Genomic DNA, 57,671 nt, shown 5'->3' on the forward strand with positions numbered 1-57,671 from the left:
ACTCCGATTGAATATCGAAATCTTACCTTAGAAAAAGTTGTCTAAATTAAAGTGTCCAACTTACAGGGTTCACTTCAAAGTAACTATTTCAGGTTACCTAGCATTTTTATATTTAGAATATCTTGATATTTTTCATTAAATTCCGCATTTGCAGTGCGCTCCATGGCATGTACTCAGCAATCGTCAAACCAACTAGGTCGTATTTTTGACTTAATTGGCTGACATAGTTCCAGGCACTTTCCTGAGGGATTTTACCAATTGCTGCATTATCTGGAATTTCAATTTGGCTAAGTGCTGGATCGTTAAAGAAAGTTGCATAAAAACTTTTTGGGGCCATTACATCAATGTCAAAGTGAACAAAGATCTTCTTAAAATTATGCTTCTCAAGCCATTCTACAGTTGTAGAGAAGTCGATCGTATTGGTGACTTGTGGCTGATATGAAATACCGAGCCGCTTTAGTTCGTCCTTTTCATGTGATAATGGCTCCGACAAGGCTGGATAAAAGACTTGATCTGCAGAAATAGGATGCTGAACAAGACTAGCTAAAGCGGGATCACCAGCATTTAGTAAATTTCCTAACACCATTGCATGTTCATTATAAAACATTTCAGGTGTTGAAATATCTGGATGAGCATCAACCCAGATTACAGCAAGATCACCATCATAATAACCATTTAAGTAATCAACAGGTGCCTGTGATACTAAACAGTTACCACCTAAAGTAATAATTTTATTGGGATGATGTTTTTGAATGACTTCAGCTGTATCAATCACGTTTTGTTTGACGATTGATTGCCCATAGACACCATTTTCTTTTTCTAATTTGGCTGGTTGGTCAGGAATGCGAACTGTTACAGAGTCTTGTTCAGAATTTTCTGGAGCAATTGTTGTTAGAATTTCTGCACCAAGTCGATAGACTGGATTTTGTCCTGCTTGCCAATCGGGAACAGTTAATCGAAGTGTTTTTTCCATTATTGTCAACTCCTTTGTATTTCCTATGGATAACATGATAAAGTCTATAGTAAGAATAGAGTCAAGGAGTAAAATTATGTTTTCGATTGGAAAAATGGCTAAGTTAGGTCAGACGTCTGTTCAGACACTTCGTTTATATGACCGACTCAATTTATTAAAGGTGGCCCACCGTGATATTGATAGCGGATATCGATACTATACAGCTGACCAATTATTTAGGTTAAAATTGATTAAGTATTTGCAAGAAACTGGATTGTCGTTGCAAGAAATAAAGCAGGTAATGGATCAACCTGATTTATTATCGGACTTCTGGGAGAAGCAAGAACAAGTAATTCGTGGAAATATTCAACGAGAAAAAGAACGCTTACGAATGGCCCAATTTCAAAAACACCAATTTGAGATTGTTAAAATACTGGAACAGAAAGTTGATGCGGGAGTTTACTATCGGCACGTAAACCAGTTGGTATATCAACAGCCAATTCAAGATATTATTACACCGGTTGATAAACCAGATCAGGAAATGATAACACTTGACCAGCAGCTGCTTGAGTTAGGACAAGTTCCAAACTTGGAATATGGCTTTATTTTTAAAGCTGACAATTATTTGAACCTAAGTGACATTCATTACCAATTCCAATTTAAGACCCTTATGAATAATATCGATGGGGCAATTAAGCAGGGAGGATATTATGCATGTATTGCTTTTAATTGGTCACGGGTTAAGTATCTTAGTTACTATCGACAGTTATTAGATATGCACCGAGAAAAAGTCAGCGAAAGTCCAATGGTGATTGAGGAATCATATCCACAAGATTATCGCCGTTTAAATGATGGTACTAACTTTATTACTGAACTACGGATTCAAGTCAGGTAGACTGCTAATAAAAACGACCGATTATTAGCATATTTATTCTTGAAGGGTTATACTAAAAGAAGTAAATTTAGGTTTGCCAAAATCAAAATTGAGAGAAGGAGAAATCATGAATATCTTTTGGCGAGTACTTTGGGTTGTTGCTTACGCGATTACAGCTTACTTTACCTTTACCGGCAATATGATGATGGGAATGTACTGGATGGCTGGTACCATGTTGTGTGAAGCCGTGGTTGGTTTGGTGATGAATTTACGTAAATAAAGCTAAATTAGAAAAAATCCGCTCATTGAAGGAATTACCTCCCTAAATGAGCGGATTTTTTTATTGTTGTATTAATTGGCGAACGTGATCCATAAAGTTCTTAACCTTACCAGTAGCATGTTTAGGGGCGAGAATACCATACTCAACTTCAATATTAGTCTTTAGGGGAATTGTGACTAAATTAGGGTGAATATCTTTCCAAGGAGTTACATTGATTAATGCATCATTTTCATCAACGGCCTGGTTAAAGACATTAATATCATAACGTCCATTGGTGTACTTAATGGTAATTTCCGGATCAGTATCAAGAATCTCTTGGCGTAATTGGTCGTTTTTTTCACTGACCCCGGTTGGTACCATCAGAAGGGTTTGTCCCTTTAAGTCCGTAATTGACAGTTCTTCTTTGCTAGCGAGCGGATTATCACTTCGTACCGCAATACCAAATTGGTAAGTACCCAACGGAATTGCAGTTACTAAACTTCTGGTGGTGGCTTGATCAAAGGTTCCAATCATAATGTCACATTCCCGGCCGAGCATTGAATATTCACGGTTATTAGCGGTTAAGTCTCCTGGGATTTGTAAAATTTGCAGCTGGTAATTTGGTAGTTGGGTTTTAATCTGATTCCAGGTGGGCATAAAAGGCATACTTGGATGGAGAAGGGATGTACCGAGGCGAATATTTTGAATGGTGCCATCTAATTGGTGACAATCCGTATACACCTGCGTGGTTAACTTAAGCACGGTTTCAGCATATTTCAAAAAGACTTTACCACTTGGGGTCAGGGTTACACCGGTACTGGCACGATCAAATAGCTTAGTATCAAGCTCCTGCTCCAGTCGGTTAATTTGTTTCATTACCGCAGTACTGGAAATGAAGTTCTGTTCGGCGGTTTTTGTGAAGCTTCCAGAGCGTACGACTGAAATAAAAGTCTGTAAATTATTGGTTTCCATAGTATTGCCTTCCTATCAACCATTAGTTAACACCATCTTAACGATGAGCTTCTTCCTTGTCAATGGTATTGGTTGCATAATAAAACCATCGAATGAAGCAAGGAGGCATTGAGATGAAAAGAGTGTTGATTTTGGGAGCAACAAGTAATATCTCACATTATTTGATTCCAAAGTTGCTCCATCAAGATGTTTTTCTGACTTTATTTGCTCGTCATGGTCGACAGCGGCTCACACAACTAGTCAGTAACCCAAAAGTTCACGTCATGAACGGTGATTGGAATCAAATCGATGATCTGCAACGAGCTATACAAAATCAACAAATCGTCGTGATGGCGACTAGTCAATTTATTGAGGCCAATAAAAATGTGGTTGCCGTGATGAAAGCTAAACACGTTAATCGCTTAATTACTGTTAGTGAATTAGGAATTGAAGATGAGGTCACCGGTGCGTTTGGCAAATGGAGTCAAAAGATGATGGGGAATAACCAAAATCTAATCGAAGCCGCCAATATTATTAAAACAAGTGGTCTGAACTTTACCTTAATGCGGTTGGCCTGGCTTTATGATCAGGATGGTAATGAAGAATACGAAGTCATCCCATCTGGCCAAGCGTTTCAGGATACGCAACTAACTCGTCAGGCCGCTGCGCAATTTATTGCTGAGATCGTAAACAATCCGGCGAAAGCATCTTACCAGAGTGTTGGTGTCGCTGAACCGAATACTAAATGGGCTAAACCATCGTTTTACTGATTGGAGGAATTGACATGCAAACATTAATCACGTTCGTTATTAGTTTCATTTTACTTTCAGTAGTTTTACCAAAGAATAATTAAAGGGAGGCATGCAAAATGGCAAGTAATATTTTAATCGCCTATTTTAGTCACTGGGGCCATAGTAAGGAGTTTGCAGAAGCAATTCAAAAGCTAACTGGAGGAGACTTATTTGAAATTAAAACGAGTCAATTCTATCCAGCAGAACATGATCCATGTTCAATTCAAGCACATAAGGAGCAATTAGCCGATTATCGTCCAGAATTAATTAATCAGGTTCCTAATATTGACCAATATGATACCGTTTTGATTGGTCATCCAATCTGGTGGTACCGGGAACCAATGGTCATTCGGTCATTCTGGGAAGCATATGATTTTAGTAACAAGAAAGTAATTCCATTTGCAACTTCTGGCGATGTTGGAATTGAAAATACTGAAAAGGACACGAAGAGATTCTTGCCAACCGCAATCGTAAAGCCAGGATTACGACTGGAAACCCATGCGGTGACAAGTAGTACCACGCAAATTGAAAAATGGTTAAAAGAGGATGGTGTAATCTAATGAAAAAAATAGTAATTGCAGTAATGTTGTTGGTTTTTGCTAGTGTGCCGCTAGTTGCTCGGGCAGCAAGTTCTCGGGTAACCACTGATGATGTAGTCGGTGTTTGGGTTAACCACCACGATAAGGATATTCATCAACAAATTACCTTTACCAAGAATCATCATTGGCGAGAAAACCAGCATGGGCAAAAGGATATTTATAAGGGTACTTGGAAGATAACTGGTAAGCATGAAATCACCTTGGCACCCTATGATGAAGTGATTCGCTTTAGTAAGAACAATCACAAGATGACGGTGATTAACTATGATCACGTCTTGACAAGAAACCCGCGTTAACCACAAGAAAGGATGATTAAAATGAGTAAACAATTAGTCGAAGTTATCATTAATAATGATGTTAAAGTAACTGCCCAATTTGAAGATAATGCAACAACCCGTGAATTAATTTCACGGATGCCATTTACGATTAGTATGGATAACCTCTATGCACCACGTGAAATGTGTCACCGTTATGGTCGCGGTGGCTTGCCAACTGATGATGCCAGGGACCGTTCATACAAAGTTGGCGACATCTCCTACTGGCCGCCGATGGGGAGCTTAGTGATTCTATACAAGCAAAATGGTGAAATCTTTGAACAACAACCAATTGGTCACATTGATAGTGACGTGAGCTTCTTTAGTAAGCTGGGTTCAGCTGACGTTACCTTTCGCTTAAAAGCTTAATTTAGAAGAAACTATTCGGAAGGGAGAAATCAGGATGACAGAGGTTAATTATGATTTTAATGGCAAAGTTGCAATTGTTACAGGAGCACGGACCGGGATTGGCCTAGCAGCAGCAAAAAAATTTGCCCAAGCTGGGGCAGCAGTTGTATTAGCGGGACATCATGAGCCAAAAGATGAAGCAGCCGATCTCCGGAAGCAAGGTTATAAAGCTGACTCATTCGCTGTCGATGTTGCTAATGAAGCTCAAGTTCAACAAATGGTTGAATTCACCGTTGAAAAATTTGGTCGATTAGATTTTGCCTATAACAATGCAGGTATCCAGAGTCCAATTACTAATACTGCTGATCTGGCTTTGGATGAATATGAGAAAGTGATGGATACCAATCTCAAAGGTGTTTTCCTTTGCATGAAATATGAATTACGACAAATGGCAAAGCAAAATGAAGGTGGCAAGATTGTTAACTGTTCATCAATGGGCGGCCTGGTTGGATTACCAGGACGGAGTGCTTACCACGCTTCTAAGCATGGGGTCCTGGGAATGACTAAGAGCACGGCCCTTGAATATGCAGATCAGGGAATTAACGTCAATGCCGTTTGTCCAGGAGTGATTCATACACCAATGGTTGATCGGATGATGAAAACTGAAAAGCACGCCATGGATGAGTATATTCGGGACATCCCAGAGGGACGGTTGGCAGAACCAGACGAGATTGCGGATGCAGTATTATTCCTATGTTCAAATGCTGCAAGTTATGTTGTTGGGCAAGCGCTGGCTGTTGATGGTGGCTACACAATTCACTAAACAATCTGTTAGTGACATTTTAAATGGTATCAACTAATAGTTAATAGAATATTAAATCATCGGCGATTCTATTAATCTTGCTAAGGATTTAAGATTAATAGTGTTGAAAGAGATAATACAAAGTAATCATTTTAAGGAGGAAGTTAATGATGGCTGTTAAAGGAAAAGTAGTAGTAATCACAGGTGCAGCTTCAGGAATTGGTGAAGCAACAGCTAAATTATTGGCCGCCAATGGTGCCATGGTTATGCTTGGGGCCCGCCGTGAAGACCGACTTTACAAGATTGCTAATGAAATTAACGTTAATGGTGGACGGGCAGATTTCCGGACTGTTGATGTTACTAAGCCTGAAGAAGTTGAAGCGTTAGTAAAGGCGGCTCAAAATAGTTTTGGCAAGGTTGACGTTATCTTTAACAATGCCGGAATCATGCCAAATTCACCAATGAGTGCTGTCCGGACTGATGAATGGAACAAGATGATTGACGTTAATATTAAAGGGGTTCTTAATGGAATCGCTGCGGTAATGCCAATTTTCACTGCCCAAAAGCATGGTCACATTATTACCACTTCATCAGTTGCTGGTCTTAAGAATTATGTTGGCTCTGGGGTTTACGGTGCTACTAAGTTTGCCGTTAAGAACGCGATGGAAGTTACCCGGATGGAAAGTGCTAACGAAGGGACTAATATTCGGACAACTACCCTTTACCCAGCTGCAATTAATACTGAATTGCTTAACCACATTGGTGATGAAAAGACCGCTTCAAACATGAAGAACTTCTACAAACAACATGGAATTTCACCAGATGCAATTGCACGGGTTGTCAACTTCGCCATTGACCAACCAGAAGACGTTGATATTTCCGAATTCACGATTTACCCAACTAACCAAGCATAAGATCCTATAAGGCTGAGTGAAAAGCTCAACCTTATTTTTCTACAAGGAGGAAAGACAATGAAAAAGTTACGAATCACAGGAATTGTTATTCTTGGTTTAGCAATTATCTTAGGGATTTGTTACCAACAAGGAATAATTCATTCAAGTAGTAATAAATATATTAAGTCCTCAACCCCAACAATCTTCTTTCATGGCTGGGGAAGCAGTGCGCATGCAGAACAACATATGGTTAATGCGGCTAAACGGGCAGGAGTTACTAACACCGTGATCCACGCTAATGTTAATCAGAAAGGTCAAGTAACTTTAGTCGGAAAGATTCCGCACCACGCCAATAATCCAATCGTTATGGTTAATTATGCAGATAACAAAAATAGTGATTATCACCAAGATGGTAAGTATGCATTCAACGTAATTGAAAAGCTTCAAAATACTTATCATTTTAAACAAATTAACTTGGTTGGTCATTCAATGGGTAATATGTCAACTAGTTTTTACTTATTAGATCATGCACATGATCAAAAGTTACCACGGCTAAATAAACAGGTAGCAATTGCTGGCCATTTTGATGGAATCAAGGGGCGTGACTTGCCAGGTAACTTAGCAGTGAATTCTCATACTGGCCAACCTAATAAAATGAGCCCAGCTTATCGACAGTTACTAGGATTGCGTAGCATCTATCCAAAGTCAGCCAAGGTATTAAATATGTATGGTGATATCGGCGATGGTTCAGATGGACAAGTAACGAATGAATCATCAAAGACAATGCGCTATTTAGTTTCCGGACGGGCTACATCTTATCAAGAAAAGAAATTTTCTGGTAAGCAAGCTCAACACAGTAAATTACATAGTAATCGACAAGTTGATCAAGCATTAATCAACTTCTTATGGTCAAAGTAGGGGGATTCATCGATGAAAATAAGTGTGCCACTAACTAAAGATGGGTATTTACCAGATAAGTATTTTAAATATTCGACTATTAAAAGAGCCGGCCAACCAGTAGTATCATTTCCCGTTAAGATAGCTGATGTTCCTGACGGAACTGAGTGCTTAGCATTATCGCTAATTGACTATGATGCGGTTCCACGAACGGGCTTTCCTTTTATTCATTGGTTGGCGACGAACCTGCCTGTTCAAAGTATTCCGGAAGATTTTAGTAGTGTTTTTGAAGGCCCTCAAGGAATGAATACATGGGCTTCACGGTTTTACGATGAAGATGATGAATACGTTATTAGTCACTATGCTGGTCCCATGCCGCCTGAAAAGCCGCACCGCTATACTCTAACCATTTATGCACTCAGTCAGGCCATGAATGTTAAAGATAAGTTTTTCTATAATGATTTCCGGGATGAACTGGCCGAGAAGATATTAACCAAAACAGAATTAATGGTAAATGCGCGTGATTAAAAAGGGAAACATCGAAGTGACAGTTAAAAATTGTGAAAGAATTTTATTAATTCTGTTGGTAATTATAAGTATTCTCAATTTGATTTTTGCAAACCAGTTTGCGGTGACATTAGCAATCGTTTCCGTATTAGTCCTGATTTGTGGTTTTCATCATTTAGGCAACGCTTTTAAGTGGGCAACTGGAATTTTTTTGTTGCTTGGATTAGTAATTGCTCAGTACGATCATTTTGCCTTAGCCAGAGTAATTGATGCTGTCAATTCGATGGATAACCTGATTGTATTGTTAATCGTGATGCAATTGTTTACCATTCCGATTGCGGTTGGTCATTACCAGAGTTCAATTGTGACACTTGTTAACGGTAAATTGCCAACGAATCGCAGTTTATTCGGTTTTACAATGTTAATTACATTTTTACTTTCGAGTATTCTTTCGATGGGGACGGTGCCAATCGTTTATTCGATTTTAGGGCCGACGATAAAGCAACGGCTTGGTGATCAGTATGACCACTTTTCGTCAGTCGCCATTAGTCGTTCCTTTACCTTGGGAACGTTGTGGGCGCCCGGGGCAGCAACAATTTTTCTAATCAGCACCATCACACATGTGCCAATTCCAAAACTATTTGTCCCCAGTTTTATTTTAGGATTATTAGGACTCTGTATAGCTTGGTTGATTGAACTAAATGGGTCTTCTTCAACAAAGAACGCTAATCAGAACATTAAAAGCCAAATTAACACAAAGAAGGCGACCTTAAAGGTCTTTCAAATTGGATTGGCAGTTATGGCATTGTTGATGATTGCTTTTACTTTGATTCATCTTAAAATTGGTGAGGCCATGATAGATGTGGCGTTAGCTGGACTAGTTGTCATTTTATTTTGGTTATTGGTTTTGCAAGTTAGAGATCATGGTCATCAGCGAACTGTTAAAGCTGGTAAAGAATACATGCAAAGCGGACTATTACGCGGTGGTAGTTTAGCACCATTCTTTGTAGCAATTGGTTTATTTTCAAATGTCTTTGAACATTCGCAGATATTTAAAATAATCGGCCAAGTATTAGCACCGTCCATCTTGCATTTATCATGGGGAGCGTTAGTCTTAATTCCACTCCTTGTTGTTGTTTTATCCCTAGTTGGTGTGCATCCACTCGCTTCGGTAACGTTACTGGGCCAGATAATGATGGGAATAAGCTTGCCATTTAATGCTTTGTCAATTGCTTTAGCTCTCAATATTGGTAGTGTATTAGCATACATGATGTCACCATTTGCTGGGATTGTGGTCGTGATTGCTAATATCCTTGGTATTAACTCAGCCACCGTTTCTTTAAAGTGGAATGGAAAATACTGTCTGCTTCTTTTTGTGATGAGCGTGATTTTTATTGCTGGATATTCAATTTTAATTTAAAAAAAAGGCCCAAAGTTCGAAAAGCTTTGGACCTAATTTAATCTTACTACTGTTTTTCTTCAAGCATTTTGACGATTTTCGCAAGTGATTCTTCAGCACTGGGCTGGGTTGGTTCTGGATTTGCTGGTTTTTTAGGAAATAGCTTGTTAACCATTTTAACCAACAAGAAAACCACAAAGGCGATGATCAAAAAGTTAATTATGGCATTAATAAAAACGCCAAATTTGAACGTGGCACCGCCAACCGTCCAAGCGAGGTTGGAAAGGTCAATTTTACCAACAAAGATCCCGATAAACGGGTTAATAATATTGTTAACGAGCGAATTAACAATGGAGGTAAAAGCCGCTCCAATAATTACCCCGACGGCCATGTCCATGACATTACCCCGACTAATAAACTCTTTAAATTCTTTAATCATGATGTGACTCCTTAACTATTTTTGAAAGGGGTCGATATCGTTATTTAAAACTCCAAGCAAGTACTTATAATTTTGACCAACTGCTACTGCATTGGTCAGCTTTTTGGCTTCTGGGTTGTCCATACTAGTCTTAACAGTCGCGTTGTGTTGAAGCATGGCAATGGTTAATTCAACCGCTAACTCTTGATTTGATTTACTCATAATAAAACTTCCTTTCTGAATGTTTCGTTTGTAATAATATGCTACCATTAAATTATTAATTTAGGGAAGTGAATTTATGAATTATCGGCAATGGTTAACTAAAATTAGTGTGGGAATCTTAGCGTTTGGGATCGGTATTCAAGCGCCGGTTGCTACTCAGCTTGGACCATCATCACAAGTCACGGCTTTGGCAGCCAAAAAACACCATTTAACGGTGGACGAAAAGCAATTAGCCAATCTTGATTATCAAGGACAGCAAGTGATTGTGGTAAATAATAATCAACCAACCAACCTTTACCAATGAAGATCTTGATACTAGCAAGGGGAGTTGGCAAAAGTATGCATCCTTGGATCAGTACAACCGCGCGACAGGAGCAGACGCATTACTAAACAAGTCCATGATGCCAACTGCAAAGCGAGAACCGCTCCACGTCAATCCGAGTGGCTGGCATAATAAGAAAGTGAATGGTAAATACCTTTACAATCGGTCGCATTTGATTGGTTATCAGCTCAGTGGCCAGAATAACAACTGGAAAAATCTAATTACTGGCACCCGATCATTAAATGATCCGGCAATGCTGAAGTATGAAGATCAGGTGGCCAGTTTCTTAAAGAGTCATCCAAATCAGTATGTCCGTTATCAGGTTACGCCAATTTATCGGGGCGCAGAAAAGGTGGCCCGCGGCGTTCACATGCAGGGACAGTCAGTCGGTAGTGATGCGGTCAGCTTTAATGTCTACCTTTTTAACGTTCAAGATGGTGTCAATATTAATTACGATGATGGGACAAGTCAGGTGACTAGTAGCGAACAAGAAAGTGCAACTACTGCGGTGTCCACTAGTTCAGTTTCCGCCAAGTCAGGGGCTGATGATAATCAAAATCAAACGGTGTATGTAACACCAAGTGGGCACAAGTACCATTATGATCCGAATTGCCGGGCATTGCGGCGATCGCATAGTGTTAGTCAGATGACGGTGAGTCAGGCTCGTAATGCGGGGTATACACCATGTGGTTTAGAGTAAACAAAAAAGATCTCAACAAAAGTGTTGAGATCTTTTTTTTCTATACTTGAAATTCTTAGGCGTTTCCTTGAAGCTTAGCCATTCCGTTCTTGGCAACTTCTTCAAGAGTCTTAGCAGAATCAGCCATAGCCTTCTTTTCACGATCGTCCAATGGAACTTCCATTACTCGGCCAACACCATTGGCGTTAACAACTGCAGGTGTACCAATGTAGATATCCTTTAAGCCGTATTCACCGTTTAATGGAGCACCAATTGGTAAAACAGCATTTTCATCATGTAAGATGGCCCGTGAAATCCGGGTAAGGGCAGTGGCAACACCATAGAAGGTTGCACCCTTTAAGTTAATGATTTGGTAAGCCTTCTTACGAACGTCATCTTCGATCTTGAGTAATTCATCCATTGAAATACCCTTTTCCTTGGCAAGTTCCAGAACTGGCACACCACCAATATTTGCGCTGGAGTAAGCAGCAAATTCGGAGTCACCGTGTTCAGCCATCATGTTAGCTTGAACATCAACTGGGCTAACGTCAAAGAGCTTGCCAAGAGCCACCCGCAGACGAGCAGAGTCCAGAGAAGTACCTGAACCAACCACCTTGTTACGTGGGAAACCAGAAAGCTTTTGAACAGCGTAAGTCAGAACATCAACAGGGTTAGCAGCAACCAAGAAGATGCCGTCAAAACCAGACTTAACGATTGGTTCAACGACAGACTTGATAATCTTCAAGTTCTTGTCAACTAATTGCAAACGAGTTTCGCCTGGCTTTTGTGGTGCACCGGCAGTAATAACGACCAGGTCAGCATCCTTGCAGGTGTCGTAATCGGCTGAATAGAAAATCTTAGGAGCAGTAAATGGTGTTGCATCTTCGAGATCTAATGCATCACCCTTAGTCCGATCCTTGATGATATCAACAATTGCAAATTCTTCAGCGATTCCTTGTTGAGCCATGGCGAAGGCATAACTTGAACCTACGGCACCGTCTCCGACAAGAACAACCTTTTGATGATTCTTTGACATAGAAACACTCTCTTTCATTCAAAAAATTAGGCTGACCAAATGTCGATCAACCATTTTACAACATTGAATTATAACATCAAATACTAATTAACGTCATCTTTGATTTGTAATTTAATTAAAAAATGAGCCAAACCCATATAATAATCCACCCGCAATAAGAATAATGGCGGGAATCAGTAAGGCCTTAACGAAAAAGCCAATTAAGGCAACGATGATTAAGACCCCTAAGAGCCAAAAGGAAAACTTTAGCAACTTCCAAAGGAGCCAAATGACCAAAAGGCCGATTAATAAACTCATGTGGTTACCATCCTTTCTAAATGTGGAACCTATTATAGCGTTTTTATAAAGGTCCGGATCACTTTAGTTAACAGATTTAAGAGATCTTTATTTTCTGTACCTTTTGTAGAGCAAGACCTTGTGGTAAAATATAGTTTAACAAATTTTGTCCAATAAGGAATCTGGGAGGTGATTACCATTTTAAATCGGACCAAGCAGTTTATGCGTGATAATGATTTAACATATAAGAAGGAATATATTCGGCCGATGATGACCCCAGAGCATGTATATGTCTTTCGGTTTGGCAAGCATAAGCTAAATAATCGGGTAATCATTCGTTACTCTCACACGTGGACGGGCCGTTTGAAGATTAATGAAATCGATGTTCGATTGCACCACCAGCACCATCCGCGCATTTTTAAAACCGAGAAAGATTTGATCCTATATCTAACGGAACATCTCGAAAAGAAACGGGCACGTAAGCGTGAAGGCAAGCAGGCCAAAAATACTGAAAAAGAATAACTGGGGTGGAAAAGGGCGACGATAGTAGTCGCTTTTTTTGTCATTTAAAGGAGTGTGAATTATGGACTGGACAGCCATTACTGTCGAAACCACGAATGAAGCTGTGGAAGCAGTTAGTTATATTTTAAGTGATGCTGGTTCTACAGGCGTTAAGATTGACGATGCAGCTGATTATGCAAAGCTAAAGCGGGGGAAGTATGGGCCATATGGTGAAATTATTGATCCAGGTGAATTACCGCATCGTGAAACTGGTGCAGCGGTTACTGGTTATTTCCCACCCAAAATATTTGTTCCCGAATTAGTGACTGAGATTAAACAACGAGTGGAGCAACTGAAACAGTTTGGCTTAAACCCGGCTCCGGCGATAGTTACTTCATCGGCAATCGATAATCAAGATTGGGCGACAGAATGGCAAAAGTACTATCATCCGGTTCGAGTTACCAGTCAACTAACAGTGGTACCAGAATGGGAAGACTATCAGCTAGTGAACCCAAATGAAAAAACAATCATTTTAGATCCAGGGATGGCCTTTGGTACAGGGACTCATCCAACAACCCAGCTAATGCTTCAGGCTTTAGGAACAGTAATAATGGGTGGTGAATCTGTAATTGATGTTGGAACTGGTTCGGGAGTTCTCGCAATTGCTGCCAAACTGCTGGGTGCTGGTGATGTCGTGGCCTATGATGTCGATGAAGTTGCAGTTGAATCAGCTAAGCGTAACGTAGCGTTAAACCCGCAAGCAGCTGATATTCAGCTCGGGGTTAACAGTTTGCTTGATGGGATCAAAACACAAACTGATGTGATTGTTGCCAATATTTTAGCTGAGATTATTTTGCCACTCATCCCGCAGGCCTTTGTGAATTTGCGGCCCGGAGGTAAATTTTTGACTTCTGGGATCATTAAGGATAAGTTTGCAACGGTTCGTGACGCAGAGCTGGAACAGGGATTTGTGATTGATGAAACGCTCCGCATGAAGGATTGGTATGGCATTATTGCACATAAACCGACGGAGGACGAATAAATGCAACGATACTTTATTCACCAAGCGCAACTGCACACTAATGAAAAATTGCCTTTGCCATCGTCAGTTGCCCATCATTTTATTACCGTCTTCCGTGCTGAACCAGGAACGCAGTGTGAATTGGTCTTTGATAACGAACATGTTTATCGAGCATCACTAATTGACTCCCAAACAGCACAAGTTGAGGTCCTTGAAGATCTTCAGCAAAATGCTGAATTACCAGTTCACCCAATTTTGGCCTGTGGGTTACCCAAAACGAAAGGTAAGCCGGAATTAATTGTACAAAAGACAACAGAACTTGGGGCTGATGAAGTCATCTTCTTTGAGGCAGCGCGTTCGGTTAGCCATTGGACAACAAATAAACAAACTAAAAAAATTGCTCGTTTACAAAAAATTGCGAACGGGGCGGCTGAACAATCACATCGTAACCGGATACCGCAAATTTCATACTTGCCCAACCTCGCCGCAGTTTTGAAGCAAACGTCAGCGGAACAAAAAGTGGTTGCCTGGGAAGAATCGGCAAAACAGGGTGAGACGAGTACACTCGCCACGGTTTTACAACAAACAAAACCAGACGATCGGGTGCTAGCAATTTTTGGGCCTGAAGGTGGATTAACAGAAGATGAAATTACACAAATGCAAGCAGCTGGAGTGGTACCAGTGGGCTTGGGCCCACGAATTTTGCGAACAGAAACAGCGCCTTTGTATCTGCTGAGTGCGATTTCTTTTGCTACGGAGTTAAGTTGAAACTCTATCAATAGCAAAGATGTGCTAAAATTAATCCATTAAATCAGTAAGGAATGAAGAGAGAAGTATGAAAGTACTGCAAAAGAAAATTGATTGGCAAGTTGTAATTAGTAATGTCGTTTTCGGAATTATTTTAACAGCAGGTTTTGCCAAATTATCGTTTATATCACAGGTCACGATGATGTGGTTAGACTTGATTGTGATCAATGGTGGTTATTGTTTATGGATAGGTCATCATTATGTGCAACGTTCCCGGACTTGGGGAATATTGTGCTTTCCGATCATGTATTTAATTGGCAGTTACTTTTTTGCTCCCCATTACATGTGGTACTTCGTAATTATTTATCTTGGAGTTTCCTATCTTGCGTGGTCAATGGGACGTAGTGATAATAAGTAATCGTAAAGTCAGGAGGGGTGAGAATGTCGAAAGTTAAAGAATTAACGCATGAAGATGTTAAGAAAATGATTTCTTCTTATATGAATGAGGAGCATGTCGCATTATGTGAACGTGCCTATCATTTTGCTGAAGTGGCTCACCATGATCAAGTCAGAAAGTCTGGTGAACCGTATATTATTCACCCCATTCAGGTAGCGGGAATTCTTGCTGAATTAAGAATGGATCCAGAAACGGTTTGTGCGGGATATATGCACGATATTGTGGAAGATACTGGAGCCACGCTTGATGATATTAAAGAAATCTTTGGCCCAACGATTGCGATGATTGTTGATGGTGATACCAAGATTAGTAAAATTCATTACAAGTCGAATAAGGAACAAATGGCTGAAACTCACCGTAAATTGCTCTTGGCGATGAGTAAGGATATTCGGGTGATGATTGTAAAGCTCGCTGATCGGCTTCATAATATGCGGACGCTTAACCATCTTCGCCCTGATAAACAACGACGGATTTCCAACGAAACGCTGGAAATTTATGCCCCAATTGCTGATCGCTTGGGGATTAGTACGATTAAGTGGGAGTTGGAAGATCTCTCTTTACGCTACCTTAATCCACAGCAATACTATCGGATTGTTCACTTAATGCATTCTCGTCGTGATCAACGGGTTGCTTACATTGACGAAGCAATTAAGGAAGTTAAAAAAGCTACGGCTGACCTTAACTTAGGCCCAAATGTTGAAATTTATGGACGACCAAAGCACATCTATTCTGTTTATCGGAAAATGGTTACCCAGCATAAACAATTCAGTGAAATTTATGATTTGTTAGCGGTCCGGGTGGTCGTTGATTCCATTCGGGATTGCTATGCTGTCTTGGGAGCAATCCATACCACGTGGACGCCAATGCCGGGACGTTTTAAAGATTATATTGCGATGCCGAAAGCCAATGGTTATCAATCTCTACATACGACAGTGATTGGGCCAGAAGGGCGGCCATTAGAAATTCAAATTCGAACTCATCATATGCATGAGGTGGCGGAATTCGGGGTTGCTGCTCACTGGGCTTATAAAGAAGGTAAGACGGATGGGGTTCAAGCAACGCTGGATAGTCGAAAGCTAAACGTTGTCAAAGAAATTTTGGAAATGCGGAGTGAGAGTCACGGTACCGATGAATTTATGCAAGGGGTCCAAAGTGATGTCTTTACGGATAAGGTCTACGCTTTTACTCCGAAGGGTGATGTGATTGAAATGCCGAAGGGCGCTGGTCCGCTGGACATGGCATATCAAATTCATACTGAGGTTGGAAATCACACGACAGGGGCCAAGGTCAATGGTCGGATTGTGCCACTTGATTATGAAATCAAGAATGGTGATATTGTTGATATTCTTACATCCACATCGTCTGCAGGACCAAGCCGGGATTGGGTTGATTTAGTATCGACCCGCCGTGCTAGAAATAAGATTCGCCAATTCTTCCGGGCCCATGATCGTGAAAAAAACATTGTTGAAGGACAACGAATTATTGAGGAACAGCTGCGAAATGATGGCCTAGAACCATCAGAATTTATCACGACTGACCAAACCTTAAAGGTTGCAAATGAAATGCACTTTAAGGATGCGGACGACCTCTTTGCGGCAGTCGGCTTTGGTGATGTGCCGCCGGTGGGTGTTAAAAACCGGTTTACGGCTGATTTACGTCAAAAGGCAAAAGACGATAAGCAGCGTGAGGAAGAACGGGCACTACTAGAAGAACATAAAACCTTGGAAAGTTCCGCTAGTGATAAGAAAAAGATTGCCAAAGGCAATGGCGGTGTGGTTGTAGAAGGAGTTGATAACCTTCTTACCCGCCTGAGTCATTGTTGCAGCCCGATTCCGGGTGATGAAATTGTCGGCTACATTACAAAGGGGCGGGGAGTTTCTGTTCACCGGGTTGATTGTCCAAACATTAAATCTACTGAGCAAAGTGGCCAGCGGATTGTCCAGGTTTATTGGAGTAATCCAGAGGGCGATAAAACCAACTATAATGCGGATATTGAAGTTCAAGGATATAACCGTAATGGGATGCTGAATGATGTACTACATTCTATCAATAACAACACTCGGTTCCTAACCTCTGTTAATGGAAAAGTTGATAATAACCGGTTAGCAACTATTTCGGCGTCGGTTGGCGTACGTAACTTAGCACAACTGCGAATTATTATGGATGCCCTGAAGAATATTCCGGATGTTTATGTTGTTAAACGAGTAATTCATTAGGAGTGAAAAAGGATGCGAGTTGTATTACAGCGGGTTAATCATGCTCAAGTAAGTGTTGATGGCAAAGTAATCGGGAAAATAGACAAGGGTTACATGCTGTTAGTTGGGTTCGGCCCTAATGATACCGAAGAAACCCTCGACTATATGGTGCACAAGATTACAAACTTGCGGGTTTTTGAAAGTGAACCGGGTAAAATGAATTTAGGGCTACGTGATGTCGATGGGGCGATTTTATCAATTTCTCAATTCACGCTGTATGCGGACGTGAAGCACGGTAATCGTCCGGGATTTTCAAAGGCTGCTAAACCAAGTTTGGCCGAACCGCTCTACGATCAATTTAATCAGAAACTAGCGGCGACCGGAATTCCTGTCGCGACGGGACAATTTGGCGCGGATATGAAAGTTGATTTAGAAAATGACGGTCCGGTCACAATCTGGTACGAAAAATAATATTAAAAAAATCTAATTTTAGTATTGACATTTAGATTGACATTTAGTAAGTGCGCTTTTATAGTATAAGCATACTTTAAGAACGAGGAGGAATTACCATGTTGGCTTTACATCAATTAGTTTGTTGTACTTGTACTCAAATGAATAGTCGAACTGACATGGTAACAGTTGGGCTCTTTTAGGGTGCATGAATAGTACTAAATTAAAGAGCTCTCATTTCCTAATAAAATTTTAGGTCGTTAACCATGACAGTGGTTAGCGACCTTTTATTTTGCGTTCAGAAAGGATGGAGGTTTATGAATTGGGAAGTTATCCAACAAAGCATCCCCAGTTTCGTTAAGGGATTCCAACTGACGTTATGGCTTTCCTTCGTTGGCATTGTTGGTTCACTGGTTGTTGGGGTCCTAGTAAGTTTGGTTCGGTATTTTAAAATACCAATCATTAGTAAAATTTTAGGAGCCTATGTAGAAGTAGGTAGAAATACACCATTATTAATTCAGTTGTTCTTTCTTTATTATGGTTTCCCTGTCCTCGGGATGAAACTATCCGCGGAAGCGAGTGGAATTATTGGCTTGATTTTTCTGGGTGGTGCATACATGGCTGAAGGATTTGCTGGAGGCTTTAATGGTATTAATAAATCACAAATTGATGCTGGATTAGCGTTAGGAATGAACCAATGGGAATTAGCTCGGTATGTAGTTCTTCCCCAGGGGTTGGCGCTAAGTGTTCCAGCACTATCAGCAAATGTGATCTTCCTAATCAAGGAAACGTCAATCTTTTCTGTCATCGCTATTCCGGAATTAACCAATACAGCGCTTGATTTGATCGGAATGTACTATCGATCAAATGAATACTTATTAGTGTTAGTAATTGCATATGCGATTATTTTAATTCCGTTGATCCTATTCTTAGACTGGTTAGAAAGGAGGGTTCGTTATGGCTCATTCGGGAATTAGCGTGCTCCTTGAAGGGAGTAATTTTGCAAGGCTGATGGGTGGCCTTTGGACTTCCGTTTGGATTGCAGTAGTTTCATTGTTAATTGGATTGGTTCTCGGAACTGTTCTTGGTTTATTACGAACGATGAAAAACCGATTAATCCGTTTCATACTATGGCTGTATCTAGAATTCTTCCGAATTGTACCAACAATTGTCCTTTTATTCTTGGTTTATTATATTTTACCGCGGCAGTTTAAGATTGACTTGCCAGCCACTTGGATGGCGGTGCTCGCCTTTGCCCTTTGGGTAGCTGCTGAGTTTAGTGATATTGTTCGTGGAGCTTTAGAGTCAGTGCCTAAACATCAGCGAGAATCTGGATTAGCACTGGGCTTAACGTCCTAGCAATTATTCCGGTATGTTTTGCTTCCTCAAGCATTCCAGTTAGAACTACCGGCAACCATTAACTTGGCAACCCGGGTGATTAAAACCACTTCGTTATTAATGACGATTAGCATTATGGATGTAATCAATGTTGGTCAACAGATTATTGAAGCTAATAATCAGACGCATCCAACAGGAGTGTTCTGGGTTTATGGTTTGATCTTTATTCTTTACTTTGTAGTTGATTATCCGTTGTCGTTATGGGCAAAGCGATTGACTGCCAAGCAAAATTATTAATAAAAAGTGGGTGAAAAAATGGCAGAAGAAATTTTAAAAGTTAACCATTTAAATAAGTATTACGGTGATTGGCAAGCTCTTCACGATATTAATTTTAGTCTGAATAAAGGTGAGGTTGTGACCTTATTGGGTCCGTCGGGTTCCGGGAAAAGTACGTTAATTCGGACTTTAAACGGTTTGGAACCGTTCCGGAGTGGTGAAATTTATTTCCACGGCAAAAAGGTAGATCCATCACCGAAAGAATGGCAAGAATTGCGACAAAAGATTGGCATGGTTTTTCAAAGTTACGATCTCTTTCCAAATCTGACAGTTATCGAAAATATCTTGTTAGCACCAACCAAGGTTCAAAAACGACCGCGAGAGGAGGTGAAAAAGGAAGCCCTAGAATTGCTAGAACGGGTTCACTTAGAACAAGCCCATGCTTATCCACGTGAGTTGTCTGGTGGTCAAAAGCAGCGGATTGCAATCGTTCGTGCGTTAGCGATGCATCCGGAACTAATGCTTTTTGATGAAGTAACGGCATCGCTGGATCCAGAGATGGTTCGTGGTGTTCTTGAAATCATTAAAGAGTTAGCTGATCGTGACCACATGACAATGATCATTGTGACTCATGAAATGAATTTTGCGGCTAAGATTGCTGATAAAGTCTTGTTTTTAGAAGACGGCCGTATTCTTGAAGAAACGGCTGGTAAAGAATTTTTTGATCACCCGCAAACCAAGCGGGCTGCTGAATTCTTATCAAGTATGGAATTTTAATATAAGGAGATTATGAAAATGAAATTTAATTGGAAAAAGTTGATTGCGGGTGCATTAGTAACCATTAGTATCGCTGCATTGGCAGCAACTGCGGCAGTCCGGCCAACCACCGTGAATGCAGCTTCTAACCCAAGCTCAGTGAGCGCAATTAAAAAGCGTGGCGTCTTAAAAGTGGCGGTATTTGGCGACTTGCCACCATACGGTTGGGTAAATAAGGATGGTAAACGGGTCGGCTATGATGTTGCCTTGGCTCGACAAATGGGCAAAGATCTTGGTGTAAAGGTGAAGTTTGTGCAAGTGAATGCGAATAACCGGGTGGATACGTTAAATTCTAACAAGGCCGATATCGTTTTGGCTAACTTTACGGTTACTTCCGAACGTAAGCAAGTGGTCGACTTTGCTAAGCCATATATGAAGGTTTCAGTTGGAGTTGTTTCACCAAAGAAGAAGGCGATTACTAAAGTTAGTCAACTCAAGGGTAAAAAGGTGATTGTCACAAAGGGAACCACGGCTGAAAATTACTTTACTAGTAAGCAAAAAGGCGTTTCCCTTCTGAAATTTGATTCAAAGACGCAACAATTTAATGCCCTTAAGAATAACCGTGGAGCTGCGTTAGCTGATGATAATTCCTACCTGTATGCCTGGGTAAAGAATAATCCAAAGTATACCGTTGGTATTAAGAGCATTGGACCAAAGCAATACATTGCCCCAGCAGTCAAGAAGGGCAATAAGTCATTATTGAACTGGAGTAACCAAGAAATTACTAAGTTGAATAAGCAGGACTTCTTTACTAAGGATTACAACAATGAACTAAAGCCTTACTTTAGCAAGGATGTTAAGCCATCCGATATTATTATTACTTCTAATAAGTAATCATTACTCCTAACTAAAAAATATCCCGTTCGAATAATGAACGGGATATTTTTTAGTATTAGCTTAATATTGGGCTAAGATGTTATCGACTGCTGAACCATAGGTTTCGCCAAAAAGGATTAGGTGCATGCACAAATAATAGAATTGATACCAAGGTAACCGTTTCTCAAAGCCACTTCTAAGTGGTGAAACTTCATTATAAGCTTGGTAGAATGCTTGTGAAAAGCCGCCAAAGATTGTCGTCATGGCAAGATCATATTCACGATCGCCATAGAGCGCATCTGGATCAATTAAAGTTGGAGTTCCATTTTGATCAAACATGTAGTTACCAGACCACAAATCACCATGAAGTAGACTGGGTGTGACCTGATGTTTTGCATAATATTGGTCAAAAGCAGTGGTCATATTTTGAAAATGCAGATCACGCCAGTCGTTCCAACGACCAAGCTTTTGTGCAGCTCGAATTTCAGGTTGGAGACGTTGAGTGACGTAGAAATCACGCCAATCGTTGTTCCAGTGATTATCCTTTAAAAGCGCCTTAGTGCGGTGATTAGTGGAAAAGCCAAATTGTTCAGCATGTTGCTGATGTAGTTTGGCGACTGCTCGGCCAAGTGATGCTTGATCTTCTGGTCCTTCATCAATCCAATTTAGAATTAAGTAGGCATTGCCATCTAAGTCGCCTGAAGCAATCGGTGTTGGAGTGTTGATTACAGTACCTAAGGCTTTGAGGCCAGCTTGTTCATGGGCAAAGTATTGAGCAGATTGATGAGGTTGGACTTTGATGAAGTATGGAATTCCGTCTGCAATAACGCGGTATGCTTCATTAATATCACCGCCACTGACCGGTTCCCACGAAGCGATTGGGGCAATGGGTAAAGATTCAAACCAAGCATTTGTTTGCATAATAATCGCTTCTTTCTAATGATTTGCTAGGTAATGATTAATTCCCTTACGAATGTCAAGTGCCACTCGTTCTTGAAAGGTGGCTTTTTTGATTTCACGGAAATCTTTATGGGTATTAACGTAGCCAGTTTCGCAGAGAATTGACGGCAAAGAGGTATCACGAATAACTAAAAAATCACCAAAATCAATGCCGCGATTGGTTAATGGTAAGTTGTTAAATTGGTGACTAACGTTACGGGCAAGCTTTTTAGACTTTCCGCGGTGGTAATAATAACTCGTTATTCCCGATCCCTCATTTTTATCTGGTGACGAGTTTAAGTGTAAGCTAATAAAACAATCTGCATGGGCATTTTCAGCAATTCGCACCCGTTCCCGTAAGCCGACTGCCCGATCTTTTGATCTAGTCATTACTACTTGGGCTCCAGAAGCCCGTAATTGTTTTGCGAGGCGTTTGGCAATTGCTAAAGTATAAGTTTTTTCCATATATTTTGCTTGTCCGGAATTATTTTTATATTCCGCACCGCTGTCTGATCCGCCATGTCCTGGGTCAATCGCAATGATAGCTCCCGCAAGGTGATTAGATTTTTTTAACGGCGTTTTGGAGTTAATGAGCCAGCTTGGAACCCAAGCGCTTTCGTGATCATTCAGACGAACCCGGTACCAATTGCGCTGTTCGCCAGTAATAAGGACGCGTTTCCGCTTTGTGATTCTGATATGTTGATAGCTAATTCCTGGGCCACTTTGAATTGGCATTGTGGCCGGATCAATGGCAACTGTTCGTTGATAAATTAGTGCCGTAAGTAAAATAATGGCCAGCACAATAAAACTGACTCCAACGATAAAGGATTTACTGACAACTTGTTTGATGCATTCCACCTCCAAGGTGATTTTCATTTAATAGTTTAAAAATCTTACAATTGAAAAGCAAGAAAATTAACCTTGATTTACTGAAAAACATTGACTATTAAGATAATCGCGAGTAATCTTAAAATCGTAAATAAAGAATTAATGACCGATGAAAAAAGAGTGATTAATGGATTCGCATTCAGCGAGTGGGGGATAGTGAAAGCTCCATTACCGAATTATTAAGTGACACTTTTGAGGCCCGGCAATGCCCGTCGTTAATGCGACGTTATCCATGAGTGATACCAAGGTGGTACCGTGCATTTGCACCCTTGTTTGCAGGGGTGCTTTTTTTATTTTGTTGGTTCAAATCAGAGGAGGAAGCAAGATGCGCTATCAACGACCAAAAGGAACGGCCGACATTTTACCCGGCGATTCTGCTAAGTGGGAATATGTAGAAAAGTTGGCTCGAAAGATCTTCCATCAGTATGGTTATCAGGGAATTCGCACGCCATTATTCGAAAGTTATGATATTTTTGCCCGTTCAGCCGGAGATACTTCGGATGTGGTCACTAAAGAAATGTACGATTTTCGTGATAAGGGAGATCGTCACATTGCTTTGCGTCCAGAAGGAACTGCAGGGGTTGTTCGAGCTTTTAACGAAAATAAATTATATGGTCCAGAATATCCAAAGCCATACAAGGTTTACTATGTTGGACCAATGTTCCGGTATGAACGTCCGCAATCTGGTCGACAACGTGAATTTCACCAAATTGGGGTAGAAGCCTTTGGCAGTGACAATCCGGCCACAGATGTTGAAGTGATTGCGATGGCTCTTCAGTTATTCACGAAGCTAGGATTAACTGATTTGCGGGTTGCTGTTAATACGTTAGGCGATCAAAAGAGTCGGGATGATTATCGAACCGCCCTTATTAACTATTTGAAACCACATTATGATGAATTAAGTGAAGATTCTCAAGAACGTTTAGAAAAGAACCCGCTTCGGGTATTGGATAGCAAAGATCCGCGCGATCAAAAATTTGTTGCCGATGCTCCATCAATTTTGGACTATTTAACTCCAGAAGCCAATGCTCGCTTTGAGCAGGTTAAGCAGATGCTAGATGCTTTAGGGATTGACTATGTAGTTGATCCAGATATGGTCCGGGGCTTGGACTACTACAATCACACCATTTTTGAAGTGATGGTTAAAGCAAAGTCATTAGGAAATGGCTACACGACAATTTGTGGTGGTGGACGTTACAGTGGCCTGGTTGAACAACTTGGTGGCCCTGATCTTTCTGGAGTTGGTTTTGGGATTGGTGAGGAACGCCTATTGCTATTGCTAAATGATGAAGGAATTCAACTGCCAACTGATGACCACTTAGACGTTTACGTTGTCGGGATTGGTGATGATACGAATCTCGAAAGCTTACAATTAGTCCAAGCAGCGCGTCACGCCGGCTTAATTGCTGATCGCGATTTTCTGGGACGGAAACCAAAGGCCCAGTTTAGAACTGCTGACCGGATGCATGCGCGGGTTGTTTTAACGATTGGTAAGCGTGAACTGGAAGAAGGAAATGTTCATCTTAAAGTAATGGCTACTGGTAAGGAAGTCTCCGTCAAATTAGCTGATTTATTAAATAATTTTGCCAACGTTTTTGAAGAACATATTGAGGGGTAAGCGAAATGAAGAGAACAAATTATGCTGGACGGACAAATGAAAGCCAAATTGGTGAAGAAGTTGTTTTAAAGGGCTGGGTTGCCAAGCGCCGTAACCTTGGTGGCTTAATTTTCATTGATTTACGAGATCGGGAAGGAATAGTTCAATTAGTTTTCGATGAAAAACAAGATCCAGCAGCATTTAAGGTTGCTAATGAATGCCGGAGTGAATACATCCTCGAAGTGCGAGGGGTGGTTCGTGAACGAGCAGAAATCAATCCGGATTTACCGACTGGCAAGATTGAAGTGGAAGTTAAAGAAGCCAATATTTTAGCAAAGTCACAAACGCCACCATTTGAAGTTAAGGATCACGTTGATGCCAGTGAAGATTTGCGTTTGCAATATCGTTATATTGACTTACGGCGTCCGGAAATGATGAAGAATATGAAGTTACGGAGCAAGGTTGCTTCCATTATTCATAATTACTATGACAATAATGATTTTATGGATGTAGAAACACCTGACCTAACCCGTTCAACTCCTGAAGGGGCGCGTGACTTCTTAGTCCCATCACGGCTATATCCTGGTCATTTCTATGCCTTGCCACAATCTCCACAACTTTTTAAGCAATTATTAATGGCAGCCGGTGTAGATCGTTATTACCAAATGGCACGGTGTTTCCGTGACGAAGACTTACGTGGTGATCGGCAACCGGAATTTACCCAAGTGGATACCGAAATGAGTTTTGCGACTGCTGAAGATATTCAAGACATGACTGAAGGCTTGATTAAGCGGGTCATGAAAGAAGCGTTAAATGTTGACGTTAAAACTCCATTCCCCCGGATGGAATGGCAAGAAGCCATGGATCGTTATGGTTCCGATAAACCAGATACCCGGTTTGGAATGTTAATTACTGACCTGTCAGATATCGTGAAGGACAGTAGCTTTAAGGTCTTTTCAGGCACAGTTGCTGATGGTAAATTTGTTCGGGCAATCTGTGTACCAGGTGGTGCTGAGCATTACTCAAGAAAAGACATTACCAAAAAGGAAGATTACATTAAGCGTTATGGTGCTAAGGGACTGGCCTGGGTTAAGGTCACTGCTGATGGGTACAATGGACCAATTGCTAAGTTTATTAATGATTTAGCAGCACCAATTAATAAACGTTTAGACGCCAAGGAAGGGGATTTAATTCTCTTCGTTGCTGATAGTTTTCACGTTGTTGCTGATTCACTAGGTTATTTACGAGAAAAAATTGCCCACGAAATGGACATGATTAAGCCTGGTCAATGGAATTATCTGTGGGTAGTTAACTGGCCAATGTTCGAATACGATGAAGGTTTTGGTAAGTGGATTGCTGCGCACCACCCATTTACGATGTTGAATGAAGAAGATCTGCATTACTTGGATGATGGTGAAGATCCACATAAGGCACATGCGCAGAGTTACGATATCATCTTAAACGGGAATGAAATTGGTGGTGGTTCCATTCGGATCCATGATCCAAAAATTCAAGAGAAGGTATTTAAGGCGTTAGGATACACCAAAGAAGAGGCTCGGGCACGTTTCAACTTCTTAATTAAGGGATTAGAAAACGGAATGCCGCCAGAAGGTGGGTTAGCCTTTGGTTTCGACCGGTGGGTAATGTTACTTGCTGGGGCAGATAATATTCGTGATGTCATTCCATTCCCGAAGAACTCAAAGGGAATTGAACCAATGACCGCGGCCCCAGGAACGGTTGATCAAGAACAACTTGATGAACTACACATCGATGTCAAGGATGATTCAGAAAATAATTAGAAAAAACTGACTTTTATGTTGACGTTGAAAGTGCGGTTGTCTATAATTAGTTGCGTAGTGTAAAGACAAGTATTAATTAGTCGAAACACAGTACGATTTTAAGCTCGGAGGGAGGGGAATTTAAAATGTCAAAGACAGTCGTTCGTAAGAATGAATCTTTAGATGATGCTCTTCGGCGCTTTAAGCGTACGGTTTCACGGAACGGAACTCTTCAAGAATACCGTAAGCGTGAGTTCTATGAAAAGCCTAGCGTAAAACGTAAGTTGAAATCTGAAGCGGCACGTAAGCGTAAGAACAAGCGTCGTCACTAAAAGTGTAAAGCTCCCGGTCATGCGGCCAGGGAGCTTTTTGTTAAAGGAGATTATAAGATGAGTTTATTGGATAATTAAAAAAAAGATATGATTACTGCCATGAAGGCCAAGGATAAGGATACTTTGAGCGTCGTGCGGATGCTAAAAGCCGCTGTTCAAAATGAACAAATCAATCTCGGTCATGACCTTACCCCAGATGAAGAGAATGCATTAATGGCAAAGGAATATAAGCAACGGAAAGATTCAATGGCGGAATTCGAAAAGGGTGGCCGTCAAGATCTAGTTGATGCTACCAAGAAAGAGATGGCGGTTGTTGCTAAGTATATGCCTAAACAAATGAGTGCGGATGAAGTTGAAAAAGTTGTTGAAGAAACGATTGCTGAAGTCAATGCAACGAGCATGAAGGACTTCGGTAAGGTAATGGGCGCAATTATGCCGAAGGTTAAAGGTAAGGCTGATGGTAAGGTTGTTAACGAAACTGTTAAGAAAGTCTTACAGAGCAAGTAGTCAGATCATCAGATTTATCATGGGGCGGGGATTTTACCCGCCCTTTACTATTTTTCAAATAATGATGATATAATTAGAAAAAAAGTAAAGGAGCAATGTTTTTGGCAGCGGATGCAAAGAAAATTACAATGAGTTTTCAAATTGATAATCCTCAAGTAGAAGTAGGATTATTAGGAACTCAGGATAAGTATGTTGCCCTCTTTGAAGAAGGAATGAATGTTACCGTCAATCCTTTTGGCAACGAATTAAAGATCAGTGGTGAGCAGGAAGATGTTCACCTTACGATTCAGGTCCTTCAAGAATTAGTTGATTTGTTAACCCAAGGGATCATGATTAGCAGTGCAGATATCGTGAGTGCAATGAAAATGGCTCATCGTGGCACGCTTCAGTATTTTGGTGACCTTTATAACGAAAAGATTATTAATGATCGTAAAGGACGTCCTATTCGGGTAAAAAACTTTGGCCAACGGCAGTATGTCCATGCGATGAAGGATAACGATATTACTTTCGGAATCGGCCCTGCAGGGACGGGGAAGACCTACTTGGCAGTGGCGATGGCAATTGCAGCATTAAAACGTGGTGAGGTCGAACGGATTGTTTTAACGCGGCCCGCAGTTGAAGCGGGTGAAAGCTTAGGATTCTTACCGGGTGATTTAAAAGAGAAAGTTGATCCTTATCTTCGCCCAATTTATGATGCCTTAAATAGTATTTTTGGCGCTGACCATACTGAACGGTTAATGGAACGCGATGTCATTGAAATTGCCCCACTTGCGTACATGCGTGGTCGAACCCTGGATAACGCTTTTGTGATCTTGGATGAAGCACAAAATACCACCAATGCCCAAATGAAAATGTTCCTAACACGACTGGGTTTTGGCTCCAAGATGGTCGTGAATGGTGATGTTTCGCAAATTGACTTACCACATGGATCACGCAGTGGACTTATTAGCGCACAAAAGATTTTGGCAGAGGTCCCTTCCATTGAGTTTGTTCGTTTTAGTGCGGAAGATGTCGTCCGCCATCCAGTTGTTGCCAAAATTATTACTGCATATGAAGAACACGCTGATCAGGAGAAGTAATCATGGAATTGGAAATATATGATCATACCGATGGTCAGTTGACAGATCATCAAAAAGAAGTGGCGGAAAAACTGCTGGCATTTGCTGCTCGCCAATTGGGCCTGAAAGAAAACGACGAAATGTCATTAACGTTTGTTCGTAATCCTGAAATTAAAGCGCTCAATGCGAAGTATCGGGGCGTCGACCGTGCTACTGATGTGATTTCATTTGCGATGAGTGATGGCGATGAAGAAATTGTGATGGATGACGCGCTGGCTGCTGAATTACCACATGACTTAGGTGATTTATTTATCTCTGTCGATAAGGTCAAGGAACAGGCATTGTTCTTAGGGCATTCAGCAGATCGTGAACTGGGCTTTCTAGTGGTGCATGGCTTTTTGCACCTGAACGGTTATGATCACGAGCAACCTGATGATGAAAAGAAAATGTTCAGCTTACAGGAGAAGATCTTAGATGACTATGGGCTCGCCAGATAAACAAACTAGCAAAAATCATCGCCTCTGTCAGGCAATGCGCCATTCCGTTCATGGAATCTGGATGGTGGTATCTCAAGAACGGAATATGCGTTATCATATTGCAGCCAGTGTCTTGGTTGTTATTGCAGGGCTTTGGCTAGGATTATTACCGTGGGAATGGTTATGGTTATTTTTAGCTATTTTTACGGTTTTTTCTGCTGAATTTATGAATACGGTCGCGGAAACTTTCTGTGATTTAATGGTGGGTCACCGGTTTGATTTGAATGTAAAAAAAATAAAGGATGTTTCAGCGGGGGCAGTATTAATTGCTGCACTCTTTGCCGTTGTAGTTGGGTTAATCATCTTCGGACCCCGTCTGCTGGCGCTGATTGGGAGGTAAAAAATGGAGAATAAAGAATTTCATTCAGGATTTGTAGCATTGATTGGACGCCCGAATGTTGGTAAATCCACACTCTTAAACTACATTGTTGGACAAAAAGTGGCTATTATGAGTAATGTGGCACAAACCACCCGCAATAAAATTCAGGGGATTTATACCACCGATGATGCACAAATTGTCTTTATTGATACGCCAGGTGTTCATAAGCCAAGAACTAAGCTTGGTGATTTTATGGAACGCTCAACGATGTCTGCACTTGCGGAAATTGATGCGGTGCTCTACGTTGTAGCCGATGACGAAAAGCGCGGGCCAGGTGATGATTACATCATCAATCACTTGAAAGATGTTAAACAACCAATTTATTTGGTAGTGAATAAAATTGATACGGTTCACCCAAATGAATTGCCAACAATTGTTGATCAATATAAGGATGCACTGCCTTTCAAAGACATTGTGCCGGTTTCTGCATTACAAGGAAACAACGTCAATACCCTTATGAATGAATTGGTCCAAGAGTTGCCAGTCGGTCCACAATATTATCCTAGTGATCAGATTTCTGACCATCCGGAACGGTTTGTAATTGCGGAAATGATTCGTGAAAAAGTCTTCCAATTGACCCGGGAGGAAGTTCCACACTCAGTTGCAATTGATGTAACCTCCATTAAGCGGGAAGATAACGAAACTGTGCATATCAATGCTAATATCATCGTGGAGCGCCCTGGTCAAAAAGGAATTATTATCGGTAAAAAAGGCCAAATGTTAAAGAAAATTGGACAAATGGCTCGCCGGGATATTGAACATTTATTAGGTGATCATGTTTACTTGCAACTATGGGTTAAGGTTGTGCCAGGTTGGCGTGATAAATCAGCGATGCTGAAAGATTATGGTTACCGAAAGACAGATTATTGATTAGATGGGGTGAGCTGATTGGCGCGCATTAATGAACCTTTTAACGGGATTATTATGAATCGCCGTGATTATCGAGAACGTGATCAGCTTGTTAAAATTTTAACTGATAAGCAAGGGCCATCAATGTTTTTGGTGCGGGGAGCACGGCGGAAAAACTTCAAAATGGCAGCCGATATTTTGCCATTTACCCATGGCCGGTATGTTGGTTGGCTTTCTTCTGACCGCTTAAATTACATTGTTGCTGCCCAAGAAACGCATCAGTTCCGTAATATTGGCGATGATATTACTGCCAATGCTTATGCCACATTTATTTTAGAATTAGTTGACCGTGCATTTGAAGACGGCCATGATATTGGCGCTTGGTATGGGCAAATTCTTGCGGCCCTTCATTTGATTAATAATGGTCAGGATCCCCAAGTCATTGCTAACGTGCTCGAAGTTCAGCTGTTAGGTCGCTTTGGTGTTATGCCAGAGTGGCGGCACTGCGTAATTTGTGGTCAAAATCAAAAGCTGATGGATTATTCTGAAGCTTATGGTGGTTTATTATGTGTTAACCATTGGAACCATGCCCCACATCGCCTTCATTTAGATACCAAAACAGTTAATTATTTGCGCTTTTTTGCAACCCTAAATTTGCAAAAGGTTGATCAGGTGCAGGTTGAGCAGTTAGTGAAGCGTAATTTGCGGTGGGCATTGGACAAAATTTACGGTGACCAGGTTGGCCTGCGCTTAAAGAGTAAACGATTTATTGATCAAATGGGCGAGTGGACCGATGAATTGAAGAAATGGCGTCAATAAATTATTGACTTTTCAGATCTTGGTTGTATCATTAACAAGTGTAATTAAATGAATTTAACGATGACGGAGAGACTGATGAGTGATGTTTATCCAGCGAGTGAAGAATGGTGGAAGCTTCACAAACAACCTTGTTAAGTGGCACTCTAGCAGTGAATTTAAATTAAGCTGTTCCGTATGAGGTACGGAAAAGCAGGGTGGAACCGCGATTTATTTCGTCCCTGTGATGGTGTGGAGCCATTGCAGGGACTTTTTGCATTGAAAGGGGTTAGGATGATGACACAAAAATTAACGGTGCAAAAAATTATTTTTACACTGGAACAATATTGGGCAGAGCAAGGCTGTATGCTGATGCAGGCTTATGACAATGAAAAGGGTGCTGGGACGATGAGCCCCTATACCTTCTTGCGGGCAATTGGGCCAGAACCATGGAACGTTGCCTATGTTGAGCCATCACGGCGGCCGGCGGATGGGCGCTATGGTGAGAACCCCAATCGGCTATACCAACACCACCAATTTCAAGTGTTGATGAAGCCATCTCCAGATAATATTCAAGAACTATATTTGGGGAGTTTAAAGAAGTTAGGAATTGAACCATTAGAACATGACATTCGGTTTGTTGAAGATAACTGGGAGAACCCTTCGATGGGCTGTGCCGGAGTTGGTTGGGAAGTCTGGCTTGACGGAATGGAAGTTACCCAATTTACTTACTTCCAAGTCGTTGGTGAATTGACAATGAACCCTGTGGCTGCTGAAGTTACTTATGGTTTGGAGCGGTTAGCTGAATACATTCAAAATGTTGATTCAGTCTATGATTTGGAATGGGCTGATGGCGTGCTTTATGGTGATATTTTCAAAGAACCAGAATATGAACACTCCAAATATTCATTTGAGGAAAGCAACCAGGACATGCTGCTCAATGAATTTAACGATTACGAACGTGAAGCAAAACGCTTAATTAAGTTAGGGTTAGTACATCCAGCCTACGACTACGTTTTGAAATGTAGCCATACCTTTAATTTACTTGATGCCCGGGGCGCAGTTTCAGTTACTGAACGAGCTGGTTACTTGCACCGAATTCGGATTATGGCAAAGTCAATTGCTAAGGCATTTGTTGAAGAACAACGGAAGCGTGGTTTCCCATTAATTCATGATGAAAAGAAACGACAAGCGACCGTTGCAGAATACACCAAAAAAGCAGAGAAGGCTAAAGAACGGGCAGCTAAACAAGCGGCTAAGCAAGCAAAGAAAGCAGCAAAGGGGGACAAATAAGATGGAAAATTCATACTTACTTGAAGTTGGGGTTGAAGAAATGCCAGCTCACGTGGTAACGCCAAGTATCCATCAATTGCATGACCGGGTAGCCAAGTATTTAAAAGATCAACGGATTGATTTTACAGAAATTAAAGAATACGCCACCCCGCGTCGATTAGCACTACTGATTCATGGACTCAGCGATCAGCAACCAGATATTGATGAATCTGTAAAGGGACCGGCTAAAAAGATTGCTCAGGATCAAGACGGTAATTGGACAAAGGCTGCGATCGGTTTTACTCGTGGTCAGGGAGCAACCGTTGATGACATTGAATTTAAAGAAGTTAAAGGAACTGAATATGTGTTTGTAGAAAAGCACATTGCCGGTAAACCAGTAGCAGAAGTGTTAAAGGGCTTGCCAGATGTAATTACTTCAATGAATTTTCCAACTTTGATGAAATGGGGATATCACAACCTCCAATTTATCCGGCAAATTCGCTGGTTAGTTTCATTGCTGAATGATGAAGTGGTTCCATTTAGCATTTTAGATGTGACTGCTGGCCGTCAAACCCAGGGCCACCGCTTCCTTGGTCATCCTGTTGACATTGCTACAGCAGATGACTATGAACAAACGTTGCACAATGATTTTGTAATTGCTGATCAGGGAAAACGAAAAGATTTAATTAAGAAGCAGATTACCGAAATTGTTGACCAACATCAGTGGCAAATTGATTGGGACGTTGACCTGTTAGAAGAAGTTAATAATTTGGTAGAATGGCCAACGGCTTTTGCAGGCTCCTTTGATGAAAAGTATCTGGCTCTTCCGGAACCGGTTCTTATCACCTCAATGAAGGATAATCAACGTTTCTTCTGTTTGCGTGATCAAGATGGCAAACTTTTACCACACTTTATCTCTGTTCGTAATGGTAATCGTGAACATCTAGAAAACGTTATCAAAGGAAACGAACGAGTATTAGTACCACGGCTTGAAGATGCCCAATTCTTCTATGATGAAGACCAAAAATTAACAATTGGTCAATACGTCGAACGTTTAAAGAAGGTTAGCTTCCATGATCAAATTAGTTCGATGGCTGATAAGATGGCCCGGACGGCAATTATCGCTAAACTGTTAGGTGAAAAGCTAAACTTAACTGACCAAGAACAAGCTGATTTACAACGAGCCGCACAGATTTATAAATTTGACCTAACTACTCAAATGGTCGGTGAATTTGCTGAATTACAAGGGATTATGGGTGAAATTTATGCTAAATTATTTGGTGAAAAAGCAGATGTTGCTGCTGCTGTGCGTGAACATTACATGCCAATTTCTGCCGAAGGTGCGCTTCCCCAAACAAAGATTGGTGCTATTTTAGCGATTGCTGATAAGCTTGATAGTATTTTTAGCTTCTTTGGTGCTGGAATGATTCCTTCCGGTTCTAATGACCCATATGCACTGCGTCGTCAGGCCTATGGAATTGTTCGAATCGTTGCCGATCGTCAATGGCACTTACCATTGCTTGCTATGCAAAAAACGATTGCTGAACAGATTCAACAATCAGGGATGCAACTCAAGTTCGATTATTTGAAGAATGCTGATCAAGTCAACAACTTCTTTATTGACCGGCTTAAGCAATTCTTTGCGGGTGAAAACCTCCGTCATGACATTGTTGACGCGGTGACGAAAACCAACCAAGCGGATCTCGTGAATATTATTGAAGCAGCAGCGGCTATAAATGATCAAAAGAGTGACGCTGAATTTAAGGATGATATTGAAGCGCTCACCCGGGTAATTCGGCTTGCCCAAAAGGGTCAACCAACCTCAAGTGAAGTTAATCCAGCATTGTTCCAAAATCCATCAGAAGCAAAACTACATGAAGCTACTAAACAGCTCCAAAGTAAATTTACTGAATTATCGCTTGCAGAAGCACTGCGTCAACTTCGGTCACAGGCACCAACCATTACCGAATACTTTGATGAAAATATGATTATGAATAAGGATCCGCAAGTGCAAAATAATCGCTTAGCCCAGTTACAACAAATTGCACACATGACCCAAGTATTTGGGGACCTTAACCAATTAATTGTTAAATAGTTACTTGGCTTTTTATCTAAAATGTGATATCATGTTATTTAGTTAAATTAGGTGTTAAGTTACGAAAGGTCGCAATCCATTTTGGAAAGCGACCTTTCGTAACTATATCTTTGATGACAGGGGGCACAAAATGGCAAGAATTCCAAATGAATTAATTGACCAAATTCGTGACTCAGTGAATATTGTTGATGTCATCAGTCAAGATGTTCAATTAAAAAAACAAGGTAAAAATTTAATGGGACATTGTCCATTTCATCGGGATGATACTCCATCGTTTGCGGTGAATGAACAAAAGCAATTCTTTTATTGTTTTAGCTGTCACCGAAGTGGAAATGTCTTTGGCTTTTTACAGCAGCTGCATAATCTGTTGTTTCCAGATGCGGTTCGTCAGGTTGCTGAGATGAGTAATATTACGTTGCCAACGCAATATGTTAGTGAAAATCATCAGTCGGTCGATAATAGTCCGAAGGGACAATTGACCAAGCTTCATGATCAGGCAGCCAAATTATATCACTACCTTTTGGTCAATACTGAAGCAGGTGAGAAAGCTCTTCACTACTTAACTAAGCGGGGTGTCAGTCGTGAACTAATCGATCAATTTGATCTTGGATATGCTGTTGAACAGTCCAATGAAGAAGTGCTATTAGAATACGCCCAAAAGCAGCAAATTGATTACCAACTTTTGCGTCAATCTGGACTCTTTACAGAAGACCGGGAGGGTAATCTGCATGATCGCTTTCATGGTCGAGTAATGTACCCGATAAAAAATGAAAATGGGCATGTCATTGCTTTTTCTGGCCGAATATTAGCACCAAAAGCGACCCAGAGCGAGCCCAAATATATGAATAGTCCAGAAACACCAATTTTTAATAAGCGGCGGACACTCTTTAATTTGGATCTTGCTAAAAAGAATGCTCGACAAGCTGGTTCACTAACCCTCTTTGAAGGGGTTATGGACGTAATTGCTGCCTTTGGCGTTGGCGTGAAAAATGGGATTGCTTCCATGGGAACTAACCTGACTGAAGATCAGATTCAAATTATTCAGCGGATAACCAGTCAGGTCAACATCTGCTACGATGGTGATGATCCTGGTCAAAACGCTATTAATCGGGCAGTTCAAATGTTCACAGACAATGCTCCACAATTAGGTGTCAAGATTATTCAATTGCCAGCAGGAATTGATCCGGATGAATACGTTCAGAAGTATGGTGGCATTAAGTTTTCTGATTATTTAAGTAAAAATACCGAAAATTCAGTTAAATTTCATTTAAAGTACCTTCAACGGGGGCTTAACCTGAAAAATCAAGATGAACTAATGGGGTATTTGAATGCTGCTTTACAAGTAATCGCCGGAGTTAGTGAGCCAGTTGCGCAGGATTTATATCTACAAAAACTAGCTACTAAATTTGAGGTAGATAAGACGAGCCTAGTGAATCAGCTGTCCAAAATTCAACCACCTGCTCGACCAGTTCGATCCCATCAATTATCAAGTAGACAATCACGGCCAGGACAAAATGAAGTGAGCCGTTCTCAACCACCAGTGCAAATGGCAACGCAGCCGTTATTATCAAAACTTCAGAGTGCTGAGCAACGCCTCTTAAAATACTATGTTTTAGATGAAGGCGTGAGAAAAAGGTTACATAGTCAGGAGGTCTTTGCCTTTGCTGATGTTGCGTATCAGCAGCTGTACCAAAAGATTACTGAGTACTTTGTTGATCATACAGAGTTTTCTACTGCCGCCATGTTGGATCGAATTGATAATCCAGAACAGCAGCAAATCTTAACCCAAATGGCGGAATTATCGATTGATGAAAATATTAGTGATGATGCGGTAAATGATTGTATTCGTGTTATCATTAATGAGGCGCCGTTGGATCAGCAGATAGCTGCGAAGCGGGCAGCCCTTAATGAGGCGGCAATGATGAATGATCAAGAACTAACCACTAAGTTAGCAACGGAATTGGTAACCCTCTACCAGCAACAACAACAAATGAAAACGGAGGAAATTAACTAATATGGCAAAAGCAAAAAAGCAACTTGTAATTTCAAATGATGAAAATTTTGACCAAAAGAAATATGATCAAGCTGTTGGTAAACTCATTCGTCAGTACAAAAAAGCTAAGACAATCCAATACGATGAATTAAGTAAACAACTAGCTGCTCCGTTTGATTTAAATGCTGATGGTTTAGATAACTTAATGCAAAATATTGAAGATGCCGGGATCAGTGTGGTTGATGAAAATGGTGACCCAGATCCACGTGCATTGAAAGCTACCGAAAAATTGTCACAAAAAGCGGTTAATGATCGGGATACCTCTGCACCAACTGGGGTTAAAATTAATGACCCAGTACGGATGTACTTAAAGGAAATTGGTCGGGTTAACTTGCTGACGGCGGACCAAGAAGTTGAATTAGCCTTGCGGATTGAAAAGGGCGATGAAACGGCCAAGCAAGAGTTAGCAGAAGCTAACTTGCGGTTGGTGGTTTCAATTGCTAAGCGTTACGTTGGTCGGGGCATGCAATTTTTGGATCTCATTCAAGAAGGAAACATGGGGCTAATGAAAGCTGTTGAAAAATTTGATTACCGGAAGGGATTCAAGTTTTCAACTTATGCGACGTGGTGGATTCGGCAAGCAATTACGCGGGCAATTGCTGACCAAGCACGGACGATTCGGATTCCGGTGCACATGGTTGAAACCATCAATAAGTTGATTCGAATTCAACGCCAATTACTCCAAGATCTTGGTCGGGAACCGCTTCCTGAAGAAATTGGTGCGGAAATGGATATGCCAACTAAAAAGGTGCGGGATATTCTGAAGATCGCTCAAGAACCAGTTTCCTTGGAAACCCCAATTGGTGAAGAAGATGATTCACACTTAGGGGACTTCATCGAAGATCATGATGCCACGAGCCCTGCAGATCACGCGGCATACGAGATGATGAAGAAGCAATTGGAAAATGTTTTAGATACATTAACCGATCGTGAAGAGAATGTCCTTCGATTACGGTTTGGTTTAGATGATGGTCGGACCCGGACTTTGGAAGAAGTCGGTAAGGTCTTTGGTGTCACTCGTGAACGGATTCGACAGATCGAAGCTAAAGCGTTACGCAAGCTGCGTCATCCATCACGTTCAAAACAACTAAAAGATTTCTTAGAGTAAGTATAGATCGACGAAACAGAAAAGGCGTAGGATACGGTTTAATCCAGTATCCTACGCCTTTTCACTATCTCTAACAATTAGTGATAGCTATTGTAAAACGTCAATTTGAACAGGCTTTGGTAAATTATTAACAAACTTATCATAAGCGGCCTGTTCATTAGTATGGTGGACAGAAACGTTAGAATCTGTCACGTTGGCTTCGTGGAGGGCTTGCTCTGAAACGTCAATTTCCTCCGTAACCGTGGCGTTGCCAATCAACTCAATCCAGTATTGGTCATCATCATTGTGGACGATTGTTTTTACCATGCCACCTGGATTATAAACCGTAATTGGTTGATCAAAATCAGCCATGTCAGGATGAGTCAAAGCAAAGGCTAATGTCGTTGCAGACATTCCAGTACCACAAGCATTAGTAAATCCGACTCCTCGTTCAAAAGTCCGCACAAAAAGTTGATTATGGTCGATAATCTTGGCAAAGTTAACGTTAACCCCATCTGAGTAATAAGGGTTTTGACCGTTTAAACGGCGGCCTAATTTCCCGAGCAGGGGACCAGTGATGGTCTTTTCATCCATGAATGCAATTAAATGCGGGTTAGGTACAGCTAACGAAGTGAACTTTAACTTGGGTGCGAGTTCAGGAACATAATCATCAATAATCCGCTCATGACCTAAATTGTCGAAAGGAAGGTCATGTTTATCAAAAAGTACTGGTGAAATTTCAGCTGCATAAGCTGGCACGCCGTCAGCAAATTCGTCATGTTTTGCAACCTTTAAATCTGCCTTCATGGTTTCAATTTCAAAGGAGTCTTGCCCAGTTTTTTCGGAAACGTAACGAGCAACCGTTCGAATTCCGTTACCACACATGGAGGCTTCGCTCCCGTCGGCATTGATCACGCGCATTTGGGCAGTAACACCTGGATGGTTTGAATTGTTAACCACCAGGAGCCCATCAGCTCCATGCAAAATCCCGGTTTGCGGATTAGTAATTTGCTTGGTTAAAGCAACTAACTCAGAATCGGTAAGTTGTTGCTGCAATGTGGTTTGATCTAAAATAAAAAACTTATTTTGGGAACCATGAACTTTTAATAATTGGACCATGGATCGCTACCTCCTAATTATTTTTCTGGAAAGAAGTGTTGGTAAATTGCCCGAATGGCATTATCAGCGTCTTTTTTATAAGTTCCGATCATGATGGAAATTCTGGATGCCCCTTGATTGATCATGGAGATCCGAATGTTATGTTCGGCTAGTTCAGTGAAAATTCCAGCAGCTACACCAACGCGGTTAAACATTCCTTCACCAACCACCATGATTACCGCATAATCATCAATCCATTCCAGACTGTCTGGATTAACGGTTGCCCGAACTTCATCGCATAATTTCTGCACTAAATCATCAGAAATGAGCTTGCGGTCGAAAATAATGGTAATATCATCAATCCCAGATGGCATGTGTTCGTATGGCAGCCCATACTTATTCAGAATTTCGAGAATCTTTAGTGTAAACCCGGCTTCACGATTTAGCAAGTATTTGTGCAGATAAAGGGCTGCGTAATGTTTACCACCAGCAATTCCGGTAACGATTTGTTCAGGATGAAAGCCCTGATCAGGCACAATCAACGTTCCCGGCTTTTCTGGTGCGTGGGTATTTTTAACGTTGACAATGATATTACCTTCAATCGCTGGAATTAAGGCTTCATCATGGAATACAGAAAATCCAGCGTATGACAATTCCCGCATTTCGCGGTAGGTCATTCGCTTGATTGGTTGGGGATCATTAACGATTGAAGGGTTGGCAGAGAAAATGGCGTCAACGTCTGTGAAGTTTTCATAGAGATCAGCATGAAAACCACGTGCTAAGATTGCACCAGTAATGTCTGAGCCTCCTCTAGAGAACGTCGCAATATTTCCATCAATGGTAAAGCCAAAGAAGCCTGGGAAGATCAGCCTTTCATCAGCTGAGTAATTGAATGCTGCCAGGTTATTGTACGTTTGTGGGTCAACAATAGCGTTATTTGGTTCACCATCCACAATTAAACCAGCTTCCTTAGGGTCGACAAAGCGGGCATTAATCCCTAGTTTCTGCAAGACCAATGCCATTAGGCGAGCATTTAATCGCTCACCGTGGGCTTTAAAAGCGGCCATCAAAAAATCATCATCTGGATAATCACCATTTGGTAATTCAACGATGATTTGGTGAATTACGGAAAGCTGATCGCGTTGGACACCAAAGTGAGCACCGATTTCTTCATAGCGAGAAAAAATTTCATTTTGAATGGTACTATAATCTGCATGATTAATAACGGCATTGGCATAATTAATGAGCAGGTCGGTGACCTTAATATCGTTCTTGAATCGTTTACCCGGAGCTGAAGTTACGACAATTTGCCGCGTGGAATCATCTTTTATAATCGCGATGGCCTGTTCAAAAGCATCGCCGTTAGCCAGTGAGCTGCCACCAAACTTTACAACTTTCATTGATTGCTACCTTCTTTAATCAAAAGTTTATTATCTAGGATTTTACCATTAATCACGAACCTTGCAAACTAAACAAAGAAACAACAATTTAGACACTTGCTGAAAAATGTGAAAATGATGAGAAAGATTTAGCTAGGCTATTGACGCTGACTTGTTCAAGCTTTATAGTAGAAATCAAATCGAAGAGGAGCAACCAACATTAGTAGCGGTTAGGAGTTTTTACCAGACAGTGAATAATCGTGAAAGGGGCGGCTGCCGAAGCGGTAAGGATGGTAATAACTTGCTTGGCTGGGGCGTAACTAAATAAGTTACGGACTGTCGCAAGACCAGAAGAGCTTGCGGTGCGCTATCGACTATCGGATTTTTTATGATTAATCACTATCCCGGTATGCGCGCAGTGTACCGGGATTTTTTCTCTTCGAAACGAAAAGGGATAAAAAGGAGCGATGGGAACAATGAATGATCAAATTAGTTCCAGTGAAATCAACGCGGCAGGGCATCTCCAAATTGGTGGAGTTGATACTCTGTACCTGGCACATAAATATGGAACACCATTACTGGTTTATGATGTTGCCCAGATCCGTAACCAAATGCAACGGTTTCGAGATGTTTTTAACCAGGAAGCGGTCCAGTATGAAGTGAGTTACGCTAGTAAGGCCTTTTCTTCCGTGGCCATCTATCAAGTGATGAAGCAGGAACATGCGCATATTGATGTTGTTTCTGGTGGTGAATTGGCAACTGCTATTAAAGCAAATTTCCCTCTTGCTAAGGTCAGTTTCCATGGTAATAACAAATCTCGGGATGAATTAGCAATGGCCCTTGATCATGGAGTTGGCACGATTGTCGTTGATAATTTCCATGAAATTGAATTGTTAAAGGAATTATTAGCTGATCGGACCCAGACAGTGGATGTGCAATTACGAATTACTCCAGGAATTGCTGCACACACCAATTCGTATATCGCAACGGGACAAGTTGACAGTAAATTTGGTTTTGATGTTGAATCTGGACAGGCAGACAAAGCACTCCAGCAATTATTATCCATTTCACAGGTCCATGTGACTGGTCTTCATGCTCATATTGGATCACAAATTTTTGATGTGCAGGGCTTTGAAGGAGTTGCAAGAAAATTAGTTGAGATTGCGGCTGATTGGCACCAAAAGTATGATTTTACCGCAGAAGTCCTGAATGTTGGTGGTGGGTTTGGTATTAAGTACTCTAGTGAAGATCATCCCATCAATCCAGAAGACTTTGTCCGCGCCATTGTTCAGGTGGTCAAAAAATCTATTCATGAACAAAAGCTTGTAATGCCGGCGATTTGGATTGAACCAGGACGTTCAATAGTTGGACCAGCCGGTTATACGTTATATACTATAGGTTCAAGGAAAAATATTCCTGGTTTGCTTTCGTACGTCAGTGTTGATGGAGGAATGGGTGATAACATTCGGCCAGCCTTGTATAATGCTAAGTATGAAAGTGTCTTGGCTCGGGATCCGCAAGCGCCGACTGTTGAGACGGTCAAAATTGCTGGTAAATATTGTGAATCCGGTGATATTTTGAGTGAACAACAGGATTTACCTGCTACACAGCCAGGAGATATTTTGGTTATGCTTGATACGGGAGCGTATGATTACGCAATGGCTTCCAATTATAATCGGAACCCCCGGCCAGCAGTTGTTTTTGTTGAAAATGGTCATGATCAACTTGTAATTAAGCGTGAAACTTATGATGATCTAACTAAGCTTGATCTTGATTATCAATTAAATGATTAAGGAAGAGGTAATAACATGGCAAAATTAGACGCACAAAGCATCATTAACTATATTGGCAATGCCCCCAAAAAGACGCCAGTAAAGGTTTACTTACGTGGTGATAATTTATCACAGTTAAACTTTCCCAAGGGAGTAGATCCTTACGTAGAAGAACATACCGCAACGGTATTTGGTGATTGGGAAGTTCTTAAGCCATTCTTAGATGAACATCAAGCTGACTTTACTGGAATGCACGTGGAAAATGACGCACGGAATTCAGCCGTACCATTGTTGGACCTTAAGAATGTAAATGCCCGGATTGAACCTGGTGCGACTATTCGTGATCAAGTAGTAATTGGTGATAATGCAGTTGTCATGATGGGAGCAACCATTAACATTGGAGCTGACATTGGCGAGGGCACAATGATTGATATGGGAACGATTCTCGGTGGTCGGGCCATTGTTGGCAAGCATTGTCATATTGGAGCCGGAACCGTTTTAGCGGGCGTGATTGAACCTGCTTCAGCAGAACCAGTTCGGGTTGATGATAACGTATTAATCGGCGCTAATGCCGTTGTACTTGAAGGTGTTCACATTGGTGAAGGAGCAGTGGTTGCAGCTGGAGCAGTGGTTACTCACGATGTAGAGCCTCATACTGTTGTAGCCGGCGTCCCTGCAAAGTTTGTGAAGAAGGTTGATGCACAAACGGATAGTAAGACGGGTCTCGAGGACGATTTAAGAAAGCTTTAATCATGACACAATTAAATGAAGATCAATTAATTAAAATTCGTCGCCATTTACACCAAATTCCAGAACTAGCGCTTCAAGAAACGGAAACGCACGCCTATCTAATGCAGATCATTAGTGAAATGAATCAGCAATATTTAGAAGTTCGTGAATTTGATGAATTACCGACCGCCATCATGGTACTCGTCCATGGAAAGAATCCACGTCGGACGATTGGTTACCGAACGGACATTGACGCTCTTCCCGTCACTGAACAAACCGGACTCCCATACCAATCAACTCATCCGGGAGTAATGCATGCCTGTGGACATGACATCCATATGACAGTTGCTCTTGGCGGCCTAAGCTACTTTAGTGAGCATCAACCAGTGGATAATCTCCTGTTCTTTTTCCAACCTGCTGAAGAAAGTGAAGCGGGTGGTAAGCGAGCCTATGAATTAGGATTGTTTGAAGGCAAATGGTGTCCAGATGAGTTTTATGGACTGCATGATAATCCAGAGCTCCCTGCTGGTGCGATTGGTTGTCGGATGGGGACGTTGTTTGCTGGAACCACCGAAGTTAACATTGATATTGAAGGAAAGGGTGGCCATGCCGCTTTCCCACAGGATGCCAAGGATGCAGTTGTTGCTGCAGCTAATCTAATTGTTCAAGTGCAAACCATTATTTCACGAAGCATTGATCCGATTGATAGCGGAGTGATTACACTGGGGAAGATTGAAGCGGGGACCATTCGAAATGTAATTGCTGGCCATGCCCGAATTGAGGGAACCATTCGTGGATTAACCCAGGACATGATCCTTTTAATTGATCGACGATTACAAGAAGTTTGTAACGGTATTCAAGCCAGCTTTGGTGTAAAGGTAAAGCTGGGCTTGAATCAAGGTGGCTATTGGCCAGTTGAAAACAACCCTGAATTAACAAAACGCTTTATTAAGTATATGCATGATACGCCAACGGTTAACTTTATTGAAACGAAGCCGGCCATGACGGGAGAGGATTTTGGCTACTTATTAGCGAAGTTTCCCGGAACGATGTTTTGGCTCGGGGTTGATGATGATTCACAACTCCACTCGGCAACTTTAACGCCAAACGAAGCTGCCATCCAGCGCGGCGTGGATGCAATTACCGGTTTTCTTGACTACCGGATGAATGCTAAGGAGGAACAATAATGAAATTAGCAGACGCAGATTTACTGACGGCGATTATTACACCATTTAATGATCATAATGAAATTGACTTTGCAATGCTTGAAAAATTGACTAATTCATTAATCAATCAAGGAAGTAATGGTTTTGTAGTTGGAGGCACAACTGGTGAAACGCCAGAATTGACTCATGATGAAAAAATCGCGTTATATACAAAATTTGGTCAAATTGTTAATGGTCGGGTGCCCGTAATCGCAGGGACGGGAAGTAACAACACTAAAGAGACAATTGCCTTTACAAATGAAGTGGCTAAAATTGATGGAATTGACTATGCATTAGTAGTGGTTCCACCATATAATAAGCCAAATCAGCGGGGAATGATTGCTCACTTTACGACCGTTGCGGATAATGTGAACTTACCAATTATTATCTATAATATTCCGGGACGGACTGGCTCGAAAATGAGTCAGGAAACCATTTGTGAGTTGTCGCAACATAAAAACATTGCTGGGGTTAAGCAATGTGCTTCATTGGAAGAAATGGAATATGTGATTGATCATAAAGCGAATGATTTCTGTGTCTTCTCTGGAGAAGATGCTCAGGCACTGACGGCGCGGGTTCTGGGTGCTAACGGGGTTATTTCTGTAGCATCACACAGCTATGCTCCTCAGATGCGATCAATGTATGATCATTTGTATAAGGGTGACTACCAAACCGCTGCTAAATTACAACGGTGGTTGACCCCAAAGATGGCCGCACTATTTATGTTCCCATCACCATCACCGGTTAAGGCATTGTTAAATGCCCAAGGATTTAAAGTGGGCGGATGCCGTTTACCAATTATGACTTTAAATGATGATGAAAAATCACAATTAGCTGCAGCACTAGATTTGCCGGTTGATGCCTTAAACGGCGATTTACCATTAGATTTGGGGGAAATGTAGAATGAAACGAGTATTAGTTGCAGGAATTAACGGGGCAATGGGACAATATGCCACCAAAATGATTAATGATCTCGATGGGTTTGAAGTTGCTGCCGGACTCGGCCTGGGAATTAAAGATGGCGATCAAGCAAAGTACAATGTGGCTACTGATACCAAATTATATGGATCATTAGATGCAATTGATGAAGATGTGGCTGATATTTGGTTAGATTTTACTGCACCAGCCGCAGTTTTTCCTGATGTTAAGTATGCGTTAAGCCATGGGATGCGTCCAGTTGTTGGTACTACAGGACTAACGGATGACCAAGAAGCTGATTTGAAAAAGTTAGCTCAGCAGAATGGATTAGGTGGTTTAATCGCCCCTAACTTTGGGATGTCAGCAGTGTTATTAATGAAGTTTGCTAAAGAGGCAGCTAAATACTTCCCTGATGTGGAAATCATTGAAATGCATCACGAAGATAAAAAGGATGCTCCTTCAGGAACGGCCCTTAGTACCGCTAAATTAATTGCTGAAAATCGTGAACCACACCAAACCGCACCAGATACGATCGAAACACTCGCGGATGTTCGGGGTGGCGATTATCAAGGAATCAAGATTCATTCTGTTCGTTTACCTGGATACGTTGCTCATGAACAAGTCTTATTTGGTGGTAAAGGGGAAGCCCTTACGATTCGCCAAGACTCCTTTGACCGGAGTTCCTTTATGAGCGGGGTAAAAGTTGCCCTTCAAAAGGTCGACACCCTTGATGAATTAGTCGTTGGATTAGAAAACATTGTTTAAAAAAGGAGCATGATGGATTATGCCAGAACTTGCAAAGAGTATGGAAAACTATGTTAACAAGGATGTTAAGGAAATTCGTCCTTCTGCCATCCGGGATTTTGATATGCAGATTTCATCCATTCCGGGATTGGTTAAATTAACCCTTGGGGAACCAGATTTTAACGTTCCTGAACACGTGAAGCAGGCGGCAATTCGTGGAATTCAAGCCAATGATTCTCACTATGGGCCTGCTGCTGGTAAGTTAGAATTACGGAAAGCAGTGGCTAACTACCTAAAGGACACACGAAATGTTGATTACAATCCAGAGGATGAAGTGCTGATTACAAATGGTGGTACTGAAGCATTGACGGCGATTACTTTTAGCCTCCTTAACCCTGGCGATAAAGTTCTGGTACCAACACCAGTTTTTTCACTCTACTTCCCAATTATTACTTTAACCGGAGCAGAATGTATCCAAGTTGATACGTCTGCGGACGATTTTGTGCTGACTCCAGAAAAGTTACAAAGTGAACTTGATCAACACGGCGACGTTAAGATGATTATCTTAAACTACCCATGTAATCCAACTGGTCGTGCTTACCCAGAAGACTTGCTCAGAAAGCTTGGTAAGATCCTGCATGATCATAATGTTTTAATTGTGGCTGATGAAATGTACAGTGAATTAACTTATGATCAGGAGCATTTCTCTTTGGCAATGATTTATCCAGAACAAACGCTCTTGGTTTCTGGATTATCCAAGTCCCATGCAATGACTGGCTGGCGGCTTGGCTACATTGCGGGACCATCAGCTCTAATTAGTCAAATCTACAAGATCCATGGCTTCTTGGTAACTTGTGTTAACGACATTGCCCAGGATGCAGCCATTGAGGCTTTGAATAATGGTCGTCAAGACCCAGATGCTTTTCGGGCGGAATATAAGAAGCGCCGTGACTATGTGGTTAGTCGGATGGAAAAGATGGGCTTCGACATTGCTACACCTGAAGGAGCATTCTATGTCTTTGCCAAAATTCCGGCACAATTTGGCAATGATGATTTCAATTTTGCTTTAGATCTTGCCAAGAAGGCAAAAGTTGGGGTAATTCCAGGAAGTGCCTTCGGTGCCGGTGGTGAAGGATATATTCGGATTTCATATGCTGCTTCTGATGAGAAGTTAGCAAAGGCGATGGACTACATCGAATCCTACCTTGATAATTTGGAATAGAAAACAAAGAGGCTGGGAAGGACCCCAGTCTTTTTTGTTATAATAAATTTGAAAAGAATTTGATTGAAGAAGGGATGATCAAGGTGGATGAAAACCATCTTTCTAAACGACTTGCGACGGTAGCCCAGTACGTTCCTGACGGAGCTCGCCTGGCAGATATTGGTTCTGATCATGCATATTTGCCAGCGGCATTATTAATTCAAAACCGGATTCGCTATGCGGTTGCAGGAGAGGTCGCAAAAGGGCCGTTTGAAAATGAGCTAAAAGAAATTCAGCGATTAGGGTTTCAAAAGCAATTAATTCCCCGGCTAGCGGACGGCATGGCGGCCGTTCAACATGATGACCAAATTAACGTAGTGACAATTGCGGGGATGGGTGGTTCCTTAATTGCCCGTATTTTAGACGAAGGACAAGCACAGCTTGCTGGAGTGCAGCGTTTGATTTTACAACCTAATGTGGGTGAACATCAGGTTCGGAAATGGTTAATGAATCATCAGTACCAAATTATAGCTGAGCAAATGTTGGCGGAAGATGGACACGTTTATGAAGTGATTGTGGCTGAGCCCACTGTGTGCCCAGTGCGATATGGAGCCAAAGAGTTACTTTTCGGTCCGCTTCTTTTAGAAAAGCCAACGTCAATTTTTATTACCAAATGGCAACAAGAACTTAAACGGTGCCAAAATGCGGTGAATCAAATGCACCAAGCGACGACCGTTCCTGTGGAGCGATTGCAGCGAATGCAGCAAAAGATAGATTTAATCAAAGAGGTGTTAAATCATGGTGACGGGAACTGAGATAATCAACCAATTTGAACGGTTTTGCCCACCAGAATTGGCGGAATCTTGGGATCATGTCGGATTACAGATTGGTGATCCTGATAAACCTGTTCAACGAATTATGACAACTTTGGATGTTCGGCCGGAAGTAGTCGATGAAGCAATTGAAAGGCAAGCAGATTTTATTTTTGCTCACCATCCGGTCATGTTTCATCCGGCCAAGGATCTAGATATTCGTAATCCCCAAAATGCGATGTACGCAAAGATTTTAAATAGCGGGATCACGGTCTATGCGGCGCATACGAATTTAGATAGTGTGAATGGTGGCATGAATGACTGGCTGGCCGATCAATTGCGACTTCAAAATGCAGTACCACTGGTTGATAAAGATATTCATCCGATCACTGGAATGCCTCGGGGAATGGGGAGAATTGGCGAGTTGTCTGCAGCAATGTCAGTTGCCCAATTTGCTGAGTACTGTCTGAAGGTCTTTTCAATTCCTGGTTTACGGTTGATTGCTCCCGCTGATGATCCACGGCAAATTAAGCGGGTTGCTGTTTTAGGTGGTGCTGGTTCAGAATTTTATCATGAGGCAATTGCCAAGGGAGCAGATGCATACGTTACAGGTGACGTTAGCTACCATGTTGCACATGATATGAAAGCGGCGGGGTTGGTCGTTGTTGATCCAGGGCACCACATTGAAGCAGTGGCGATTAAAGGGTTAAGTAACCTCCTAAATCAATGGAAACAAAAAAAGAACTGGTCAGTGGAAGTAATTCAGTCTAGAATAAACACAGAGCCGTTCGAGTTCGTAACGAAAAAATGAGGTGTTAAACAAATGGCAAGTTTAAAGTATGAAAATCTATTACCACGTTTTTTAAAGTACGTTAAGGTTGAGACACGTTCTAATCCGAATAGTGATACACTGCCTTCTGATCCCAAAGAAATGGCCTTTCTTAAGGATTTGGAAAAGGAATTAAAGCAAATTGGTTTATCCAATGTTCGCTTTAATAAGGCTAATACGTACTTGTTAGCAACCTTACCAAGTAATTTAGATTATGATGTGCCAGCAATGGGGTTGATTGCACACGTTGATACGGCAGATTTCAATGCGCATAATGTTAATCCCCAAGTGGTTGAAGATTATGATGGCAAGTCTGACATTCAATTAGATGCGGATGGAAAATATGTTTTGACTCAAAAGGAATTCCCATCATTAAAGAAGTACCAAGGTGATACATTAATTACTACTGATGGTTCAACTCTGTTAGGAGCTGACGATAAGTCTGGTGTTGCTGAAGTCATCACTTTCTGCGAATATCTACTTCAGCATCCTGAAATTAAGCACGGTACAATTCAAATTGGTTTGGGAACTGATGAAGAAATTGGCATTGGGGCTGAACACTTTGAACCAGATGAATTTGGTGCGGATTTTGCATATACGGTTGATGGTGGACCACTTGGCGAATTGGAATATGAAACGTTCAATGCAGCCCATGCGGTAATTGATATTTCGGGTAAGAATGTTCACACTGGGGTTGCCAAGGGAACAATGATTAATGCTCTCCAATTGGGAATTGATCTTCATAATAGTCTTCCTGACCATGACCGCGCAGAACGGACTGAAGGTCGGGAAGGGTTCTTCCACCTTTACAAGTTTAGTGGTACGGTTGACAGTGCCCAGATGGAATACCTGATTCGTGACCATGATAAGGATATCTTTAATGAACGCAAGCACGCGCTTCAAGCAGCTGCCGATGATATTAATGCCCAACTAGGTGAAGACCGGATAAAGGTAACGATGAATGATCAATACTACAACCTCCGTGATGCACTCAAGGATCATATGGAAGTTGTCGATTTGGCCAAGCAGGTAATGGAAAACTTAGACATCAAGCCTGACATCTATCCTGTCCGGGGTGGTACTGATGGTTCAACCATTTCTTACAAAGGATTGCCAACGCCAAACCTCTTTGCTGGTGGGGAAAACATGCATAGTCGGTTTGAATACGTTTCAGCTCAAACTATGGATCGGGTAATTGACGTCTTACTTGAGATGAACAAGTTAAACGTTGTTAATAATAAATAACTAGTTGATAAAAGAAAAAAGTTCGCGAAACGAGATATAAACGTTTCGCGAACTTTTTGAGTTCAAATAATTTGATTACTTTTGTCGTGCGGGGTTGGCCTTGGTGGTAATCGCGTAAACACAATTAGTTGCAATCACTGCAAAAACTGCGCCTGTGATTGCAGCATGTAAAAAGTTAATGGAAGTGGCTTCCAATTGGCTACCGATATAGCCGAGGAGCATTCCTAAAATACCACCCCAAATAATTGCCATGATGCTACCCATAAGTTTTTTCATTTATTATCACCCCTTTAAAATCACAAGCTTATTTTAGCATAATTCACAATTGATCGCGAACGCAATTAAAATCTTCGGAACACATGAACCCAGATTTGGTATAATTTGAACGAGAAGGATGGGTGAGAAAAATGTCAGTAACGCCATTAGACGTCACAAGTACATATTCATTATTGCAAAGCACAATTCGACCACGTGATTTGGTGAAAGCTGCTCGTCAACGGGGTTATTCAGCAATTGCTTTAACTGACGAGAATGTTTTGTATGGTGCGGTAGATTTTTATAATGCTGCTCAACAGGCTGGTATCCGCCCAATTATTGGTTTGAAATTACAGCTGACATTTGCAGAATTGGATGAACGAAAAATAACTGTCACCGTTATTGCAAAAAATCAGCAGGGTTATACGGAGTTAATGCAATTATCCACCCAGAAAATGACGTCAAAAGCCGGGATGACGGTTCAGAATCTTGTGAAGCAAATTGATAATTGTGCAATTATTATAAAACCGACAATGGCGATTTTAACTGCTCATCGGGATCCGACCATTCAAAAATTATTATCTTGGTTTGGAAATCAACCAGGAGATATCTTTATGGGGATTAATCTAGTGCTAGATCCAACCGAACGGCAAGTTTTAAAAGATCTCAGCTTGCAAAATGGTCTGAAGCTAATTGCGGATGAACCTGTTGAATATTTAGAGGCTAATCAATATTTCCCAACCCAAGTGTTGAGAGCAATTGGCGACGGTCGACAAATCGAGTCACCATTAAATACCGCCCATAATACTGGTCAGCATTATTTAAGAAATGCTCAAGATCTGACCATTGCCTATGAACGATCTGGCTTAGCTGAAGCCGTAGAAAACAATGAAGCGTTAGTACAAAAGAGTTCATTTAAAATTAATTTTCAGAAGCCAGTTTTACCCAAATTTGCGGTTCCAGAAGGGATGAGTACAGCGCAATATCTCCGTCAACTATGCATCAGCGGTCTACAAAAACGTCACTTGGCGCCAAACACCACGATTAAACAATATCGGGATCGATTGGAGCGCGAGTTGACAGTTATTCATCAGATGGGTTTTGATGATTACTTTTTAATTGTTTGGGATATCATCGCGTTTGCTCACCGTAAACAAATTACTACTGGTCCTGGCCGGGGTTCTGCAGCCGGTTCGCTAGTTGCCTATGCGTTAGCCATTACTGATGTGGATCCACTTGAATATGGCTTACTATTTGAACGTTTTCTAAACCCGAAACGTGCACAAATGCCAGATATTGATTTAGATATTCCAGATAATCGGCGGCAGGAGGTTCTTGAATACGTTCATCAACGGTATGGTCATGAACGGGTGGCACAAATCATTACTTTTGGGACGTTAGCGGCGCGTCAGGTCGTTCGTGATGTTGGCCGGGTGTTTGGTGTGCCTAAATACCAGGTTGAGCAGATCATTGATACTTTGCGGGTGCTTAGTCGCCATCGATCAATTACCTTGGCAGAGGCAATTCAGCAGTCGCAACCACTGCGCAACTTGATGACGGATGACCCAATTAATAAATTAGTGATTGAAGTAGCTCAAAAACTAGAAGGGTTACCAAGGCACTATTCTACCCATGCGGCAGGAGTGGTGCTATCTGCAACACCTTTAAAAAAGATCGTTCCTTTGCAACCAGGGAATGATGAAGCGGGTTTGCTGATGACCCAGTTTCCAAAAGAAACCGTGGAATCAGTTGGTCTGTTAAAGATGGACTTTTTGGGATTGCGTAACCTTTCCATCATGGATCGGGCGTTAGCAATTATTCACCAGACGATGCCAGACTTTGATATTACCAAAGTACCGTTGAATGATCATAAAACCATCCAATTATTTAGGCAAGGGTTAACGGACGGTATTTTTCAGTTTGAATCGACTGGGATTCGTCAAACACTCCAGCAATTAGCTCCAGATAATTTTGAAGATATAGTTGCGGTGAATGCGCTGTATCGACCGGGACCAATGCAAAATATTCCGCATTTTATTGCCCGAAAACACGGTCAGGAACCAATCCAATTACCAGATCAAAGCTTACAGCTTATTTTAGGTCCGACCTATGGGATCTTAGTTTATCAGGAACAGGTAATGCAGGTAGCCTCACAAATGGCCGGCTTTTCACTCGGCCAGGCCGATTTACTGCGCCGAGCAATGAGTAAGAAAAAGCAAGCAACAATGGAAAGTATGCGGCAACGATTTATTAGTGGAGCGGTTAAGAATGGTTATCACCAGTCCATCGCAGAGCAAGTTTTTAACTATATTGATCAGTTTGCTAACTATGGTTTTAACCGGTCACACGCGGTTGCATATTCTAAAATGGCGTATGAGATGGCATACTTAAAATGTCACTTCACAACGGCTTTTTTTACGGCACTGTTAGCAATCGAACCCAACATGGATAAAGTTCGTCTTCACTTGGCGGATGCTAAACGATTTGGAGTTAGTATTATCGGCCCCAATATTAATCAGAGCCAAACGGAATACTCACTGCAAAATGGGCAAATTGTGATGGGATTTTCGATGATTAAAGGAATGCGTCGTGATTTTACCCAAGCAATTATTGAAGAGCGCAAAGCGGGACAGTTTAAAAATCTACCAGATTTTGTACAGCGAATGGGCGAAAAATGGCAAAAAGCTGCATTGATTGAACCGCTAATTTATGCCGGCGCTTTTGATCAGCTTGGCTACAATCGGGCGGAAATGATTGAAGGATTGGCTGGAGTCTTTGCGGGAAATGAATTTAGTTTTCAGAGCGCGGATTTACAGCCAATTATGAAGCGTCGTCAGGAGTACTCCTTAACTTATCGTCTGCAAAAGGAGCAGGAATATTTGGGAATGTATTTATCCGGCCATCCAGTGACACAGTACCAGCGAGTCCGTCAGCAACAGCATATGCAGCGGATTATGGATCTCAAACCAGGATCTTCAGTAAAACTCTTAGTCTTGCTCAACCAAATTCGTCAAATTAATACCAAAAAGACGCATCAACCAATGGCGTTTGCATCTGCTTCTGATGAAACCGGTAGTATGGATATTACCATTTTCCCTCGTCAGTACCAGCGGTTTGTGGATGCTTTGAAGCCGAACACAATTGTAATGATTGAGGGATCAGTTGAGCAGCGCAATGAGCGGTTACAGGTTATTGCAAATCAAATTATTCCTGTCGAAAAACTATTGAAGAATCACCGTCAGGTTAGCCATCAACGATGGGTCGTTCGAATCAGTGAAAATTCATCAGTTAAAGAACTGCTACCAAAGATGCTTGATATGACTAAGAATCTACATGGCAATACGCCGGTGGTAATTTATAATGTGGCCGCTCAACAAGCAACAACATTACCTCAGCAGCAGTGGGTCGGTCAGCAAGATGAAGTTCGTGATATATTGGACAAGGTGTTTGGCAGTAACAACGTTGTTCTACAAACGTTTGACAAGTAAGCGCCATCATAAAAGTGTCTGGAAAATGATGATTTTCACGAGAAAATTAATGTAATTTTACAGACACTCAAATTAAAACGTGTTATTATAGCACTGTACTATCAAAGCTGCTAAATCAAGATTGATTGAGGTGGTATTGCAAAAGGAGAGAATTCTGTTATGAAGAAAACCAAGATTGTTAGTACCTTGGGTCCGGCAAGTACGGACGTAGATACAATCGTTAAGTTAATTAACGCGGGTGCAAACATTTTCCGTTTTAACTTTTCACATGGTGATCATCCTGAACACCTTGGTCGTTTGAACAACGTCCACAAGGCTGAAGAAATCACTGGTAAAAAGGTTGGGATTATGCTCGATACCAAGGGTGCTGAAATTCGGACGACCGTTCAAAAGGACGGTAAGATCGAATACAACATCGGTGATGAAGTTCGGATCTCAATGGATGACAGTATCGAAGGTACTCACGATAAGATCGCGGTTACTTACGAAGGACTTTATGATGACGTTCATGAAGGTGGACACGTTCTGTTTGACGATGGTTTGATTGACATGGTCGTTGAAAAGAAGGACGAAGCTAATAAGGAATTAGTATGTAAGGTTCTTAACCACGGTGTTCTTGGCTCCCGGAAGGGTGTAAACGCTCCTGGAGTTTCCATTAATTTACCAGGAATTACTGAAAAGGACTCCAGTGATATTCGTTTTGGCTTGGAAAATGGCATTAACTACATTTCTGCTTCCTTTGTTCGGAAGGCTCAAGACGTTCTTGATATTCGGGAACTTTTAAAGGAAAAGGATATGGAAGATGTCCAAATCTTCCCAAAGATTGAATCACAAGAAGGAATCGACAACTTCGAAGAAATCATTGCAGTTGCTGATGGTTTGATGGTTCCTCGTGGTGACATGGGGGTTGAAATTCCAGCTGAAAATGTTCCGTTGGTTCAAAAGCGGATGATTCGTCGTTGCAACGTTTTAGGTAAGCCAGTTATTACTGCTACCCAGATGTTGGATTCCATGCAAGAAAATCCACGGCCAACTCGTGCTGAAGTTTCTGACGTTGCTAATGCCGTCTTTGATGGAACGGACGCCACGATGCTTTCTGGTGAAAGTGCTAATGGTGACTACCCAGTTGAATCTGTTGCTACAATGGCTCGGATTGACGTTAAGGCTGAAAATAACCTTGATCAATTCGGTACTGAAACGTTCAACTTCGATAAGTCAGACGTTACTGAAACGATCGGTTCAGCAGTTTCTAACGCGGCGCGTGATCTTGGTATCAAGACGATTGTTGCGGCTACTGCTTCTGGTTACACTGCGCGGATGATTTCAAAGTACCGTCCAAATGCTGATATTGTGGCTTTGACATTTGATGAACGGACTCAAAAGGGTCTGATGATTAACTGGGGTGTTCAACCATACGTTGTTGAAAAGCCAGCTAATACTGATGAAATGTTTAAGTTAGCTAATGATGAAGTTAAGAAGTTAGGCTTTGCTAACGAAGGGGATCAAATTATCGTAATTGCCGGTTTACCAGTTGGTAAAAAGGGAACCACTAACATGATGCGGATCCAAACTGTTAAGTAATGTTCTTAGTTAATCCTAAAAGAGGTTGGAATTAGTTCCAGCCTCTTTTACTTTACATAAAATCCATGTAAAATAGAATGGTTATGATGCTGAGCAAAAAGTGAGGAACAAAAGATGAACCAAGACTTGGGAAAAGTTGTTAGTGCAGTAATGATTGATGAAAATGATCAATATTATTTTGTCCAGCCGGCACGGAATGGTCAAACTTATCGTTTACCAAAGGATGAGTCACCACAAGTATTACATATTGGTGGTTCAGTGCAGGGGTTTGTATATGAAAATGAAGACCACCAATTACAGATGACGTGTCAGCACATTCCAACCGTACAGGTGGACCACTATGACTTTGGCGAAGTTGTGAGTGTTCGGCGTGATTTAGGGGTTTTTGTGAACATTGGACTGCCCAATAAAGATATCGCGGTTTCTTTAGATGATTTACCGACACTCAAGAATCTTTGGCCCCAAAAAGGCGATCGTTTGCTGATTTCGTTACGGGTTGATGACCATGATCGGATCTGGGGACAGCTAGCCGATGAGCAAATTTTCCAAACAATGGCGGTCAAGCCATCTAAAAAAATGTTAAATTGGAATGTCAACGCCACTGTTTACCGCCTGAAATTATCTGGTACGTTAGTGTTAACGGACAATTTTCAACTCGGGTTCATTCATCCTTCAGAACGGGATCGTGAACCCCGTCTAGGAGAACGGGTTCATGCACGAGTGATTGGTCTATCTAGTCATGGTAGCTTGAATTTATCTTTGAAGCCCCGAGCTTTTGAAGCCATTGACGATGATGCCACCCAAATATATGAATTATTAAAACATGCACCAAATAAGCAGTTACCGTATACGGATAAAAGCTCACCGGCCATTATTAAGGAAGTTTTTGGCATGAGTAAAGGACAATTTAAACGGGCGATTGGTCACTTGTTGAAGGAACGCTTAGTTAGTCAGGTAAATGGTCAGCTTATTCTGTTAAAGGAAGTTGCTTTTGATGATTAATCAACAAATGCAGCAAGATATGCAAGATTTTAGCCAATTTCTTTTAGTAGAACGAGGATTGAGCAACAATACAATTCAAAGCTATCAGAATGATTTGAAAAAGGCAGCGGAGTATTTTACTAGTCAAAATTTACCATCATGGGATGATATTGATCGATATGCGGTGTTAAATTTATTGGCGCACTTAACTAATTTAGGACAAAGTCGGACAACAATTGGCCGCCAAGTTTCTAGTTTGCGTCAATTCTATCAATATCTATTACGGCAACATCGGGTGATGAATGATCCGATGGCACTTGTAACAGTTCCAAAAGGGCAGCGGCATTTACCAACGGTTTTAACTCAGGATGAAGTACGACGAATGTTGGCAGTTCCTGATACCAGTAAAAAAATGGGAATTCGGGATCGAGCCATTTTAGAAGTGATGTACGCTACTGGAATGCGGGTTAGCGAATTAACCAATCTACGTTTGAATGACCTCCATTTGGATGTTCATCTGGTTCAACCTCGTGGGAAAGGCGATAAGGAACGGATTATCCCGATCGGTGAAGTAGCTGAAAGTTGGCTTAATCGCTATTTACAATCGGTTAGAGCGCTCCAGTTATTGAATAAGCCAGCTAGTGACTTCGTATTTTTAAATGCACGGGCAAAACAATTAACGCGCCAAGCCATTTGGCAATTAATAAAGAAAACCGCCCAAGCAGCTCAGATTGATAAAGATGTTACGCCCCACACCATGCGCCATAGTTTTGCTACACATTTATTAGAAAATGGCGCTGACTTACGGGTAGTTCAGGAGCTCCTTGGTCATAGTGATATTACGACAACCCAAATTTATACGCATGTTTCTCAGAAACGACTTTTAACGGTTTACAAAAATACCCATCCGCGTGCATAGAAGGGAAGATAACAATGCTAGTAAATTATCGAAAAGATTATGAAAAGATTGTGATGGGCCTTCTTTCGTTTATTCCTGATCGGCGTGAGTATGATCGTTTAGATGATGAAATTAGTTGGGGAAATGAACGGCCACGGCAAATTGTTTTATGGAAAAATACTAATATTGATCAATTCAGTGGAGTTGCCATTGTTGAGGATGGCGATGACTACATTTTATTACGGCGCATGTCGTTTACGCCCAGTGAACGTTCAGGGCGAAATATGTACCTATTTCTAACGGCGATTGCAAACCAAGCTCCGGAAAAACAAGTGGTGGGGACGCTTAAGACCCAATCATTAGTCACTAATTGGCAACGTAGTAATCAGTACGGTAAAGGATGAGGAGGATTGAACTGATCGAATGGCGAAAGCAGAATTAGCAAATTTACCATACCAGCCCACCCTAAAGTTAAATGAATTTGAGGGACCATTAGATCTACTCCTTCACTTGATTCGACAATCCAAAATGGATATTTATGATATCAAGATTGCTGAAATTACTGATCAGTATATGAAATACCTTGCTGAAAACCAACGGTACCGCCTCGAAATTGCTGGTGATTATTTTGTCATGGCAGCGACTTTGATGGCGATTAAGAGCCAAATGTTACTTCCATCAGCCCCAGATGATGAAGAAGATAATCCCGAACCAGAAGAAGATCCCCGAGCAGAATTAGTTGAGCAGCTGCTGGAATACCAACGGTATAAAAAAGCAGCGGAAAATCTGAAAGGCAAAGAGGAACAGCGCCAGATGGAATATACACGTGAAGCAGCGGGGGTTCCAGACGGCTTTGTGCAAGAACAAGTTGCTCCCGGAGTCACGATTGATCAACTCCAAGCTGCATTTGCCAAAATATTAGCTCGGTATAATTTTAAAGAACCGGAAATTAAAAATGTGCGACCAGAACGGATTACTGTTGCTGAACGGATTCAAGCTGTTGTTCAACAGGTAACTAAGCCGGTCCGCTTTGTTGATCTTTTCCAGGATGATGTGAGTCGGGATAATTTGGTTACTACTTTTATGGCCGTGCTGGAATTAACCCGTCACGAGGTAGTCAAGATTAGCCAGACAACGATGTTTGGCCCTATGATTGTCATCCCGGGACCGAGAAATGAGGAATATCGAAATGAACAATCTAGCTAAAATTGAAGG

60 protein-coding genes, 2 pseudogenes and 1 riboswitch (1 of these 63 running past the window's edge) are annotated in these 57,671 nt (G+C 41.4%); of the genes and pseudogenes, 51 read left to right on the forward strand and 11 right to left on the reverse strand.

Features of this window, described 5'->3' with window-relative positions:
* Positions 1-112: 112 nt before the first annotated feature.
* Positions 113-973 carry an arginase family protein gene (locus AC1EKL_RS00005; RefSeq protein WP_480188930.1) on the reverse strand — a complete coding sequence of 287 codons (861 nt, stop codon included), beginning with the start codon at positions 971-973 and terminating at the stop codon, positions 113-115.
* Between the two features lie 76 nt (positions 974-1,049).
* Between AC1EKL_RS00005 and AC1EKL_RS00010 the strand changes: the two genes are divergently transcribed.
* Both AC1EKL_RS00010 and AC1EKL_RS00015 read left to right on the forward strand, forming a co-directional pair.
* Entirely contained in the window at positions 1,050-1,847 is a 798-nt protein-coding gene (locus AC1EKL_RS00010) for a MerR family transcriptional regulator (RefSeq protein WP_480188931.1), read from the forward strand.
* A 106-nt stretch (positions 1,848-1,953) separates the two neighbouring features.
* Complete coding sequence (locus AC1EKL_RS00015) at positions 1,954-2,106, forward strand: hypothetical protein (protein ID WP_480188932.1); 153 nt, start codon at positions 1,954-1,956, stop codon at positions 2,104-2,106.
* A 60-nt stretch (positions 2,107-2,166) separates the two neighbouring features.
* On the opposite strand, the gene AC1EKL_RS00020 is transcribed toward AC1EKL_RS00015, so the two are convergent.
* The gene (locus tag AC1EKL_RS00020; RefSeq protein ID WP_480188933.1) at positions 2,167-3,057 is read right to left on the reverse strand and encodes a LysR family transcriptional regulator; all 891 of its coding nucleotides are present in this window, start codon (positions 3,055-3,057) and stop codon (positions 2,167-2,169) included.
* A 113-nt stretch (positions 3,058-3,170) separates the two neighbouring features.
* Here AC1EKL_RS00020 and AC1EKL_RS00025 point away from each other — a divergent pair, with 113 nt between their 5' ends.
* The 9 genes from AC1EKL_RS00025 (at position 3,171) to AC1EKL_RS00065 (ending at position 9,607) form a co-directional block, all read left to right on the forward strand.
* Entirely contained in the window at positions 3,171-3,806 is a 636-nt protein-coding gene (locus AC1EKL_RS00025) for an NAD(P)H-binding protein (RefSeq protein WP_480188934.1), read from the forward strand.
* A 98-nt stretch (positions 3,807-3,904) separates the two neighbouring features.
* On the forward strand, positions 3,905-4,387 hold the full coding sequence (locus AC1EKL_RS00030; RefSeq protein ID WP_480188935.1) for a flavodoxin: 483 nt from the start codon (positions 3,905-3,907) through the stop codon (positions 4,385-4,387).
* Positions 4,387-4,722: a hypothetical protein gene (locus tag AC1EKL_RS00035; protein WP_480188936.1), complete on the forward strand. Its 336-nt coding sequence runs from the start codon at positions 4,387-4,389 to the stop codon at positions 4,720-4,722. The genes AC1EKL_RS00030 and AC1EKL_RS00035 overlap by 1 nt, the downstream gene beginning before the upstream one ends.
* Positions 4,723-4,743: 21 nt before the next feature.
* Positions 4,744-5,109, forward strand: a complete 366-nt coding sequence (locus AC1EKL_RS00040) for a cyclophilin-like fold protein (RefSeq protein WP_480188937.1) — start codon at positions 4,744-4,746, stop codon at positions 5,107-5,109.
* Between the two features lie 34 nt (positions 5,110-5,143).
* Positions 5,144-5,911: an SDR family NAD(P)-dependent oxidoreductase gene (locus tag AC1EKL_RS00045; RefSeq protein WP_480188938.1), complete on the forward strand. Its 768-nt coding sequence runs from the start codon at positions 5,144-5,146 to the stop codon at positions 5,909-5,911.
* Between the two features lie 149 nt (positions 5,912-6,060).
* The gene (locus AC1EKL_RS00050) at positions 6,061-6,804 is read left to right on the forward strand and encodes an SDR family oxidoreductase (protein ID WP_480189097.1); all 744 of its coding nucleotides are present in this window, start codon (positions 6,061-6,063) and stop codon (positions 6,802-6,804) included.
* Between the two features lie 57 nt (positions 6,805-6,861).
* On the forward strand, positions 6,862-7,701 hold the full coding sequence (locus AC1EKL_RS00055) for an alpha/beta hydrolase (RefSeq protein ID WP_480188939.1): 840 nt from the start codon (positions 6,862-6,864) through the stop codon (positions 7,699-7,701).
* A gap of 12 nt (positions 7,702-7,713) precedes the next feature.
* The gene (locus tag AC1EKL_RS00060; protein WP_480190156.1) at positions 7,714-8,208 is read left to right on the forward strand and encodes a YbhB/YbcL family Raf kinase inhibitor-like protein; all 495 of its coding nucleotides are present in this window, start codon (positions 7,714-7,716) and stop codon (positions 8,206-8,208) included.
* Between the two features lie 16 nt (positions 8,209-8,224).
* Entirely contained in the window at positions 8,225-9,607 is a 1,383-nt protein-coding gene (locus AC1EKL_RS00065) for a hypothetical protein (protein ID WP_480189771.1), read from the forward strand.
* Between the two features lie 46 nt (positions 9,608-9,653).
* Here AC1EKL_RS00065 and mscL read toward each other — a convergent pair whose 3' ends face one another.
* Together mscL and AC1EKL_RS00075 are read right to left on the reverse strand one after the other, a co-directional pair.
* A complete protein-coding gene (gene mscL, locus AC1EKL_RS00070) occupies positions 9,654-10,025 on the reverse strand; it encodes a large-conductance mechanosensitive channel protein MscL (RefSeq protein ID WP_480188942.1) in 372 nt (123 codons plus the stop codon).
* A 15-nt stretch (positions 10,026-10,040) separates the two neighbouring features.
* Positions 10,041-10,226, reverse strand: a complete 186-nt coding sequence (locus AC1EKL_RS00075; protein ID WP_480188943.1) for a hypothetical protein — start codon at positions 10,224-10,226, stop codon at positions 10,041-10,043.
* 229 nt (positions 10,227-10,455) lie between these two features.
* Here AC1EKL_RS00075 and AC1EKL_RS00080 point away from each other — a divergent pair.
* Positions 10,456-11,023 (forward strand): annotated as a pseudogene (locus AC1EKL_RS00080) (DNA/RNA non-specific endonuclease); the annotation flags it as partial.
* Between the two features lie 280 nt (positions 11,024-11,303).
* Here AC1EKL_RS00080 and AC1EKL_RS00085 read toward each other — a convergent pair.
* Both AC1EKL_RS00085 and AC1EKL_RS00090 read right to left on the reverse strand, forming a co-directional pair.
* Complete coding sequence (locus tag AC1EKL_RS00085; RefSeq protein ID WP_295731532.1) at positions 11,304-12,263, reverse strand: L-lactate dehydrogenase; 960 nt, start codon at positions 12,261-12,263, stop codon at positions 11,304-11,306.
* Between the two features lie 111 nt (positions 12,264-12,374).
* On the reverse strand, positions 12,375-12,560 hold the full coding sequence (locus tag AC1EKL_RS00090; protein ID WP_040455524.1) for a hypothetical protein: 186 nt from the start codon (positions 12,558-12,560) through the stop codon (positions 12,375-12,377).
* 201 nt (positions 12,561-12,761) lie between these two features.
* On the opposite strand from AC1EKL_RS00090, the gene AC1EKL_RS00095 reads away from it, so the two are divergent.
* From AC1EKL_RS00095 to AC1EKL_RS00140, 10 genes and pseudogenes are all read left to right on the forward strand, one after another.
* Positions 12,762-13,061, forward strand: a complete 300-nt coding sequence (locus tag AC1EKL_RS00095) for a hypothetical protein (protein WP_464465289.1) — start codon at positions 12,762-12,764, stop codon at positions 13,059-13,061.
* Between the two features lie 61 nt (positions 13,062-13,122).
* Entirely contained in the window at positions 13,123-14,082 is a 960-nt protein-coding gene (prmA, locus tag AC1EKL_RS00100) for a 50S ribosomal protein L11 methyltransferase (protein ID WP_480188944.1), read from the forward strand.
* Positions 14,083-14,829, forward strand: coding sequence for a 16S rRNA (uracil(1498)-N(3))-methyltransferase (locus AC1EKL_RS00105; protein WP_480188945.1), 747 nt, complete (start codon positions 14,083-14,085; stop codon positions 14,827-14,829).
* 67 nt (positions 14,830-14,896) lie between these two features.
* Positions 14,897-15,226, forward strand: coding sequence for a hypothetical protein (locus tag AC1EKL_RS00110; protein WP_480188946.1), 330 nt, complete (start codon positions 14,897-14,899; stop codon positions 15,224-15,226).
* A gap of 23 nt (positions 15,227-15,249) precedes the next feature.
* On the forward strand, positions 15,250-17,481 hold the full coding sequence (locus AC1EKL_RS00115; RefSeq protein WP_480188947.1) for a RelA/SpoT family protein: 2,232 nt from the start codon (positions 15,250-15,252) through the stop codon (positions 17,479-17,481).
* Positions 17,482-17,493: 12 nt separating this feature from the next.
* Positions 17,494-17,931 carry a D-aminoacyl-tRNA deacylase gene (gene dtd, locus AC1EKL_RS00120; protein WP_480188948.1) on the forward strand — a complete coding sequence of 146 codons (438 nt, stop codon included), beginning with the start codon at positions 17,494-17,496 and terminating at the stop codon, positions 17,929-17,931.
* Positions 17,932-18,227: 296 nt separating this feature from the next.
* Entirely contained in the window at positions 18,228-18,887 is a 660-nt protein-coding gene (locus tag AC1EKL_RS00125; protein ID WP_480188949.1) for an amino acid ABC transporter permease, read from the forward strand.
* Positions 18,868-19,545 (forward strand): annotated as a pseudogene (locus tag AC1EKL_RS00130) (amino acid ABC transporter permease). Before AC1EKL_RS00125 ends, AC1EKL_RS00130 begins: the two are co-directional and overlap by 20 nt.
* Positions 19,546-19,563: 18 nt before the next feature.
* Entirely contained in the window at positions 19,564-20,301 is a 738-nt protein-coding gene (locus AC1EKL_RS00135) for an amino acid ABC transporter ATP-binding protein (protein ID WP_480188950.1), read from the forward strand.
* 12 nt (positions 20,302-20,313) lie between these two features.
* The gene (locus tag AC1EKL_RS00140) at positions 20,314-21,174 is read left to right on the forward strand and encodes a transporter substrate-binding domain-containing protein (RefSeq protein WP_480189773.1); all 861 of its coding nucleotides are present in this window, start codon (positions 20,314-20,316) and stop codon (positions 21,172-21,174) included.
* A 63-nt stretch (positions 21,175-21,237) separates the two neighbouring features.
* Here the strand turns inward: AC1EKL_RS00140 and AC1EKL_RS00145 are convergent, their stop codons facing one another.
* Both AC1EKL_RS00145 and AC1EKL_RS00150 read right to left on the reverse strand, forming a co-directional pair.
* Positions 21,238-22,077 carry a fructosamine kinase family protein gene (locus AC1EKL_RS00145; protein ID WP_480188951.1) on the reverse strand — a complete coding sequence of 280 codons (840 nt, stop codon included), beginning with the start codon at positions 22,075-22,077 and terminating at the stop codon, positions 21,238-21,240.
* Positions 22,078-22,092: 15 nt separating this feature from the next.
* Positions 22,093-22,896 carry an N-acetylmuramoyl-L-alanine amidase gene (locus AC1EKL_RS00150; RefSeq protein ID WP_480188952.1) on the reverse strand — a complete coding sequence of 268 codons (804 nt, stop codon included), beginning with the start codon at positions 22,894-22,896 and terminating at the stop codon, positions 22,093-22,095.
* A 412-nt stretch (positions 22,897-23,308) separates the two neighbouring features.
* On the opposite strand from AC1EKL_RS00150, the gene hisS reads away from it, so the two are divergent.
* The 13 genes from hisS to rpoD all read left to right on the forward strand — a co-directional run bounded on the left by hisS (position 23,309) and on the right by rpoD (position 37,342).
* A complete protein-coding gene (gene hisS, locus AC1EKL_RS00155; protein WP_480188953.1) occupies positions 23,309-24,601 on the forward strand; it encodes a histidine--tRNA ligase in 1,293 nt (430 codons plus the stop codon).
* Positions 24,602-24,606: 5 nt separating this feature from the next.
* Positions 24,607-26,379, forward strand: a complete 1,773-nt coding sequence (aspS, locus tag AC1EKL_RS00160) for an aspartate--tRNA ligase (protein WP_480188954.1) — start codon at positions 24,607-24,609, stop codon at positions 26,377-26,379.
* A 125-nt stretch (positions 26,380-26,504) separates the two neighbouring features.
* Positions 26,505-26,690: a 30S ribosomal protein S21 gene (gene rpsU / locus AC1EKL_RS00165; RefSeq protein ID WP_006915904.1), complete on the forward strand. Its 186-nt coding sequence runs from the start codon at positions 26,505-26,507 to the stop codon at positions 26,688-26,690.
* Between the two features lie 87 nt (positions 26,691-26,777).
* Positions 26,778-27,197, forward strand: coding sequence for a GatB/YqeY domain-containing protein (locus tag AC1EKL_RS00170; protein ID WP_480188955.1), 420 nt, complete (start codon positions 26,778-26,780; stop codon positions 27,195-27,197).
* Positions 27,198-27,292: 95 nt separating this feature from the next.
* A complete protein-coding gene (locus tag AC1EKL_RS00175; RefSeq protein ID WP_480189774.1) occupies positions 27,293-28,276 on the forward strand; it encodes a PhoH family protein in 984 nt (327 codons plus the stop codon).
* Positions 28,277-28,278: 2 nt separating this feature from the next.
* Positions 28,279-28,752, forward strand: coding sequence for an rRNA maturation RNase YbeY (gene ybeY / locus AC1EKL_RS00180; protein WP_480188957.1), 474 nt, complete (start codon positions 28,279-28,281; stop codon positions 28,750-28,752).
* On the forward strand, positions 28,736-29,131 hold the full coding sequence (locus tag AC1EKL_RS00185; RefSeq protein ID WP_006915908.1) for a diacylglycerol kinase family protein: 396 nt from the start codon (positions 28,736-28,738) through the stop codon (positions 29,129-29,131). The genes ybeY and AC1EKL_RS00185 overlap by 17 nt, the downstream gene beginning before the upstream one ends.
* A gap of 3 nt (positions 29,132-29,134) precedes the next feature.
* Entirely contained in the window at positions 29,135-30,040 is a 906-nt protein-coding gene (gene era, locus AC1EKL_RS00190) for a GTPase Era (RefSeq protein ID WP_480190157.1), read from the forward strand.
* A gap of 18 nt (positions 30,041-30,058) precedes the next feature.
* The gene (gene recO / locus AC1EKL_RS00195) at positions 30,059-30,838 is read left to right on the forward strand and encodes a DNA repair protein RecO (protein ID WP_480188959.1); all 780 of its coding nucleotides are present in this window, start codon (positions 30,059-30,061) and stop codon (positions 30,836-30,838) included.
* Positions 30,839-31,111: 273 nt separating this feature from the next.
* A complete protein-coding gene (gene glyQ / locus AC1EKL_RS00200; protein WP_480190184.1) occupies positions 31,112-32,107 on the forward strand; it encodes a glycine--tRNA ligase subunit alpha in 996 nt (331 codons plus the stop codon).
* Position 32,108: 1 nt separating this feature from the next.
* Positions 32,109-34,181, forward strand: coding sequence for a glycine--tRNA ligase subunit beta (gene glyS / locus AC1EKL_RS00205; RefSeq protein ID WP_480188960.1), 2,073 nt, complete (start codon positions 32,109-32,111; stop codon positions 34,179-34,181).
* Positions 34,182-34,311: 130 nt separating this feature from the next.
* Complete coding sequence (dnaG, locus tag AC1EKL_RS00210; protein WP_480188961.1) at positions 34,312-36,195, forward strand: DNA primase; 1,884 nt, start codon at positions 34,312-34,314, stop codon at positions 36,193-36,195.
* 1 nt (position 36,196) lies between these two features.
* A complete protein-coding gene (gene rpoD, locus AC1EKL_RS00215; RefSeq protein WP_006915914.1) occupies positions 36,197-37,342 on the forward strand; it encodes an RNA polymerase sigma factor RpoD in 1,146 nt (381 codons plus the stop codon).
* 87 nt (positions 37,343-37,429) lie between these two features.
* Here the strand turns inward: rpoD and dapF are convergent, their stop codons facing one another.
* Both dapF and AC1EKL_RS00225 read right to left on the reverse strand, forming a co-directional pair.
* Positions 37,430-38,440, reverse strand: a complete 1,011-nt coding sequence (gene dapF, locus AC1EKL_RS00220) for a diaminopimelate epimerase (protein WP_480188962.1) — start codon at positions 38,438-38,440, stop codon at positions 37,430-37,432.
* Positions 38,441-38,457: 17 nt separating this feature from the next.
* A complete protein-coding gene (locus AC1EKL_RS00225) occupies positions 38,458-39,819 on the reverse strand; it encodes an aspartate kinase (protein WP_480188963.1) in 1,362 nt (453 codons plus the stop codon).
* Positions 39,820-39,993: 174 nt separating this feature from the next.
* Positions 39,994-40,177: riboswitch (Lysine riboswitch) on the forward strand.
* Between the two features lie 97 nt (positions 40,178-40,274).
* On the opposite strand from AC1EKL_RS00225, the gene lysA reads away from it, so the two are divergent.
* From lysA to pepT, 9 genes are all read left to right on the forward strand, one after another.
* A complete protein-coding gene (lysA, locus tag AC1EKL_RS00230) occupies positions 40,275-41,591 on the forward strand; it encodes a diaminopimelate decarboxylase (RefSeq protein WP_480190158.1) in 1,317 nt (438 codons plus the stop codon).
* A gap of 15 nt (positions 41,592-41,606) precedes the next feature.
* Positions 41,607-42,320: a 2,3,4,5-tetrahydropyridine-2,6-dicarboxylate N-acetyltransferase gene (dapD, locus tag AC1EKL_RS00235; protein WP_480188965.1), complete on the forward strand. Its 714-nt coding sequence runs from the start codon at positions 41,607-41,609 to the stop codon at positions 42,318-42,320.
* 2 nt (positions 42,321-42,322) lie between these two features.
* Positions 42,323-43,486 carry an N-acetyldiaminopimelate deacetylase gene (locus AC1EKL_RS00240; RefSeq protein WP_480188966.1) on the forward strand — a complete coding sequence of 388 codons (1,164 nt, stop codon included), beginning with the start codon at positions 42,323-42,325 and terminating at the stop codon, positions 43,484-43,486.
* A complete protein-coding gene (gene dapA / locus AC1EKL_RS00245) occupies positions 43,486-44,406 on the forward strand; it encodes a 4-hydroxy-tetrahydrodipicolinate synthase (RefSeq protein WP_480188967.1) in 921 nt (306 codons plus the stop codon). The genes AC1EKL_RS00240 and dapA overlap by 1 nt, the downstream gene beginning before the upstream one ends.
* Position 44,407: 1 nt before the next feature.
* A complete protein-coding gene (dapB, locus tag AC1EKL_RS00250) occupies positions 44,408-45,187 on the forward strand; it encodes a 4-hydroxy-tetrahydrodipicolinate reductase (protein WP_480188968.1) in 780 nt (259 codons plus the stop codon).
* A gap of 19 nt (positions 45,188-45,206) precedes the next feature.
* Complete coding sequence (locus tag AC1EKL_RS00255; RefSeq protein WP_480188969.1) at positions 45,207-46,388, forward strand: aminotransferase class I/II-fold pyridoxal phosphate-dependent enzyme; 1,182 nt, start codon at positions 45,207-45,209, stop codon at positions 46,386-46,388.
* Positions 46,389-46,471: 83 nt separating this feature from the next.
* Positions 46,472-47,182 (forward strand): tRNA (adenine(22)-N(1))-methyltransferase, encoded by a 711-nt coding sequence (locus AC1EKL_RS00260; protein WP_480188970.1) that lies wholly within the window; start codon positions 46,472-46,474, stop codon positions 47,180-47,182.
* Positions 47,166-47,990, forward strand: coding sequence for a Nif3-like dinuclear metal center hexameric protein (locus AC1EKL_RS00265; protein ID WP_480189776.1), 825 nt, complete (start codon positions 47,166-47,168; stop codon positions 47,988-47,990). Before AC1EKL_RS00260 ends, AC1EKL_RS00265 begins: the two co-directional genes overlap by 17 nt.
* A 12-nt stretch (positions 47,991-48,002) precedes the next feature.
* Positions 48,003-49,253, forward strand: coding sequence for a peptidase T (pepT, locus tag AC1EKL_RS00270; RefSeq protein WP_480188971.1), 1,251 nt, complete (start codon positions 48,003-48,005; stop codon positions 49,251-49,253).
* 75 nt (positions 49,254-49,328) lie between these two features.
* Here pepT and AC1EKL_RS00275 read toward each other — a convergent pair whose 3' ends face one another.
* On the reverse strand, positions 49,329-49,529 hold the full coding sequence (locus tag AC1EKL_RS00275) for a DUF2929 family protein (protein ID WP_006915926.1): 201 nt from the start codon (positions 49,527-49,529) through the stop codon (positions 49,329-49,331).
* A gap of 131 nt (positions 49,530-49,660) precedes the next feature.
* On the opposite strand from AC1EKL_RS00275, the gene dnaE reads away from it, so the two are divergent.
* From dnaE to scpB, 7 genes are all read left to right on the forward strand, one after another.
* Entirely contained in the window at positions 49,661-52,996 is a 3,336-nt protein-coding gene (gene dnaE, locus AC1EKL_RS00280; protein ID WP_480190159.1) for a DNA polymerase III subunit alpha, read from the forward strand.
* A 159-nt stretch (positions 52,997-53,155) separates the two neighbouring features.
* Positions 53,156-54,577: a pyruvate kinase gene (gene pyk / locus AC1EKL_RS00285; protein ID WP_006915928.1), complete on the forward strand. Its 1,422-nt coding sequence runs from the start codon at positions 53,156-53,158 to the stop codon at positions 54,575-54,577.
* A gap of 114 nt (positions 54,578-54,691) precedes the next feature.
* Positions 54,692-55,579 carry a CvfB family protein gene (locus tag AC1EKL_RS00290; RefSeq protein WP_480188973.1) on the forward strand — a complete coding sequence of 296 codons (888 nt, stop codon included), beginning with the start codon at positions 54,692-54,694 and terminating at the stop codon, positions 55,577-55,579.
* A 7-nt stretch (positions 55,580-55,586) separates the two neighbouring features.
* Positions 55,587-56,477: a site-specific tyrosine recombinase XerD gene (gene xerD / locus AC1EKL_RS00295; RefSeq protein ID WP_480189099.1), complete on the forward strand. Its 891-nt coding sequence runs from the start codon at positions 55,587-55,589 to the stop codon at positions 56,475-56,477.
* A 14-nt stretch (positions 56,478-56,491) separates the two neighbouring features.
* A complete protein-coding gene (locus tag AC1EKL_RS00300; RefSeq protein ID WP_480188974.1) occupies positions 56,492-56,860 on the forward strand; it encodes a reductase in 369 nt (122 codons plus the stop codon).
* A 19-nt stretch (positions 56,861-56,879) separates the two neighbouring features.
* Entirely contained in the window at positions 56,880-57,662 is a 783-nt protein-coding gene (locus tag AC1EKL_RS00305; protein ID WP_480188975.1) for a segregation and condensation protein A, read from the forward strand.
* Positions 57,631-57,671, forward strand: partial view of an SMC-Scp complex subunit ScpB gene (gene scpB / locus AC1EKL_RS00310; protein ID WP_480188976.1) — the 5' end (the start) only. 565 nt of this gene lie beyond the right edge of the window; 41 of the gene's 606 nt are visible here — the first part of the coding sequence; the start codon lies at positions 57,631-57,633; its stop codon lies off the right edge, out of view. Before AC1EKL_RS00305 ends, scpB begins: the two co-directional genes overlap by 32 nt.

This window comes from Limosilactobacillus sp. C0001E2 (genome assembly GCF_056590915.1).

Coding starts and splice junctions, on each gene's coding strand:
- AC1EKL_RS00105 (WP_480188945.1), top strand. CDS start 14,083: ATGCAACGATACTTTATTCACCAAGCGCAACTGCACACTAATGAAAAA.
- AC1EKL_RS00275 (WP_006915926.1), bottom strand. CDS start 49,529: ATGAAAAAACTTATGGGTAGCATCATGGCAATTATTTGGGGTGGTATT.
- glyS (WP_480188960.1), top strand. CDS start 32,109: ATGGAAAATTCATACTTACTTGAAGTTGGGGTTGAAGAAATGCCAGCT.
- AC1EKL_RS00135 (WP_480188950.1), top strand. CDS start 19,564: ATGGCAGAAGAAATTTTAAAAGTTAACCATTTAAATAAGTATTACGGT.
- AC1EKL_RS00020 (WP_480188933.1), bottom strand. CDS start 3,057: ATGGAAACCAATAATTTACAGACTTTTATTTCAGTCGTACGCTCTGGA.
- AC1EKL_RS00265 (WP_480189776.1), top strand. CDS start 47,166: ATGGTGACGGGAACTGAGATAATCAACCAATTTGAACGGTTTTGCCCA.
- AC1EKL_RS00185 (WP_006915908.1), top strand. CDS start 28,736: ATGGGCTCGCCAGATAAACAAACTAGCAAAAATCATCGCCTCTGTCAG.
- glyQ (WP_480190184.1), top strand. CDS start 31,112: ATGACACAAAAATTAACGGTGCAAAAAATTATTTTTACACTGGAACAA.
- AC1EKL_RS00060 (WP_480190156.1), top strand. CDS start 7,714: ATGAAAATAAGTGTGCCACTAACTAAAGATGGGTATTTACCAGATAAG.
- AC1EKL_RS00115 (WP_480188947.1), top strand. CDS start 15,250: ATGTCGAAAGTTAAAGAATTAACGCATGAAGATGTTAAGAAAATGATT.
- AC1EKL_RS00240 (WP_480188966.1), top strand. CDS start 42,323: ATGACACAATTAAATGAAGATCAATTAATTAAAATTCGTCGCCATTTA.
- lysA (WP_480190158.1), top strand. CDS start 40,275: ATGAATGATCAAATTAGTTCCAGTGAAATCAACGCGGCAGGGCATCTC.
- AC1EKL_RS00010 (WP_480188931.1), top strand. CDS start 1,050: ATGTTTTCGATTGGAAAAATGGCTAAGTTAGGTCAGACGTCTGTTCAG.
- AC1EKL_RS00305 (WP_480188975.1), top strand. CDS start 56,880: ATGGCGAAAGCAGAATTAGCAAATTTACCATACCAGCCCACCCTAAAG.
- dtd (WP_480188948.1), top strand. CDS start 17,494: ATGCGAGTTGTATTACAGCGGGTTAATCATGCTCAAGTAAGTGTTGAT.
- AC1EKL_RS00110 (WP_480188946.1), top strand. CDS start 14,897: ATGAAAGTACTGCAAAAGAAAATTGATTGGCAAGTTGTAATTAGTAAT.
- AC1EKL_RS00025 (WP_480188934.1), top strand. CDS start 3,171: ATGAAAAGAGTGTTGATTTTGGGAGCAACAAGTAATATCTCACATTAT.
- AC1EKL_RS00225 (WP_480188963.1), bottom strand. CDS start 39,819: ATGAAAGTTGTAAAGTTTGGTGGCAGCTCACTGGCTAACGGCGATGCT.
- AC1EKL_RS00125 (WP_480188949.1), top strand. CDS start 18,228: ATGAATTGGGAAGTTATCCAACAAAGCATCCCCAGTTTCGTTAAGGGA.
- aspS (WP_480188954.1), top strand. CDS start 24,607: ATGAAGAGAACAAATTATGCTGGACGGACAAATGAAAGCCAAATTGGT.
- AC1EKL_RS00140 (WP_480189773.1), top strand. CDS start 20,314: ATGAAAATGAAATTTAATTGGAAAAAGTTGATTGCGGGTGCATTAGTA.
- AC1EKL_RS00095 (WP_464465289.1), top strand. CDS start 12,762: ATGCGTGATAATGATTTAACATATAAGAAGGAATATATTCGGCCGATG.
- AC1EKL_RS00015 (WP_480188932.1), top strand. CDS start 1,954: ATGAATATCTTTTGGCGAGTACTTTGGGTTGTTGCTTACGCGATTACA.
- dapF (WP_480188962.1), bottom strand. CDS start 38,440: ATGGTCCAATTATTAAAAGTTCATGGTTCCCAAAATAAGTTTTTTATT.
- AC1EKL_RS00055 (WP_480188939.1), top strand. CDS start 6,862: ATGAAAAAGTTACGAATCACAGGAATTGTTATTCTTGGTTTAGCAATT.
- rpsU (WP_006915904.1), top strand. CDS start 26,505: ATGTCAAAGACAGTCGTTCGTAAGAATGAATCTTTAGATGATGCTCTT.
- mscL (WP_480188942.1), bottom strand. CDS start 10,025: ATGATTAAAGAATTTAAAGAGTTTATTAGTCGGGGTAATGTCATGGAC.
- xerD (WP_480189099.1), top strand. CDS start 55,587: ATGCAGCAAGATATGCAAGATTTTAGCCAATTTCTTTTAGTAGAACGA.
- AC1EKL_RS00090 (WP_040455524.1), bottom strand. CDS start 12,560: ATGAGTTTATTAATCGGCCTTTTGGTCATTTGGCTCCTTTGGAAGTTG.
- pyk (WP_006915928.1), top strand. CDS start 53,156: ATGAAGAAAACCAAGATTGTTAGTACCTTGGGTCCGGCAAGTACGGAC.
- AC1EKL_RS00040 (WP_480188937.1), top strand. CDS start 4,744: ATGAGTAAACAATTAGTCGAAGTTATCATTAATAATGATGTTAAAGTA.
- AC1EKL_RS00050 (WP_480189097.1), top strand. CDS start 6,061: ATGGCTGTTAAAGGAAAAGTAGTAGTAATCACAGGTGCAGCTTCAGGA.
- AC1EKL_RS00030 (WP_480188935.1), top strand. CDS start 3,905: ATGGCAAGTAATATTTTAATCGCCTATTTTAGTCACTGGGGCCATAGT.
- AC1EKL_RS00075 (WP_480188943.1), bottom strand. CDS start 10,226: ATGAGTAAATCAAATCAAGAGTTAGCGGTTGAATTAACCATTGCCATG.
- AC1EKL_RS00035 (WP_480188936.1), top strand. CDS start 4,387: ATGAAAAAAATAGTAATTGCAGTAATGTTGTTGGTTTTTGCTAGTGTG.
- rpoD (WP_006915914.1), top strand. CDS start 36,197: ATGGCAAAAGCAAAAAAGCAACTTGTAATTTCAAATGATGAAAATTTT.
- dapB (WP_480188968.1), top strand. CDS start 44,408: ATGAAACGAGTATTAGTTGCAGGAATTAACGGGGCAATGGGACAATAT.
- AC1EKL_RS00290 (WP_480188973.1), top strand. CDS start 54,692: ATGAACCAAGACTTGGGAAAAGTTGTTAGTGCAGTAATGATTGATGAA.
- dnaE (WP_480190159.1), top strand. CDS start 49,661: ATGTCAGTAACGCCATTAGACGTCACAAGTACATATTCATTATTGCAA.
- AC1EKL_RS00175 (WP_480189774.1), top strand. CDS start 27,293: ATGTTTTTGGCAGCGGATGCAAAGAAAATTACAATGAGTTTTCAAATT.
- dnaG (WP_480188961.1), top strand. CDS start 34,312: ATGGCAAGAATTCCAAATGAATTAATTGACCAAATTCGTGACTCAGTG.
- AC1EKL_RS00300 (WP_480188974.1), top strand. CDS start 56,492: ATGCTAGTAAATTATCGAAAAGATTATGAAAAGATTGTGATGGGCCTT.
- hisS (WP_480188953.1), top strand. CDS start 23,309: ATGCGCTATCAACGACCAAAAGGAACGGCCGACATTTTACCCGGCGAT.
- prmA (WP_480188944.1), top strand. CDS start 13,123: ATGGACTGGACAGCCATTACTGTCGAAACCACGAATGAAGCTGTGGAA.
- AC1EKL_RS00255 (WP_480188969.1), top strand. CDS start 45,207: ATGCCAGAACTTGCAAAGAGTATGGAAAACTATGTTAACAAGGATGTT.
- AC1EKL_RS00005 (WP_480188930.1), bottom strand. CDS start 973: ATGGAAAAAACACTTCGATTAACTGTTCCCGATTGGCAAGCAGGACAA.
- pepT (WP_480188971.1), top strand. CDS start 48,003: ATGGCAAGTTTAAAGTATGAAAATCTATTACCACGTTTTTTAAAGTAC.
- era (WP_480190157.1), top strand. CDS start 29,135: ATGGAGAATAAAGAATTTCATTCAGGATTTGTAGCATTGATTGGACGC.
- AC1EKL_RS00170 (WP_480188955.1), top strand. CDS start 26,778: ATGATTACTGCCATGAAGGCCAAGGATAAGGATACTTTGAGCGTCGTG.
- AC1EKL_RS00145 (WP_480188951.1), bottom strand. CDS start 22,077: ATGCAAACAAATGCTTGGTTTGAATCTTTACCCATTGCCCCAATCGCT.
- dapA (WP_480188967.1), top strand. CDS start 43,486: ATGAAATTAGCAGACGCAGATTTACTGACGGCGATTATTACACCATTT.
- AC1EKL_RS00045 (WP_480188938.1), top strand. CDS start 5,144: ATGACAGAGGTTAATTATGATTTTAATGGCAAAGTTGCAATTGTTACA.
- AC1EKL_RS00085 (WP_295731532.1), bottom strand. CDS start 12,263: ATGTCAAAGAATCATCAAAAGGTTGTTCTTGTCGGAGACGGTGCCGTA.
- ybeY (WP_480188957.1), top strand. CDS start 28,279: ATGGAATTGGAAATATATGATCATACCGATGGTCAGTTGACAGATCAT.
- dapD (WP_480188965.1), top strand. CDS start 41,607: ATGGCAAAATTAGACGCACAAAGCATCATTAACTATATTGGCAATGCC.